Here is a 57,671-nt window from a genome sequence, read left to right on the forward strand (position 1 = left end):
GGGTGCGGATACATTTCCGCCACGGTCGGATAAAACAGCGCATCGGTGCTGGCCAACTGCAGTTTAAGGCAGTCGTCTTCAAAGGTGCGCGGATAGCGTTCAAAATCTTCATTGGGGCCAAACTGCAACGGATTCACAAAAATACTGGCAACGACCTTATCACAGCGTTCGCGCGCCATCTTCACCAGACTCAAATGGCCGTCATGCAGGTTCCCCATGGTCGGCACAAAACCGATACTCAAGCCCTGCGCTTTCCAGTCGCCGATCTGTGTTCTTAAGGCCGCAATCTGTTCAAAAATCTGCATCTCTCATACCCACTCAAAATCGTTATCAGGCCATTTCATGCAGGGCTTGCGGAAAATGCCCCTGCTTGACTGCCGCCACATAATCGGCCAAGGCCTGCTGAATCGAACCGCCTTCCTGCAAAAAATTCTGCGCAAATTTGGGCGTCTTGCCGACGGTCAATCCCAACATGTCGTGCAACACCAACACCTGCCCGCTCGTTTCTTTGCCGGAACCGATGCCGATGACCGGTATGCTTAAATTCGCCGTTATTTCCGCCGCCAGGGCGCTCGGCACACATTCCAGCACCAGCATCTCGGCACCGGCTGTTTGTAACGCCGCCGCCTCTTCCAACAATCTTTCCGCAGACGTCTGGTCCTTGCCCTGCACCTGATAACCGTATTTCTCGACCGATTGCGGCAATAGCCCTAAATGCCCGCAGACCGGCACGCCCATCGCCGAAAGTGTTTCGACCATCGGCAATACACGTTGCCCGCCCTCCAGCTTAACCATATTGGCGCCGCCCTCTTTCATCAGCCTGCCGGCCGCATGCAATGCGGAGTCCAGAGTCGCATCGGCCATAAAAGGCAGATCGGCGATACACCACGCTTTGTGGTTGCCGCGCTGCACCATCTGCGTATGATAGACCATCTCATCCAAACTCACCGGCAAGGTCGTCGCATGCCCCTGCACCACCATGCCGAGCGAGTCGCCCACCAAAATGACATCCACACCGGCTTCGGCAATCCAATGCGCAAAGCTCGCATCATAGGCGGTCAAACAAACCAGCTTCTCGTCCAGCTGCACCATTTTTTTAAGTTGAGAGAGTGTTTTACGCATCGGTAGTGACTTCTTGTATACGATTGGCAGCGTAGGATTACGCCGTGTGATTGGAATTTGAAGCAACCCAAGGCACCACAAAGGTCTGCTCGAGTTGGGCAATTAACGTCTCAACGCGCCCCATTCCCGGTATAACCCGGCCTGGTGAGATTTCCGCGAGCGGCAACAACACAAAATCCCGTGTCGCCATCTCCTTGTGCGGCACCGTCAGTTCCGGCGTTTGAATAGATTGGTCGCCATACAGCAGGATATCCAGATCGATGCAGCGTTCGCCCCAATGGCGCTTTTTGACACGCCCCTGCGACTGCTCTATCTGCTGCAAGGCCTGCAGCAAGGCGTGCGCAGACAGATCGGTTTCGAGCAGACAGACTGCATTCATAAAATCCGGCTGATCCTGGGGGCCTTGTGGTTTGGAGGCGTAAAAATGCGACTGCTGCAGCAAGCGCGTAGCCGGCAAAGCCGCCAGGGCCTGCAGCGCTTCGCTTAACTGCCGCTCCGGGTGATCGAGATTACTTCCCAGGCCGATATAAACGCGCTCAGACACCGCAGCTTCCTTACTCGTCCGCCTGACCTTGCTGGCTGCGCTTGCGCAGGAAATTACGGTTGCCGGGCTTTCTGCGGCGTTTGGCCGGCTTGCGCTCCACCGCATTGGCAAAGGCGACCTGCTCCACCGGGTCTTTTTCCTGATACTCTGTCCACCAGTCAAACAGCTCGGCAAACTGCGACTCGCCCGCCGCCACACGCACCCCTAAAAAGTCGTAAGCCGCTCGGAAACGCGGATGTTCCGTCAACTTTTGCGCACGCGCGCCCTGACGCTTCGGCAAACGGTATTGCAAATTCCAGATGTCACGCATCTGCGCGCTGAAACGTTTGGGAATGGCGGTGGCGCGTACCTGCTGTTCGAGCACGTCATTGGCTGCCGCGTACAAAGCGTCCTGATGAGTCATGCCGCTGTCCAGATGCGCCTCCTTGCGCACCTGCATCGGCTCCCAAAGCATGGCGGAAAACAGGAAGGCCGGATTGACCGACTTGCCTTCCTGAAGGCGTGCATCGGTGCTTTTGAGGGCTTCAACCACCAACATGCGCGGAAAACCTTCCGACTCCTGCTCCAGGGTTTTTTCCGTCAACGGGAAGAGATATTGAAACAGATCATAGTGGCGCAGCTTTTCAAACACTTCCACACCGACGCCGCTATGGAAGAGTTTTAACACCTCTTCAAACAGACGGGCATTGGAAACGTCTTTCAACTGCTGACCCAGCGACACAATCGGCGCTTCAGTCGCCGCTTCGATTTTGAAACCGAGCTTGGCGGCAAAACGGATGGCGCGGATAATACGCACCGGGTCTTCGCGGTAACGGGTTTCCGGATCACCGATTAGACGCAGCTGACCGGCTTTGATATCGGCCATACCGCCGACATAGTCGATGACGCTGAAATCGTGGATGTTGTAGTAAAGCGCATTGACGGTGAAATCACGACGCCAGACATCCTCATCGATGCTGCCATAAACATTGTCACGCAACAGGCGACCGGTATCGTCCACCTCGCGCGCCAGCCCGCTGGCTTTGCCGTTGCGGCCAAAGAAATCGCGACGCTGCTCACCTTCGCCGTGGCCGCGGAAGGTGGCGACCTCAATAACGGTGCGTCCGTAACGCACATGCGCCAAACGGAAACGTCGGCCAATCAACTGACAACGGCGTTTAAACACCTCGCGAACCTCTTCGGGCTCGGCATTGGTGACCACGTCGAAATCCTTGGGTTCCAGCCCCAGCAGCAGGTCGCGCACGCAACCGCCAACCAGGTAGGCCTCATAACCGGCGCGCTTTAAGCTGTACAGTACATCCAGCGCCGCTTTGTCGATTTGACTGCGCGAAATGCCGTGTTCCTTGCGTGAAAAAACCACTGGCTGACCAGGTGAGGCGGCCGAGGCCGTTTGAAGAGGATTTTTGGGGCTTGTAAAAAAAGAGGTGATTTTACGAATAATGCGTTGCATAGAGTGCCAAAAATGAGGGTCAGAAAATAAGCCCCCATTTTAGCGGCTTTTTGTCGTAGTTCAAAGCCTTACCTTGGGTTAGCGACTTTCAGACGTGATATTGATAAGATTCAGATGCGCTTAAGCAGGAATACACCCTTGCACAAGAGCGGATGACCCGGCCTGTTCAGATTATTTTTTCATAAATTTGCGGCTCGCCAACCAGCTCTTTTTCTTTTTCGACACACAATGCCAAGAGTTCTTCCAGAAACGAACCGAAGAAAGGGCATGAAAGTTCCTGTTTTGAAATCGCCTTTTGAATATCCAGATACGAACCGGTGAGCGAAAGCGATTCCACCCCGTATTGGCGCAACTTGCGCAGATTCATGTTGAGGTAGCGGTCGAGCTTCTGGGCGCAACGGGTATTTTCCACCCGCTGCAGAATACGGCCGATCACGTCCTGCGTTAAGGCTCTGAAGCGCATCTCGTTGGCGATCTCAAATACCTCGTGATGACAATTGGTCAAGCGGTAGTGGGCGCAATGGTCGCTGAAAAACTTCACCGCAATGGTGTATTCCGACGGAATGCCGTGGGAGTTATTGGGTGAATACCAGTTTACCTCGCCCTTCACCACCGTTCTGACCACGAGTTTATCGCCCAGGCTCTGCATGGTTTTGAGCGCCATCAATTTGGAGAGGCGCGTTTCCTCGCTCATGGCTTGCTTTATGCCAACCGTTCCCCAGTTATACTGCTGCGGATTTTTTTGCTGATTATAGGCCGCAATCAAATCCTCGCGACTGACAAACTCCAGATAGTCACCGCTGTCATCCTCGAAAACACGAAACAGATAAATCACTGAATTTATTCCTTTATTGGTCACGCTGCCATGCATTTTTTAATGCATTGTAAGGGGCGATTCGGCAATAAGGAAATCATCTCTAATAATGCCGCGATTACCTATTTTTATCCATCACCACCGGATTAATCCGCATTTTGATTGCAACGTACTTTGGCCTGTTTTACAGGTATACTTAAACGCAGGACTTCTTATAAACCTCTTACAAAGAAAGGAATACGGCATGACTCCGATCAAACATCCCTTTGCTTCGTTTTCACTGGTCGGCCTGCAATTCGGCTTAATTGCCGCCCTCTTACTGTTACTGCCGCTCAGCCTTCATCCGCTGGTGTTGGGCGCGCAGGCCGTTGCCGTTCTCATCGGCTTATGGGCGGTGCAGGCCATGCATCTGGGGCACTTCAACATCATTCCCGATCCGCAACCCGAAATAGAACTGGTTACCCACGGCCCCTACCGCTTTATTCGCCACCCCATGTATTTCTCGATTGTGCTGTTTTTCCTGCCTTTGATTATTGCCAATCCGAACGTTTGGGCTCTCGGTTTGTATGCGGGTTTATGGGTGATACTGTTGATCAAACTCAGCTACGAAGAACATCTGCTACTGGAACTGTTGCCCGAATATGACGACTACCGCCAGCGCAGCAAAAGAATTATCCCTTTCATTTTCTAGTCGATAGCTTGTTCCGCGGCGCTTGTGGCTAGTCAGCGCCGCCGGAAAATGCGAAAATAGTCGCCATTTATTTTCAAGCGAAGCAATAAGAACATCATGAGTAGCAGCAAACCCACGCTTTTCAGCGGCATTCAACCTTCAGGCGATCTGATGATCGGCAACTATATCGGCTCCATCAAAAATTGGGTCAAGATGCAGGATGATTACAACTGCCTGTTTTCGCTGGTCAATATGCACGCCATTACCGTTGAACAGGACCCCAAGGACCTCTACAAACGCAGTCTGGATTTCGTGGCGCTCTATCTGGCTTCCGGCATCGATCCGGACAAAAGCACCGTGTTTATCCAATCACAGGTACCGGAACATGCCGAACTGGCCTGGATTCTGAATTGTTCCACCTATATGGGCGAGTTGAGCCGCATGACGCAGTTCAAGGACAAGTCGCAAAAACATGCCCAGAACATCAATGTCGGCCTGTTTGATTATCCGGTTCTGATGGCGGCGGACATTCTGCTGTACCAGACGGAGATGGTACCGGTGGGCGCCGACCAGAAACAGCATCTGGAACTGACGCGCGATCTGGCGGTACGCTACAACAACCGTTTCGAACAGGAAGTTTTCAAAGTGCCTGAGCCGTTCATCCCGCCGGCCACCTCGGGCGGGCGCATTATGAGTCTGCAGGACCCACTGTCCAAGATGTCAAAATCGGACGAGAACAAAGACAATTTCATCGCCCTGTTGGACGATCCGAAGACCATTATCAAGAAATTCAAAAAGGCCGTGACGGATTCCGGCGCGGAAATCCATTACGATGTGGAAAACAAACCGGGCGTCTCCAACCTGCTGACAATCTACTCCGTCATCAGCGGCCAGTCGATCGACGAGGTGGTCAAACACTTTGAAGGCAAAATGTACGGCCACCTCAAAGTGGAACTGGGAGAACTGGTTGTGGAATATCTGCGCCCGATTCAGGAGCGTTTTCACCAGATTCGCGACGACGAAACCGAACTGCGCGCCATTCTGAAAAAAGGCGCCGAAAACGCCCGTGAGCAGGCGCAGAGCACGCTTAAAAAAGTCCACGAAACCATCGGTTTTGTGTTGCCGTAAAGACGGCTGTCAACTCACTCTTCGCGCGCGCCGGATGACCTCAAAAACAAACCGGCCGCGTTTTCATACGCCAACTTTCTGGCAACCGGTTCCGGCAGCTGCGCCAGCCAGGCACGGATATCCTTCACCACGCTATCAAACGTCTGCCAGCGGTTCACACTGAACGTATCCACCGCCACCATAAAACGATCCTGATAATCGATCAACAACTGCCGCCATTCCGGTGTCAGCCCGCGATGCTCGGAAAAACCATCCGTACCCAGCAACAAAGTATCCCGCACCGAGGTATCGATATAGAGGTGCTGCGGATGGCGCTGCAATATCTCCCGCAAAAACGCCGGCTCCGGGCGCGTTCCCATGTGCGCCCACAGCACGGTCACATTCGGGGCGATCGCAAAAATCTCATCGATAATCCCGGCATCGCCATGCGCCTGCAACATCAAACCGTGTTGCGCGGCCAACTCCACAATGCCTTTGAAAACAGGGCTTTTCCGATCCTGAGAGAAGATATGAAACTCGCCTATCCCGCGATAGATGCCCTTTTTCAAAGCCGCCTCTACCTTGGGCAAAACAGTTTCATCATGCATCCAGTCGCGTTTGTCTTTCAGCGTTTCATAAACTCCCAGAAAGGGAATAATGCGTTCGGGTGCATAGCGGTACAACGCCTCGGTGCCGTCATTCGGCGTGCTGGAAATCAATGCATGGGTCACCCGATTGCGATCAAAAATCGCCATAATTTGCGCCGGCGTAAACACTTGCGCATCCTCGCCGCCATAATGCAAGTGGCTGTCGAAAATCGGCAGACTATCACGCGCCTCAACCGGCATATTCAACAGCAGCCACACACAACCTGTCATTACCACCCGCAATCCGCTAAACATCATCGCTTTCCTCAAGGTTACGCAATAAGGCAACAAAACGCTCGCCGGCGGTCTGAATGGTTGAACTGTTATCAATTTGATATCCGTTGGCCATATCCAAGCGTTCAAACGCCTTGGCCCGGGCAATGCGCTCTTCAATCTCCAGAGCACTCTCCCGACCGCGCTTTTTCAAACGCTCCCGCAAAATTGCCTCGCTGGCGGTAATCACCACCGGCACCAATGGTGGATGCAATAACCTGGCCTGTTCAAAATAGCCGCGCGAACCGTTCATCACCACATTCAAGCCCATTTGCAGCCAGCTATCGACCTCAATGCCGAGCCCATAATCCCAACCATGACTATGCCAATGAAATTTAAAGCAACCGCGCTGCAAACGGTTGATAAACTCGGCTTCAGAAAGATGAATATGATTCTCACCGGCAATCTCAACAGGCCGGGTAATATAACGGTGCGCGAATACCACCGGCGCCTGCGTTAAGCGCTCCCGCGCATAGCCCAGCAAAGTGTCCTTTCCCGCGCCGGAAGGCCCCATCACATAAAACAAGCGACCCGGCTTTAACGCAGGTAAAACGCCACATTCCGTCCCTGGATTATTCACATCCCGCCCCACATGACTTTTTGTTAACACGCCTCATCGCCTACACCCCACGGCCATTTAGCGTCTAAAAAAGAAAGCAATAAAGATAACGACAACACCACCGATTACCAGATAAAAAAAGTTATCCCCCATCCACCATGTCGGTTCCTGATAAAGCATCTCGGTCGCATCATTCAAATAAGGGGATTCTGGCTGAAGCAAGACAATGGTTTTTTGCTCAATACTTTCAACCACCGGCCGTATCACCAACCAAATCGACAAGGCGGCTCCATTTAGCAATACAGGCGCTGAAACCTTCAACAGCCACCCCACCAAACCGGCACCCAACAGAATAATCGACGAATGCAGCAGTGACGTCATCATGGCAGTTTCATCTGCCCCTGAACGCCAAGAACCCAAAAACACCAACGCACTGACCAGCAGCACCAAACCCGCCAACATATAAAGCGCCATTTCTTTGATATTCACATTCCCACCTCTTCCGGTCGATCGATTTACAATGAAACCGCTTTTCAATCCTAAAAGAATACGGGAGATTTTGAAAATCTTTTTTTCCCAAGAAAGTGTCGAGAAAATACCAAAAAGAGTTTAAACAAGAGAAGGAAATAAAAAAGGCCCGTAACATTAACTGTTACGAGCCTTTAGAATAATGGCGCGCCCGAAGAAATTCAAACACAAATCCACACAAGCACAAATACTACATATATTCAATAAGTTAACGTAAATCAAAGTCCATACAAATCCAAAAAATGCATTGCTATACCGTAAAATTTACGGTATTTTTTACGGTATCAAATCCATAAGGGAATATGCATGAAACGGAATCTTACGGACATCGCTGTCAAAAAACTAAAGCCACTGGACAAGGCCTACAAAACGACTGATGGCGGAGGGCTCTATATTCTGACCACCCCTACAGGCACTAAAACTTGGCGCTATGACTGTTCAATTAATGGAAAAAGAGCCACGCTGACCTTTGGCGAATACCCAACATTAAGCCTTGCAGATGCAAGAAAACAACATGAAGAAACCAAGGCACAAATTAAAAGTGGAATAGATCCTCGCAAGGCAGAGCAAGTTGATGAGCACTTAAGCCTCCCTTTTTCCCACTACGCCCTTGAAATGATGAAAACCCAAGAGCTACGCGACAGCACTTACGCAAAAAAGCTCAATCGCATGAAAAAGCACCTCTTTCCAGTGCTCGATAAAATGCCTGTTACGAAAATCACCAGTATTGATTTGCTTAACTTAATAAAACCGATTGCTGTACACGGAAAAAGAGAAACAGCCCAACTGCTAGCAACATACTGCAGACAAACATTCGATACGTTAATGTCTCTACAACTTATTCAGATAAACCCTGCTGAAAGCATCTCAAGACTAATTCCAAAGCCCAAACAATCACAAAATTTTGCCCACATTACGTCACCTCAGGAATTCGCAAGCCTGTTAATCGGTATAGATAACTATCATGGAGACTTTGCCGTCAAAAAGGCCTTACAGTTAGCACCTCTGGTCATACTCAGACCGCATAACATTCGTTTTTTAAAGTGGAGATACGTAAACTTTAGGGACAAGCTTATTACCATCCCAGCTTATGAGATGAAAATGAACCGTGACCACAAAATTCCATTATCGAGGCAGGCGCTAGCAATTTTAGAGGAAATGCATCAAGCCACCTCTGACAAGGAATTGGTATTTATCTCATCACGAAGCAAAAACGATAAAGAAATGAGCGAAAACACGCTTAACCAAGCTGTGATTAGAATCAAAGACCCAATCACCGGCGAACCATTAGGCAGAGGAACCATGACTTCTCATGGCTTTCGACATACCGCCTCCACCCTTCTAAACGAACTTAAATTCTCAGCCGACGCAATTGAGTTGCAATTAGCCCATGTTAACAAAGACCGCATAAGAGCCACTTACAACAAGGCCGAACTCATGGAAGAACGCACCGAAATGATGCAAAAATGGGCTGATTACCTAGATAGTTTGAAGAAAATTCAAAATATTTAAAAGTACGTTGAATTACCTAGCATCAGCCTTTCTCAATGTGAGCGGCAATCTAAAATTAATGAGGCTTCTACATACATTTCAAACAGGATTAGGAAGGATTTGGACTAGATAGAATCAGTATCAAGCATAGTAAAATAGATTTTAATATCGGTTAAACATCACCCTAGCATTTATGATGGCTACAAGGTTGTGCAACACGATAACGATGACACTAAGAGTCCAAATTGGCCGAGTAAAACATGTAATCCTAGCGGAGGGGGAAGAGATAAAACCTGTCAAGACGTTAACATTACAATCACCCTAATCAATCAAAAACAGAACTTAAAATGCAGAAGAAAGTATTGATTACGCTCGCTCTATTGGCTTTTAGTGCAAGCGTTATAGCCGGGATTTCTGGAAGCTTTGAACAAGCCAAAGCGAATATGTATAAAGGTGTCTATCAGAATGTCGGCACAACATTTTATACAGGCTGTGACTGGTCTAAAAAGAAAGTGGATTTAGCTAGCTGCGGGCTACAAAATTCGTTTCCAAAAGGACAGTTAAAGCGTGCTTCGAGAACAGAAGCAGAACACGTAATACCCGCCAGCTGGTTTTATAAAAAGAACGGAAAGTGGCGTGCTTGTTACAGCCAGGCAAAAGCGATTAAAGAGAACCCCAGGGAGTATTGCCAAGCTCACGATGATGAGTACCGCAATGCGCATAATGACCTAGTTAACCTTCGACCCGCCGTCGGCCAGATTAATGCAGACCGCTCGAATAAACCATTTTCAGATAGCGTTTCCGGGGATGGAGTTGAGACCTTTCGAGGAAAGGGATTGACTATAAAAATTACCAGCCGCGTTGCAATCCCTGATGTAAAAATCCGAGGCGACATAGCCAGAATCGGCTTTTATATGGCAGAAAAGTACGGTGTTACGTATTCAAAACGGCAGTTGGAGCTGTTCCAGGAATGGGATAAATCGGACCCAGTTGATGATGCAGAACGTGAATTGAATAACCGGATTATGAAGGTTCAGGGACTTGGGAATGCATTGGTAAAATAAACTGTAGTGCTAAAGTGAAATTGGCCACCTAAATGGAGATGCTAAAATGCATCCAATCAAAAAGGTGAGTCAAAATGACAAAGACAAGAAGAACATTTTCAGCTGAATTCAGGCTTGAATCTGCACAGTTGGTTGTTGACCAGGGTTATCCACTACACCAGTGTTAAATATCGCCAATCGCTGTGGCGATACAAGATAAAACAGAGCTTGAGTCGCAGGGGGAATTGTTAGGATAACAGCCCGATGGAACGCTTCTTCAGAAGCCTAAAGACTGAATGGATTCCAACAGCGGGTTATCGAAATCTGGTGGAGGCCAAAAACCACATCGGAATTACATCCTGGGGTATTACTCACAGGTGCGGCCACATCAATTTAACGGCGGTAAAACGCCAAATAAAGCGGAGCAGATTTACTGGTTAAATTGCTCTAAAGACGTGGCCAAATTTACTTGACCACTACACCCGCCTTAAACCCCGTATCAATCCAAATTTGGTTTCCACAATATGTATGTGCACCATTTCCCAACATGTTTTTCTTATACAATTTTTTTCATAAAAATTGGTCAAATAAAGGCATTTTTCCTATCAATTTCAAGGCCTCTCCCCCTGTTACTCTTGCAATCCTTCTTGATTAAAAAATCTATCAAAATACAGCTCAGAAACGGCTAATATTGTTGCAAATAAAGGCCTCTTTATACCTTTAAAAGTGCAAAATGGAGTGCGGCCACTAGAAAAAACGGCTCAATCAAACAAAATACGCGCAAAAAACAATCGCTATATGTGTTTGATTTTTTTAAATAAAATTCAATATGAGGTACATTTTTTGATTCATTTTGCACATCATTTTATCGCGCATTTTGATAGCCAAAATAGATGAGTTCATGCAAATAATTAGTGAAGAAAAGATTTATTCTTTTTGGGGAGGTGCTTGACCTATCTTTACTGTCACTCTCAGCAGTCTAGCCCAATTAATAGCTTGGCCTTTGTCACAATGACAGCTATGCAACGCGACAAGAATTCGACCCGAAAGCAAAAACCATAAGCTCTTTAAAATGAGCAAAAATGTACTCAGCCAACTGGGAATTCTTTCATAGTCTAAACATGCATACCCAAACGACTTACTGGAACATTTGTCAAAAAAGATAAGCTCATCAACCATCCAAGACAAAACCCTATGGATTTTTTCCTGGTCAAGAGGCTGTCGAAGTCCATTTGCAGTTGTTACGTGTACGCTGTTCACTTTGCTATCGCTATTAATTCTAAATTTACCGTTTTAAACAACCCTCAATACTGCTTTATTGAGAAGCTATCTGGTCATGAGAAATGATTGTTCCTCATGAATTTCAAGTGTTTTAAATGCCTTTAAAAAAACTGTAGTAAAACATTTAAATCCCTCATTTCATGAAATTAAGCATCTGGTTTTATTTAATCGTCCTCATTGCGGCCCCCTATCAAATTTGAGTGGATTGAATCTCTTTTTTAATTCAAAAACCAAGGTAACTTCTCAAACAATCTCCTTTAAGCAGTAAGACAAAAAATACCCAGCAAAACTTATTCGAGCTAATGCTCAGTAGTACCAACAGAACTAAGTCGTGTATGAACTTAAATTCGTTCGGTAGCTGTTGATGGATTCTTTTTCTATCTCTATTTTTCAGTAAAGTATGTTTTTTGTTCTTCCTATTCAAAAGTGAATCCCACAATATTGAAGAGGAACAAACCAAAAACACTTGAATGCCACAAACGGTAATGGCGAATCTGAATTGAATGGTCTGCTAAAACTGAGTAGCCCTAGCAGACATAACTACATTTGATTAACCGTTGGTTGTTTTAGGGTCATTGCCGTAGCTGTGTTTTGCACGGATTTTCCCTGTATCCCCTCGATGAATTGAAACCTCGGAACCAGAGTTTTTTGCAAACTCACGCGTAGCTTCAAAAACATCTTTTTGGGTGCTTCCAACAACACTTGCTCTTGTGGCGTCTTGACGTTTCCCACGCCATTGGCCATCAGAACCTTGATATACGTTGTAATCTTTATCAGACATCTGATTTTCTCCAAATAAACTAAAAATGATAGTGCCCCTCCTGCGCAAAGCAGGAAAGGCATAGAGCTAAATCATCGCGGTAAACGACGACAATGCTGTCTTACGTGCTCCGTTCGCCCATGGCGACGACGAGTGTAAGCTGACACTAAAACAACTTTGCTTTGAGTGCATTGCATACTTAGCCCTCCTTTTATCTCTGGAGGCTTAATCGACAAACTGATATGAATTCTGTAGAATCGTCAATGCTACTTTTCGATTTTGTCTATCAGAATCGGTATCAGAGACGGGTGTGCCTCTAGTTGCACCTGTCTTTTTCCTAAAAGACCATTTCTAAACTCCTGAAACACAATATAGTGTATTCATAACAAAAATAAAACACTATAAAATGAGCATATAGAGCGATATTTTCGGGATATTTTCTGTGGATAAGTGCCTAAACCACTTACAAAAACGCGCTTAAAGCCCTGTGGATAAGACTGTGAAAATTTAAATATTTTTTCTTTTTTATTTCAAATGCTTAGAAAAAACTAGACTGCATAATACATTGAGAGCTTTCGATTCTGAAGAAATACTCGTGGAGTATAGAGATAGGCTAATGTGTGATTGATGAGGCTAGAAGCCCCCCCTGCAAATCGGTTGCAATTAAATGTGATTCAATGCAACCCTTCTTTTGAGGTTTTGAATTGAGTATCAACGAAGTTTAACGACTCATCCAAATACCATTTATAGACTTGTTCAAAGAGGGCCTTTCCTTCGGAAGCGGTAGTTTTCGACGATTCAAAGAACTTCAAGTCGTTATTTTCATCTTCAATAGCCGACTCAGTAAATCCATGAATAGCCTTATTCCTGGCTAAGCGCCAATCATCAAGACTATTCAGCAACTCTACGACTTCACCTTGTTTGCCAATGCACTCTTTAGATGTTTGGATGAGCTTGGCAAAATTAAGATTTCTGGCATCAATTTTTTTGGCTTTTAAATAGTTAAACAGACAATGACTGATTAAACTTTCCTGAAGAGAAATGGCCTCCAAGAAGAAACCAGCAGCCATAGCCTGTTCAATTTTATGGGCACCACGCTTATATGCTAACGCTTTCGTCTCCAGTTCAGCCTTAGCCTTGTCGAACCCCTTACCTTCCCGAGTCGACTTGTGCAAAACCTCAAAATGACTATACCCATACTCTTCTGCCATTTTTCTATCCGCGGCCTTTATGAACGTCCAGAACTTGTCATGAAAAGTTTGGATAAAAGCTTTAACAAGAACCCATTCAGGTTTCACCCATGCGTAGTACATGCCTCCGTTTATTGGCTTGGGAATTTTTAATATCGTATGTCCAATACCAGACACCCAGGATTCCATCACCTTGACTAGACCTGCCACATGAATAAATGTTCGGGAACCTTCGGGATAAATATGAGCCATATTGGGCGTCCAATCAATTAACGTCTGATGCCGTATCCACAGATTCAACTCTTCTTCATCAGAAGAAGAGTTTTTCAAAAGCTTTATCAAAAGACCATGAATTTTCTCTGGAGGTATCTTTGCCTGTTTAACATCATCGTAAATAAAGCAGGTACTCAACATTACACAAAAATACTCCAAGTCCAATCGTCCTTGAGAATTTATAAATTCATAGTGCTTTATATTCTCAAGAAGCAGCGTCTGGTCTCTGTAAAACTCACTACCTTGCTTAATCATCTAGTCTCACTCCGGCGCCCCATCAATAAACGTCTTGATGTAATCCAGCACTTTGTCTAAAACCCGCTGCGAAACTGTCTTCCGTTTCAAGATGGTAGGTTTGGTGTTCATGGTTTCCACCACATCATCACGGTATGGCAGTTTTTCTGTGAAGAGGTAACTTGAGATGAGTTTTTTGACCTTGTCTGAATCCAAGTCTTCTTCCGAACAGAGTCGTTCGATTTCAGCTTTGTCCTGCTCTTTCCAAAATTCTTTGAAGCGTTCTTCGACATCCGAGCCGCTTTGAAGCAGTGGCATGTTTTCTTGGATGAACTTCTCAATCAATTCTTTCTTGGAGCGCATCTGTACGTCCCCGGAAAGCATATCCAAGATGTTCTTCTTGCGCGTTTCCTGTTCCGGTTCTGGGGCATCCTTCATCTGACCCAATAGTTTCAGGATGTAGGTGACATTGATTTCATCTCGGTGGATGAGTTCAAGCTCAAAATCCACATCATTCAGAATCGAGACTTTTTCTGTCTGGCGGTTGCTCTTTACTTTGTCGTAAAGGTCGAGGTATTTGCTGCCATAATCTGCATATTCCTGCTCGTCCATGGCCACATCATTGAAATCGAAATTTGTGAAGGTGACCAACACGTTATAGATGCGCATCAGGTCACGATAGGCTTTGATAAAGAGGAACTCGTCTTCTTCCGTTTGCAGTTGATTAACGCTATCGACATCAGGAGCAATGGCTTTTAGGTTTGCCAAAGCCTCGTTGAACTGCTTCACATAGCTCTCATACGGCTCCATTATGATGGTGTCTTTGGCGTTCTTGTCCGAGAACAATCCAATCGCATCATCAGTGGCTTGCTTGAGGTTACGGAAGCAGACGATATTACCTTGGGACTTCTTGTCGCCCATAATGCGGTTGGTGCGCGAGAAGGCTTGAATCAATCCGTGATATTTGAGGTTTTTGTCCACGTATAACGTGTTCAACGGTGGCGAATCAAAACCAGTAAGGAACATATTCACCACCAGCAGAATATCGACCTGCTTTTCTCGAACACGTTTAGCCAATTCGTTGTAGTAGTTGTAGAACGATTGGCTGTCCTTTGTAGTGTACTTAGTGCCGAACATCGCATTGTAATCGCCAATGTAGGATTCCAATTTATCGCGGCTGTGCAAGTTAATCTGTTTTCCACTCACATCGGTGGTTTCTTCTGCAATACCGTCGTCAGCATCTTTATCGTTCTCATTGGCGGCATAACTGAAAATAGTACCGATTCTGAGATTGTGCTCCCCTGCTTCTTTCTTGCGTTGGAAAATATCATAGTAAGCCGTCAGCATTTCTACCGAACTGACACAGAACATACCTGTAAATTCTTTGGCATGGGTTTTACGGTCATGGTTGGCAATAATGTAATCGACCACCGCTTCCAAACGCTCCGGCGCTTCCATCACCTCTTTTGTGTCGATGGCCTGAACTTCTATATCCTGAATGACATTATGCTGTTTGAAGGTACTGATGTACTCCACCGAGAATTTAAGGACGTTCTCATCACGAATCGCATCGGTAATCACGTATTTGTGCAGACACTCGCCGAATAGGTCTTTAGTGGTACGTTTACCAAACAGGTTTCCGGTGACGTTCTCGGCAAAGATAGGTGTGCCGGTAAACCCAAACATCTGATAGTGGTTGAAGTATTCAGTGATGCGTTTATGGGTTTCCCCAAATTGGCTGCGGTGACATTCATCAAAAATAAAGATGATGTGTTTGTCCTTGAGCGGTTCCATGGCTGACTTATAACGGTCTTTCATAATCGCCGTGTTCAGCTTTTGGATGGTGGTCACAATCAGCTTGGTATCGGTGTCACCGAACTGTTTCACCAGTTTATGGGTGTTGTCGGTACTATCGACACTGCCTTCACTGAATGAGTTGAACTCTTTGGCGGTTTGATAGTCGAGGTCTTTGCGGTCAACGCAGAACACAACCTTATCGACATTAGGCAAATTGGTCAGAATCTGACTGGCTTTGAAGGAAGTAAGCGTTTTACCCGAACCGGTGGTGTGCCAAATATAACCGTTGTGAACCGAGTTCTTCACCTTGTCGATAATCGCTTCTACCGCATAGTATTGATATGGGCGCAACACCATGAGAATTTTATAGGTCTGATTCAGAACGATATACTTGGTAATCATTTTGGAGAGATGGCACTTCTCCAAAAACACCCGCGAGAACTGTTCAAGCGGCGTAATCAGGTTATTATCTTTGTCTGACCAAAAGAAAGTCTGTTTAAAAGACTGTTTGCGGTTGTTGGCGTAGTATTTGGTGTTAACGCCATTACTAATGACGAACAACTGAATGTATTGGAACAGCCCTACTCCCGAACCGTAGGAATGGCGCTGATAACGATTGGTTTGGTTGAAGGCTTCTTTTAATTCCAGGCCACGTCGCTTCAGCTCCACCTGCACCAATGGCAAACCATTAATCAGAATGGTCACATCATAACGGTTTTGATACTCGCCCTCTATGGTCACTTGATTAGTGACTTGGTACTGGTTCTGACACCACTCGACCTGGTCGATGAAATTGATATAGAGCGTTGAACCATCATCACGAGCAAGGTTGTATTTGTCGCGCAGGATTTGGGCACGTTCGTACACATTCCCTTTGTTTAGATGATTTAGAATCTTGGCAAACTCGCCCTCAGAAAATTTCGTTTTATTGTGCTTCTCCAACTGACGCTTGAGATTGGCCAACAGGTCAGATTCGTTTTCGATGATGACCCGTTCATAGCCTTGGCCTGCGAGCTGAGTGACAAGGTTGTTTTCGAGGGTTTGTTCAGATTGAGTACTCATGCTAAACCATTAAAACTCAATGCTCGGCGTTTGGTATTTTTCTAAAATTTTGGGATGAGATTGACATAAAGGAAACAAAAACTTTGTTATAGCACTTTGTATGACGCTGATTAGCTGTTGGATTTCCAGTAATTCTTCTTCGGAAAGATAAAGCCATTCAATATGCTGTATATGAGGTATTTTTATACTGGAAGAATCGCCAGGTTTGGTGAGCTCTGTATCGATTATATCAACCCTAAAGTGCATAGCTTCCTCATCGGTATGGGCAATAATTTTATCGCGCAATTTAATAACCTTGTCCATTAATACCTGCTGCTTTTCATCGAGCCTTAAGCCAATTAATTTTAAACCTAGTGTACTCGCTCTTCTTGCCTTAACAAAAGGCCTTGCAAAAGAAACTATGGCTTGAGATTCAAAACATCTAAATCTTCTAAGCTCTACCTTGCTATACTTTTTATCAAAATCGATGTCCTCCAACAAAAAAGTTAATGCTGATTGTGCTTGCTGCAAATCCCAGGAAGAAGCAATAACTCTGTTCAATTGAGTTTCCGTTGGAAGTTGAGAAGTATTTTCTGTCATCCTGTGAACCTAAGTTAATTTTCTACTAGAGTTAGATTAATAATGATTACTCTTTAGGCTTGGCCATATAGGAGAACTTATCACTAAATAAAGTCATCTCATGGTCTTGTGGCATTTCAGGATAGTTCAACGATGGAACCCCGTGCAAATCAACCAAGGCATGAACTTCACTATCAATCCCAATACTTTTATTTTGCAAAAGACTGCGAAATCCTATCTTGAAATCTTCTGGCTTATCCCACACTAACCAAAATCCAAGGGGAAGAAACTTTATGACGTGCCCAAAAATAGATTTGCCTGTCCCCAAAATCCCTTTTGCTACATTTTTCATAACGACCTGATTGTTTGAAGGATACAACCAATAGTAAATTTCTAATGAATCTGGCAACGGCAAAGTTTCATCTAGGAAATATTCTCTCATAGCAGATGACATAGGTGCGTCTACCAACCCAGATTGAGCTTCATCAACTGCAATGGCGGCCAAGACATGCCCAACCACAGACCTCGCTACCCTTTGGGGTTTGATATCTACACCAGTTACTCGTGGCAACACAACCAAATCACGACTTTTCCCTAAAGCTAATCCGGTTATCGCATTAGAAAATTCAACTAATGAAGGGTCATACTCCGTCCCGAGTAAGTGACTATTACAGTTGGTACATATCGTCTGAAAGTGAGTCCCTCCTTGGGACGTAGATTTTTCACTGCTATGCTGTAAAAGAGTTTTCAGCTCAACACTTTTCAGGTTATTACATTTTTTGGGAGGTACGTGGTCTCTAGTTAATTTGCCATAATCGCCACAGATAACACAGTAACCTTCTTTAGGCCCTCGTGTGGATATTCTTCGTCGTAATCTATCAGAATAATTGCCCATACCACATGCCTACACAAACATCTTCTGTAACAAGCCTTTTTTAAAGGTTTTGGTTTGTTCAAGTTCTACCCCAACCTGGTAGATTTTTTGGTCTAGGGCGGTTAGAAAGTCAGCGATTTTTTGCTGCTCACTAATAGAAGGAACTGGTAGTTCAAGCTCTTTGATAATCTGAGCAGACAAGTTCCCTTGACCACCTTGTAAATATGTAGATAAAATTCTTTGCTTACTAAATCTTAGCCAACTAAAAATGTAACTCTTAACTTGGTCAGTTCGAATACATAAAACAGCCTGGTTTATGGCTCCTTTGAGCTTTGATATAGCAACCTCACCACTTGTTGCACCGTATAGTGCATACAAGATATCACCGACATCAATCATCTTTGCTGATGATTCTTTTAAGGCTTTTTCTGTAATATATTGTTCTGTTCGTTCTGAAGCAATTTCTCCAGATTTAACAAAAGGGATATTTCCTAAATATAGCTTTTTATTCGTACTTGAAGGAGTACCACCAGAGAAAAATGAGGCTATTTTTTTCAGTTTGACTGTCTTCCACTCAGGATAATCATTCCCTTCATCATCTTTAAAGCGGATTTGTTGGGTGAAGATTTGTTGCATGACGCCTTTTTTGTATTCGGTGAGCAGGCGGTGTTTTTCGGTGAGTTGTTCGATTTTTTTATCGACCGAACTTAAAAAATCAGCGATTTTTTGTTGTTCTTGCTCACTGCAAAAATTAGCTTTAACCCTCTCTATTACATCAACGGAAAGTCCCGGTTGTGCTTGCCCCGTAGCAAACCTATTAAGATGCAATCTATCCAATTGATAGTAAAGATAAAGTGGAGTGTGGCCTTTTTTGGGAGTTACCGTGACTGCGTGTTCAGTCGCATGAAATTTCCCATGAGCTAATTGAATATTTCCGCAAAGTGCGCCTTGCCGTCCAATTAAAGGAAACAGACCTTCATGAGTAAAGGATTTGGTGTAGCCACGTAAGCCATTGCCACCATAACAAGGAAAGGTTTCATCAGATGCCTCATCGAAAATATTTTTTGCAGCGACAAACTTTCCAGCTTTTAATTTACAAACCTCAAATAAGGGCTTCTTAACCCAATCATCTTGAAACTCAGAAAACCTTAACTCAGGGACACTTCTCTTTACTGCATTCATTAAAATGGCGCCTCAATACCCAGTTGTTTGCAATAGTCAGCAATCACCGCATCGGTTTGCTTCATGTCTTTATCGATGGTTTTGATTTGTGCGGTGACGGCAGCAAGGTCAATCGGCTCTTCTTCCTCAAAGGTATCAACATACCTTGGAATATTGAGGTTGTAGTCGTTCTCTTTGATTTCACTTAATGGTGCGACGTAGCTGTATTTCTCAATCGTTTGACGGTTGTGGTAAGTCTGAACAATCTTTTCAATGTGCTCAGGTTTTAGGACGTTCTGGTTTTTGTTTTTCTCAAAGTCATTGGAGGCATCAATAAACAGAATGTCATCGGGATTGGTGCGGCACTTTTTGAACACCAAAATACAGGTTGGAATTGAGGTGCCGTAGAAGATATTGGCAGGTAAACCAATGACGGCATCCAGATAGTTGCGGTCTTCAATCAGATATTGGCGAATATGCCCTTCTGCCGCACCACGGAACAAAACGCCATGCGGAAGTACGACTGCCATAGTGCCGTTATCCGCCAGGTGATGAATCATGTGCTGTACAAAAGCAAAGTCGGCTTTGGTTTGTGGAGCGAGTTTGCCGTATTGCGAAAAACGGTCATCACTTAGAAACAGTTGATTGGCTGACCAATGCGCAGAGAATGGCGGATTGGCAACAATCGCTTCAAACTGCATGCCCAAATGCTGGGGATGTTCTAGGGTGTCGTCCTGTTTGATGTCGAACTGTTTGTAGTTCACATCATGCAGAATCATATTCATGCGTGCCAAGTTATAGGTGGTACGATTAAGTTCCTGACCATAGAAATGACCGACTTCGTTGACCTCTTTGGCCACGCGCAGTAACAGCGAGCCAGAACCGCAAGTTGGGTCATAAACGGATTTGAGATAACTCTTATCGTCGGTGACGATTTTAGCCAAGATGGTAGAGACAGTTTGCGGAGTGTAGAACTCCCCTGCTTTCTTACCTGCACCGGAGGCAAATTGGGCAATCAGGTATTCGTAGGAATCACCCAACACATCGGCATTGGCGTTTTCCAATTCGAAATCGACCTTATCCAAGTGTGATAGGATTTTAGCGACTAGCTCGTTCTTCTGTTTTTCAGTCTTGCCGAGCTTGGTGGAGTTGAGGTCCAGGTCTTCGAAGAGCTTGTTGAAGTCATCCTCGGACTCAGTACCCATGGTGGACTGTTCAATATTGTTCAGGATATTTTGCAGGTCAGCCAGGATGAAATTATCGGATGCCTCGCCTTCTTTGGACGCGCCCTTTTTGGCAATGGCTGAAAAGAGTTCAGAAGGCTTTAGGCTATAGCCAAGTTTCTCAATCGCTTCTTCAGAAACAGCGGTGACAATCTCTTTGCCATCGGCACTGTTTTCATCAATATCAGCGTAGCTTAGTCCATCTTCGGCCAACAGACTGTCGGCATACAAGCAAAGCTTTTCAGAAAGATATTTGTAAAAGATGAAACCAAGAATGTAATCACGGAATTCATCCGCATCCATCTTGCCGCGCAAGGCGTTGGCAATATTCCAAAGTTGTTGTTCGAGGAGTTTCTTTTCTTCTTCTGACATAGTTCTCTAGCTTGATTAACTTGTTCTGACGGGGATAATTATTTTTAATGAAGATGAATTATAAGTAACTTGACGAATTCATAAAAAGTTTTTTGAGATTCTTTGAATGCCTCCCCCTCCTAGGTACATCATTTTTAGATATGAGAGTTAGCAATCTGACCTGACAAGATATTCGTCGGCTAGTAGTTTAATTAGTTTATTTGTTTAAATTCCAAGATGAAGGTACCGTACAAACACCCCGCATTTTTCTTGGAATTTTTCTGAAAAACCTACCTAATGTCAGAATTAAACCAATTAAACTACCTAAAACAAAAAGGGGCCATACAGCCCCTAGATATCCAAATATCAACAACCCAGACTAACTTGTCACCATCTTTTCAACACGCCAAAGCATCTTGTTACCCTCCTTCGTTACAGAACGCAACACTAAATCCTTAACCTGCCTATCCTTTCGATATGTTAGCAATCGTCCAATTGAGCGTGAATTGAGCTTATTATTTGTCCAATCTACTAAAATATCATGTAAATCTGTGCAACTTTCAGAACCGCCCGAAGAATTCACAGAATCAACAAGCTGACGAGAGGAAAATACATTACCGTTATAAATCGCATCCACTGCCACCAACAATTCATACAATGCTTCTTGCTCAGGGTCACTCTTCTGAGCTCTATCAAATGCATCCATTGGGTCATGCTTCAGCCATGTCCAGTTATGTTTTGCCAGCCACGCCACGGGCTGTCTCACAAGACTATCCCACTCTTCAAATGATGCAAGACTTCCGATAGAGTAAACACCATTTTTATAATCCGAACTAGTTAACCACGCTTTTACAATCGTTAGTCCAGCCGCAACCAATTTGATACGATTAGTTTTGACGTACTGAACAGGGTCAAAATCAAAGCGTCTTTTATATGGTTCCGGAGTCTTGGGGTCAATTCGGATAATTGGAATACGTCTTGGCATGTCACCAGCCAGCACAACATTATTTCCGGTCATTAGAAACAGTAAATTTACTGGCAGTGTTTTTGTCTGACTTTCACCCAAAACCCTATCAGTTAAAGATGAAGATGTCATCGCAGCTGCAAGCGCGGGACTATCGAACTGACCAACTACATTGTCCAAAATAATTGTTTTAACTCCTCTTAACAACTCTGCGAATAGGCGTTTGCGATTCTCGTCATCGCTTTTAGAGGCAATATACGGTAAGACGCTTGGACTCTCGGTTTCTGGATACATTAATGAAGCAATCGCCGTAGCCAGAAGGGTTTTACCGGAAGCTTGGTAAGGAGCATCAATTGCAAAGCCCGGACTAGTCGCTAAAACGGGTCGCATAATCGCGCTTAACAGTGCCGTCAAAAGTAATTCTTTGTCTAAATCATTAGCAAATGTGAAGTCTTTAAAAGGAAACATGACCTCTTTAAGAGCACAACTAATCTCTTTTTGCGTTAGAACATCGGGGACATTAAAGTCTTTAACACAATACTCTGTTAAGAAAAGACCCGTCTTTGAATCGTAACCAGGATTGCGCAAAAGAGAACCATCTTTTCGCAGAACTGGAGCAGAGATAACACCTCTCAATTTCTTGAGGCCTCTTTGACTTCCAAGACTCAGTAGTTGCTTAACCAACTTTACGGGTGGATCTATATATTCTTTAACTGTCTCTTTTTTTACCCTTTTTTCGATGACAAATTGAATATTCTCACCCAACCAGTATGCAAGTAAATTTTCATTTTGCGGTTGCACCGATAAGTCTTTAATCACAACCAGCTGTTCGCCTAAATCAAATACATTTTGATGGTCTTTTAAAATTTCAATAGTTGCGTTGACAGCCTGACTCATTTTTCCATCAGCAACAGTGATAAATGGCTTAGATTTTGCCTGAAGCTTTGAATCATTAGACGCTAAAATGTCTTGTCTATTCAGTTCAGCATCCGCTAACAATGCCTGTCGAATTGGCAATACCGTGGCATAAATCGATTCAACTTCATTATCCAAAAAATTATGCATACACAACCTCCTCACTGACTTTCAAATTCAACCTGTTAAAGTCATTCCAATCAGTACCTTTTTCTCCATGCTTAAAATAAGGGATAAAGAGTTTGCCTTTGACTGCAGCTGCCGCATCCATCGCGGCTTTCAAGCCTGGATTAGCCGGATTTTGATGGTCGTTATCACCAGCAATCACTAACAGAGCATCTGGAAATGTCTTGCGTAAAAACTTACTGACTGATTTAAGATTGTTCGATGTAAAACAACACACAACAGTACAGCCCTGAGCTTGATGCTCTGCCAAACTGGCGCTCGTTGCATACCCCTCGCAAATAAAAATCACTTCTGAACCTACCCATTGAGTGACAAAAAAACCACCGCCGATTTTGCTGCCTTTGAAGAAGGACTTCTGGCCATCAGGTGAAATCATCTGCACGCTTTGCAAGTCTGCTTCAAAAGGAGCAACCGTTCCGTAAATCGGGATTATCAACTGATTCTTGCGACCGGCGAAGTCACCTACAAAAATCTCACCTTTACATTGCACCTGTTTGCTCAACAAATAAGGATGCTCATCCGTGGCGGGGTTGAAACAGCTTAGAATTTTAAAAAGCCGTCCAGCGACTTCGACGTATTGCGCTTCCTTGCCCCCTTCATCGACAGTCGCCTCGTCTCGTTTTTTAAGATTTGACATCTGTCTTTGAAAGGTCGCGTCTCTGGCAAAAACCTGATACCCATTCTCTTTTGCCATGTAGTACAGCGTTCCGATTGAGATTTGGCCATCTGAACGGATGCTTTTCCACGTCGATTCAAAATCCTTGGCAATATAGCTATCTGAACCCGCAGACCAATTCCGAGTAACCTCTTTGGCGGCATCGCCAAACTCACTTTTGATGGCCATCATTACCTTGACCCAATCCGCTCTAGGCATGCCTGGGTCTAAGCAATTCAACATGTCATCTGCCTGCTCTAAAGAAAAACCTGGCATCTTTTGATTTTGAATGTTAATATTTTTTTGCACTTTGAAAGAACTTTGCTTGCCGGCATCCACTTCTGTTAAAGTGCAAATCTCTTTTTCTAGTATGTTTGTACTCATACACTGTTCCCTCTTGCTATTCTGATTTTGCTATCAATCCACTCATTCACTTCAGAAAAAATCCAGAACGAACTACTTCCCAGTTTAATTGGCGCTGGAAATTCAGACGTCTTCGCTAGAGCGTAAATCTGAGATTTACTCATGCTTGTAATTTGAACAACATCACGAATTCTTATTAATTTTTTAATCATCTTTAAAATCTCCTTAACAAACACAGAATTAATAGACGAGTACCAGTTAGATAATCGCTTAATTCATAAGTTAGAGATTTAGAATTAAAAAAACGAGCGTTTTTTTAAAATTGTGTGCATTTGAAGAAAAAAATTAAAAATTTAATCAAACCTGCATCAAATGAGTGGAAATAGAAGAAAAGAACAAAATTGATTGCGTAAAAAAGAGAGACGAGAAAATTTACGGTATCTTTTACGGTATATGAATGCCGTAAAAACAAAAAAGGCCAAGTAATTCAATTACTTGGCCTTTGAATATGGCGCGCCCGAAGGGAGTCGAACCCCTAACCGCTCGGTTCGTAGCCGAGTACTCTATCCAATTGAGCTACGGGCGCGTTGTTTGATGTGGCGTATTATAGAGCTTTTTAATTAGCTGTCAACTCTATTTTTACCGTTTTATTTCAACTTTATGCAACTTGAAATAAATGGCGGAGACGGAGGGATTCGAACCCTCGATAGAGCTACAAACCCTATGCACCCTTAGCAGGGGTGTGCCTTCAGCCAACTCGGCCACGTCTCCGTTCAGGCGCGTATAATACAGTCTTAGGCGGGCGTTGTAAACCAAAAAGACGATTTTATGGGGATTTTTTTGTAGTGACTAATAAAGCCTTAAAAGCCATTATCACCGCCGGACATAATGGACTTCACAACAATAAAGCGTTCAAGCAATTTAAAACGCCGAAAGCATCACCTTCCAACAATCGAAAATTCGACCAACTCATTTTTAACCGTTTCCGTCTGAGGCTTCAGCAACAGCTCTTCACGATGAATCGGCACCTCTTGCGGCGCTTCGATGCCAACACGAACCTGCCCGCCTTTCACGGCCAGAATGGTTAACTTGACGTTGTCACCAATTAATAAGGATTCGCCTTCCCTGCGAGTAAGCACAAGCATTGTCTATTCCTGCTATCATTTAGAATGAGTGACAATCAGTGTATGCTTATTTTTATGCCTATATAATTCAGTTTTTTTATTTTACCCGATAAGTAAGCCTAACACTCGAAACCTCTTATCAGGCATAAAAAAACCCGCCGGAGCGGGTTTTCATGAAACCAACAAGAATATCACTTGTCCAGTTCAAAAGCGTCGTGCAAAGACTGTACCGCCAACTCCAAATACCGCTCTTCAATCACCACTGAAATCTTGATTTCAGTCGTGCCGATCATCTGGATATTGATATTGTTGTCCGCCAAGGTCTTGAACATACGGCTGGCGATGCCCGCGTGCGACTTCATGCCCACACCGACCATCGAAATCTTAACGATTGAATCGTCAGACAACACTTCGCGTGCGCCCAGTTTATTGGCTGTGCTTTGCAGCAGTTCCAAAGCCGGTGCCAAGTCGCCGCGCGCTACGGTAAAGGTAAAGTCTGTAGTACCGTCAACACCTTGGTTCTGGATAATCATATCGATATCGATATTCGCATCCGAAATCGGCCCTAAAATCTGATAAGCCACGCCCGGCTTGTCAGGCACACCCAAAATCATCAACTTTGCTTCATCGCGGCTAAACGCAATACCGGAGATCAGAGGTTTTTCCATCTCGTTGTCCTTAAAATTCTCTTCTGAAGTAATGAGGGTACCGCCACCGTCTTGCATCGAAGACAGTACACGCAACGGCACATTGTATTTGCTGGCAAACTCTACCGAACGGATTTGCAATACTTTGGCGCCTAAACTGGCCATTTCCAACATTTCGTCGAACGTAATGCGATCCAGTCGTTTCGCTTTGGGCACCACACGAGGATCGGTGGTGTAAACGCCGTCCACATCCGTGTAAATCTGGCACTCGTCGGCATTCAAGGCCGCAGCCAGAGCCACCGCAGTCGTGTCCGAACCACCACGCCCTAACGTCGTAATATCCCCTTCCGGCGTCACGCCCTGGAAACCGGCAACCACTACCACTTTACCGGCATTCAGCTGATCGAAAATCTTCTGCGAATCAATCGCTTCGATACGCGCTTTGGTATGTGCCTCATCGGTTTTGATCGGCACCTGCCAACCGGTATAAGAAACGGCCGGATAACCTTTCTCCTGCAACGCCATGCTCAGAAGGGCGATCGTGACCTGCTCACCCGTCGTCAACAGCACATCCATTTCACGTTTTGAAGGGCGCTTTTGCACCTCATTCGCTAAAGCAACCAAACGGTTGGTTTCACCGCTCATTGCTGAAACAGCGACCACCACCTGGTGTCCTTCATCGACAAATTTGGCGACTTTATTCGCCACATTTTGGATACGCTCAATATTGCCTACCGAGGTACCGCCGTATTTTTGAACAATCAATGCCATGATTTTTTTATGTCTTCTTCGTTATCGCTATACAACTTACTTGGATGAAACCCAAGCTTCCACCGAAGCCAACGCCTCATCCAGTTTACTTGGATCTTTACCGCCGGCCATCGCCATATCCGGACGCCCGCCGCCTTTACCGCCAACCTGCAGGGCAACATGATTGACCAGCTCGCCGGCTTTGAAACGATCGGTCACCGACTTGCTGACGCCGGCCGCCAAACTGACCTTATCGCCTTCTACCGCCGCCAGAATAATGACGGCTGGTTCCAACTTGTCTTTCAGCTTGTCCAGCGTTTCGCGCAGGGTATTGCTATCCGCGCCTTCCATCTTCGCCGCCAGCATCTTCACGCCGTTCACTTCCTTGGCACTGCCGGCCAAATCCGCGCCTTGCGATGCCGCCATCTTGGCTTGCAACTGTTTCAGCTCTTTTTCCAGCGTGCGGTAATCGGCCATGACCTGATTCACTTTGTCGGCGACCAGGTTTTTATCGGATTTAACGGTTTGCGCGATCTGCTCCAGACGCGCTTCGTCTTCGTAGATCATCGCCCAGGCTTTTTCGCCGGTGGCCGCTTCGATACGACGCACCCCGGACGCGATACCGCTTTCCGAAACAATACGGAAAGGCCCGATTTCGCCGACCGATTTAACGTGCGTTCCGCCGCACAGCTCGACCGAGAAATCCCCCATATCGACCACGCGGACGATATCGCCGTACTTCTCACCGAACAACGCCATCGCACCCATCGCCTTAGCCGATTCGATATCCATCTCGTTAGTGCCAACCGGATTGTTCAGCATGATGTTTTCATTGACCATCTGCTCGATCTTGCGCAAATCCGCCGCACTGATCGGCTCAAAATGCGAGAAGTCGAAACGCAGGCGATCCGGACTTACCAAAGAACCTTTCTGCTGCACGTGCGTGCCTAAGACATTACGCAGTGCGGCGTGCAACAAGTGTGTGGCCGAGTGGTTCTTCTCGCTGGCGCGGCGATCCTGGATATTAATCTTGGCGTGAATGGTTTGACCCACGACAATCGTGCCCGTCGTGGCTTTGCCGTGATGCAGGAAAAGCTTGCCTTGCTTATGCACATCATCCACATGGAAACTGTGCATGCCTTCGGTCAAACTGCCGCTGTCGCCGACCTGACCGCCCGACTCCGCATAGAACGGCGTCTGATCGAGAATGATGATGGCCGCTTCACCCTCAGTGATGCTCTGCACCGATTGCCCGTCCACAAAGATAGCCAAAATCTTCGCATCCGCCTCGTCGTTCATATAACCGATAAACTGGGTTTCACCTTCAAAATCCACACGGCTTTGCGCAGTACCGGCAAAGCTGCTGGCCGAACGCGCACGCTCACGCTGCGCTTCCATCGCTTTTTCAAAACCGGCTTCATCCACGCTCAACCCGCGTTCACGGGCCACATCGGCCGTCAAATCCACCGGGAAACCGTAGGTATCATACAATTTGAACGCCATCTCGCCTTCAATGACCGTTCCCGTCATCCCGGCAATGTACTCTTCCAACAGCTTCATGCCGTTTTCCAGGGTTTCGGCAAAACGTTCTTCTTCCAGCTTCAATACACGCTCTACGTTAGCCTGTTCCGCTTTCAATTCCGGATAGGCCGCCCCCATCTGCTCGACCAGTGTGCCCACCAGTTGATGGAAGAACGGCTGGCTTTGGCCCAATTTGTAGCCGTGGCGAATCGCACGGCGGATAATGCGGCGCAATACATAACCGCGCCCTTCGTTGGACGGCATCACACCGTCGGCGATAATGAACGAACAGGAACGGATATGATCGGAAATCACGCGCAACGAGCTGTTGGTCAGGTCTTTTTCACCGGTCAGTTCGGAGGCTTTTTTCACCAACGCCTGGAACAGATCGATGTCATAGTTGTTATGCACACCCTGCATGACCGCCGCCAGACGCTCCAAGCCCATTCCGGTATCCACCGAAGGTTTTGGCAGCGGCGTCAAAGTGCCGTCGGCCGAACGGTCGAATTGCATGAACACCAGGTTCCAGATTTCGATATAGCGGTCGCCGTCTTCGTCAGGTGACCCTGGAGGCCCGCCGGCGACATCCGCACCGTGGTCATAGAAAATTTCGGTACAAGGACCGCAAGGACCGGTATCCCCCATTGACCAGAAGTTGTCTTTGGCGCCGCAACGCGAGAAACGTTCGGCCGACACACCCACGTCTTTCAACCAGATGTCTTCGGCTTCCTTGTCCTCTTCAAAGACCGTGACCCACAACTTCTCTTCTGGCAGCTTCAGCTCTTTGGTCAGGAATTCCCACGCGAAGGCGATCGCCTCATGCTTGAAATAATCGCCGAAGCTGAAGTTACCCAACATTTCAAAGAACGTATGGTGACGCGCCGTGTAACCGACGTTTTCCAAGTCGTTGTGCTTGCCGCCGGCACGAATACAACGCTGCACGGTGGTCGCACGATTGTAGTCGCGCTTTTCCAATCCCAGGAAGGTATCCTTGAACTGCACCATCCCGGCATTGGTAAACAACAGCGTCGGGTCATTGGCTGGCACTACCGGGCTCGAATGAATCGCGGTATGCTGCTTCTTCACAAAAAAGTCTATAAACGCTTTTCTGATTTCTGCACTGGTCATAGGGTTAAAACCTTAAAAATGTATAAATCAATTCTGAACAATTCTGTTGTCAGCCCGCCCAACGGCAAACTAACGGAACACTTTCCAAATCCACTCGGCCGGAAAACCGCGGCTTTGCAAAAAACGCATACGCTTGGCCTGCTCATTGCGATTGGCGGGCTTATGCACATCGCCGTATTTTTTGATGAGCGCCTCGCGCATCACCTCCAGCCAATCGGCCTGGCCGATATCCAGCCCGGCCTCAATCGCACCGCTATCGCTGCAAGCCTGCTGCAGTTTCTGACCGATTTTCAAAGGCCCCTGGCCTTTGTCCATCATCGATGCCACCGCCTGCTCGATATAACGCTCGTCACTCTGCCAGTTCTGCTCTTTGCAGTACGCCAGCACCTCGTCAACCAGTTCGGCGACCCGGCCTGTTGAGTTTTTTTCGGCGTTTTTTTCAAGTTCGGCAACATCGGCATTCTGTCCAAACCGCACAAACTTCTGCAGCAGTTTTTGCCGCAGTTCCTTGGCGCCGTGCTCGCGTATCGCCAGGAGCGCGACCGCTTTGGCTTCAATCTGCTGCCTTAGCGCTCGCTCCAGCGTTGCCGCTTCCTCGCCATCGTCAAACGGATTGTCGCTAAAATAATCGGTCGCACCTTGCGGTTGCCCGGCATTGTCCGACAGCAAACCACGTTCACGCAGAAAGGCTTCGGCCTCTTTCACTTATCCCTTCCGTATGGACCGGCTTATTCAGCCATGTCCAGGAAATCGCTCTCGGCGTTTTCAACCATTGCACTGGCTTTACCGCCGCGTGCCGGCATCATATTGGTCTTGATCTTCGCCATCAGTTCCTGGGCAACTTCTGGATTGTCGATCAGATATTGACGCGCATTGTCTTTACCTTGACCGATCTTGCTGCCGTTGTAGCTGTACCAGGAACCTGACTTCTCGATCAGTTTCTCCTGCACACCCAAATCAATGATTTCGCCTTCGCGGGAAATACCCTGACCGTAGAGGATGTCGAACTCCACCTGTTTGAACGGAGGCGCCACCTTGTTCTTGACCACTTTCACGCGGGTTTCGTTACCCAGCACCTCTTCGCCTTTTTTGATCGCACCGATACGGCGGATGTCCAGACGAACCGATGCATAGAATTTCAACGCGTTACCGCCGGTGGTGGTTTCCGGGCTGCCGAACATCACGCCGATTTTCATACGGATCTGGTTGATGAAAATCACCAACGTATTGGTGCGTTTGATATTGGCAGTCAACTTACGCAGCGCCTGCGACATCAAACGTGCCTGCAGACCTACGTGGGAATCGCCCATATCGCCTTCAATTTCCGCTTTAGGCGTCAAGGCTGCGACCGAGTCGACCACCACAATATCCACCGCACCGGAACGCACCAGCGCATCGGTGATTTCCAGGGCCTGCTCGCCGGTATCCGGCTGCGACACCAACAGGTTGTCGATATCCACGCCCAGTTTTTCGGCATAGATCGGATCCAGCGCATGTTCGGCATCCACAAACGCCGCGGTACCGCCGGCTTTCTGCGCTTCGGCAATCGCATGCAACGTCAACGTAGTTTTACCGGAAGATTCCGGACCGTAGATTTCAACGATACGGCCGCGCGGCAAACCGCCTATGCCCAACGCCATATCCAAGCCCAAAGAACCGGTTGAAACCGCCTCTATATCACGCGATACGGTGCTGTCGCCCATGCGCATGATCGAACCTTTACCAAACTGTTTCTCAATTTGGCCCAAAGCGGCGGCCAGTGCTTTTTGCTTATTCTCATCCATCTTTCTACGGTCCTTTACCTTGGCTTTTTTAAATTTTTGCCCATTCTTCAGGCTAAAAAAGCGCGGCTTTGACGTCTTTAGCCGCGCTTTTTTATGATTCCGTCAGCAAATAAAAAACCTGACATTTATCAGGTTTTAGAAAACTTTCTCAAGTCGATATCAGGTCTATAATTAAGTCGATTTTGCCCTCGCCTTTTGACGAGACTTAAGCGCCTGAATAACCGCGGGATTATCCCATAATTCGCATTTAAATCCTAGCAGGGCAATAAACAATTTTCAGCGGCGCATCTGCGTCCAAGGCTGACACCCTGCCTAATAAAATGTTTTTCACCCCTGCGTATTCAAAAGCTTCATAATCCCCATCAATGCCGCCTCGGTGGTCTGCTCGCGCACCGCTTGGCGGTCGCCGTCAAACAGAAACGTCTGGCTCTCCACCTTGTCGTGCCCCTGCATCGCCCAGGCGATCCACACCGTGCCCACCGGCTTATCCGGCGATCCGCCGCCCGGCCCGGCAATACCGCTGCACGCCACACTCACCTTGGCGTGCGACTGCTGCAACGCGCCCAGCGCCATCTCCTCCACGCACTCACGGCTCACCGCGCCCTTTTTCTGAATCGTCGCTTCCTTGACGCCCAGCATCTCTTTTTTGGACTCATAACTATAGGTGATGTAAGCGCGATCAAACCAGGCGGTACTGCCGCCGATCGACGTCAACGCCTCGGCGATCATGCCACCGGTGCAGGATTCCGCCGTCACCACCATCGTGCCATGGTCCACCAATGCCTGACCTACTTCTTTCACCAAGGTTTCAAATCCCATCTTTAACGACTCCATCATTGCTATCGACGATAATATGCCCTAGCATACCCGTTTTTAGGGTTTATTCAACCTTATCCAACTTTATCCTTTTGAGTGACCGTTTCCGGAATAACATGAGCAAAACCCCGTCAGCAAACGCCGCCCCAAATATCAAATGATCTGATACAAATGCCCTATTAAAAAGGGAAAAAGTGATTAAAATAAAATTCTGTTATTCGAAAAGAAACGTCTATTTAGAATCTATTATTAAACTCACATTGATTCCGAATAGACGAAGAAGCAAAATGTGAAAATGCTCAATGGCAAGAATATTGCAACCAGGTTCAGGCACATGATTCACTGAATATTTTACCGAGATAGTCTTTACTGATGAGATGCTTGGTTTCAGTAGAAGGGCTAATGCCACACAATAAAATCAGAATAAGTCCTGTGAATTAGACGTGGTACAAACACCCAATTTTAATCAAACGGTAACCACTCAATCAAAGCAAGCCGTTTCTTCAAATTTGCTCTTAATATCAACGATTCTTGGTAATGAACGAACAAAATGAGGCACCAATTCTGGGTCAAAGTGAGAACCTGCATTTTGCTGAATGTAATCTGTAGCCGCTTCAACACTCCACGCTGTTTTATATGGACGCTCGGTCGTCAACGCATCAAATACATCTGCAATCGCAACAACTCTTGCAGAAAGAGGTATTTCTTCACCTTTAATTCCATCTGGATAGCCCTGCCCATCCCAGCGCTCATGATGAGCTAACGCCACCTCATAAGCCATCGCTAACAGCCCGGATTCGTGTTTTCCAATAATCTCGGCACCAAACCTGGGATGTTGCCTCATTAATGCCCACTCATCCTCATCCAGCTTTCCTTTTTTAAGAAGAATCTTGTCTGGAATCCCAATCTTACCAATGTCATGCATTGGCGCTGCTTGGAAAAGCAACTCTGGCCATCCGGACTGTTCATCATCGATAAAAGACTCTGCAATAAACCTTGAATAATATGACATCCTGATGACATGAAGCCCCGTTTCATTGTCTTTAAACTCGGCTGCCCTACCTAGTCGCTGAATAATTTCCAGGCGAGTATCGTGTAATTCTTTGGTACGCAATGCGACCTTTTTTTCTAACTCCCGACTCTGATGAGCCAAGGCCAGATGCGTCTTTACCCTAGCTTTGGCAATGGAAGGTTTTACCGGCTTGGTAATGTAATCCACAGCCCCTAGCGCAAGTCCCTTCTCCTCATGCACTTCCTCAACCATAGCCGTTACAAAAACAACAGGAATGGACCGCGTTGCAGGATTGCTCTTCAAGCGTTCACAAACTTCATAACCGTCCATTTCCGGCATCATGATGTCTAAAAGAATTAAATCTGGTCGTGGAACTTTGTTGGCAATCGCGAGGGCTCTTTCACCATTCAAAGCCACTTTGATCTTATAATCCTGCCCCAGGACTGAAGATAAAATATCAATATTTTCAGGCGTATCATCCACAATTAACAGGGTACTTTTGGTTTTATCCATTACATTCTTCCATTCTGCCCGCAGGACTCGCTAAGACTATAACCGTTTGTTATTACTAATTTTAAATCCATATAAATAGCTGAACGCTTTTTAAGATAACAGCCTACTTTCTATTTTTTCAGCCCAAATCAACGCCTCATCAAACTTATAACTTTTCACTTTGTTATTCAGAGCTTGAAAATCCCCAGCAATTTTTTTTGGCATGGATTTTTTGTTTATTTCGTCCATAAAAGACACCGCATCAAAATCATCCTCTTTCAACAACGCTTTCAATAAAACCAACTGCTCTAAAAAGCTATCCTTATCAAAAGGGGCTGTTGCTTCTATTTGAGATTCAGGTGTCACATCATTCATCAATACTTTTGACAAACCGTTCAACACAACTAACAACGCTTTATTAACATGTTCAAGTTGGGTAACCACCTTTTCTAATTCTCTATTTTCCCCGTCACACATCTTTTCCAGCTGCTTGGCAGCTTCATATATCTTTGACGCGCCAATATTTCCAGAAAGCCCCTTTAAAGTATGGGCTAACAACTGCGCCTGATTCCAATCCCCAACCTTAATGGCTTGCATAAATTCATGTTTAAAACTCTTTTGCGAATCCGCAAATTTTTTTAGCAACTTCAAATAAAGCTGATTATTGTAATTTGTGGTTTCCATCCCCTTTTGAATGTCTATACCCTCGATTTCTTGAGGAAGCTCGACCTTCTCATCTGATGCTTGGGACTGTGAAGTACGGAAAACATTATTTCGATTGCTTGGCGATATCCACTTAGCCATTATTGAAAACAATTCCTCTGGTCTAATCGGCTTAGTGACTAAATCATTCATTCCAGATTCCAACGCTTTTTCTCTATCCTCTTCCAACGCATTGGCTGTAACAGCGATAATTGGCAGACTTGCATACTGCGGCATTGCACGAATTCTACGCGTTGCTTCAAAACCATCCATAACCGGCATCTGGCAATCCATTAAAACGCCATCAAATTCATTTGCCTTTAACAGCTCCAAGGCTTCGACCCCATGATTTGCAATGCTAGCGGAGATATTTTGAGCGTTCATCAACTCAACAATTAACTCTTGGTTGATATTGTTATCTTCAACCAATAACAAATGCGCCCCATGTAGCTGTTTGGCAACATTCTCAATAGATTCATGGTGTAGTTTAAGCTTGTCAAACACCCCTTTGCCATTTTTACCGCCAATCACATCCACAATGGCATCATAAACACTCGAGTATGTTATGGGTTTGCTAATAAAGTGATGGATTTTTATATCATCCGTCACTTCAGCCAATTTCTCGACGCCATGAGCGGTAACCATAATAATCTTGAGTAAATATTCAGCAAAATTATCCTGAATGTATTTGATAGTTTCTATACCATCCATGCCTTGCATGAACCAATCGATCATAATGATATCGAAAGAAATGGCGTCTTCTGAGTCATGAAGAAGCTTTATAGCCTCCTCTCCACTTTCTACCATAGTGACCCTGAATCCAAAGTTCTCCAACATTTTGGTGAGAATGATGCGAGAGGTCACATTGTCTTCAACAACCAGAATATTTAACTCACCCAAGATGGACGACAGTTTTTCTGATTCTTGGTTTTCCATATCCTGTTCAAGCAGTTCTATCGTAAACGTGAACTCACTGCCTTTTCCAACTTCACTGGTTACAGAGATGCTTCCCCCCATCATCTCAACCAATTTATGCGTGATGACTAAACCTAACCCTGTGCCGCCAAACTTTCTAGTGGTTGATGAATCAGCTTGTGAGAAAGGTTGGAAGATTTTCGATAAAACCTCTTCAGACATTCCAATACCCGTATCCTTAACAGAGCCTTTTAGGACACATTTTTTCTGTTTAGTTTTTTTATCGTACTCCTCGTCCTGCAAACTGATCGAGATGACGACCTCTCCATTCGGCTCTGTAAACTTGATGGCATTGCTAGTCAAATTAAGAAGGATCTGGCCGATTCGAAGCGGATCACCTATAAACTCTGTCGGCATCTTAGGGTCCATCGAGTAAATCAACTCGATGTCCTTATTAAGTGCACTCATGCTTACAATATCCACCAAATCTTCCAAAACATCCCACATGGAAAATGAAGTTTGCTCAATGTGCAATTTGGCAGCCTCAATTTTAGAAAAATCGAGAATATCGTTAATAATCCTTAGCAACATTTCAGCTGAGTGGTTGGCCTTATAGATATAACTTTTGGTTTTGTCGGATAACTTATCGTCCATCAAAGCTAAATAAAGCATTCCTAGAATTGCATTCATAGGGGTGCGAATTTCATGACTCATATTGGCCAGAAAATCCGACTTTACACGCGCCATACTTTCGGCGTTTTGTTTAGCGTCTAATAAGGATTGTTCATAGGCTTTATTCGCACTGATGTCCGAGATGATTGCCGTGAAGACACGCTTGTCGTCAAACACAATTTCTCCGACTTTAAGTGAAACTGGTACGGCAACACCATCTTTTCTAATCAGTTCATTCTCGACTAGCTTACCAATCACATTTTTCTGCCCTGTCCGCAAATAATTGCCGATCACTTGTTCATGCCTAATATTGAGTTCCTTGGGCACAAAGATATCGGGTAGTTTCCCTATGACTTCATCTCTTGAATATCCGGTCAAGGTCTCGGCGGCTTTATTGAACGATTTAATTCTGCCTTGCTCATTCACTGTAATGATAGCGTCGACGGTGCTATCGACGATGTTGGCATGAAAAAGTTCTGAATTCTGAACCTCTCTGTAAGACCTTAAAACTTGCCGATAAAGGTAATTAAATGCGATCAGATTGATTAAAATAAACGCGAAAACACTTAGTAACAGATAAGTTGAATTTAACTTTAATTCGTTTTCGACTCTCGTTTCTTCTAGCCTTAATCGATTATGCAGCGAAAAATAGAAATCATCGATTGGCGCAATGACAGCGTGCTTCGCCTCCAAATACTCCCCAGCGTAGAGCAATTCCAAAGCTTGTCGCTGACTAAACTTGGTGTCATGCTGACTTCGCTCAAAAATTTCAAATGCTTTATTTTCAAACTGTGCTAACGCATCAGAATTTTTGTGTGCTAATTGCAACTTTGATTTTTCATAATCGGTAGCAGAAGACTCCATTAACCTTCTTTCAAAGGATCTTTCTAAGCCAGGGGGATGCTTTTCGGTTCTTACCGATTCAGGCAAATTCCAATAGGTGGGTGTCGAGTTTTGCGGGAGAGGCTCTTCTCCGTTTCGCATCCTAACAATATGCGTGAAGTTTTCTCGATATTTCAAATCGCCGGTAAAGACATAAGTTCTGGCAAATCGTGTCAGGTCATCTGATGACTGTCTAAGATAATCCGCTAAATGGTGCAGTTCATCAAACTCTTTATAAAACAGGACAAAGTCAGCTGTAATCTGCTCGTTCCTTTGCTGAACCCATAGCACTAATGCCAAAAGAAAGACCTCAATCAACAGGATAAGCGCAATAACTTTTTTTAGACTAAGCTTTTTCATTGGAATACGGCCTTGGGTATGGAACTATTAACAGTGGATACGAACTAATCAAAAACCTATATGGTCATATTAAATCAATAAAGCAATGAGACACCATATCAGCAACGATATTTTCCGAAACACTCCCCCACAGAAAGGAAAATTAATTAGCCCCCAAAAAATAGGGAGCTCAATTTTCCTGACGATTAGAAGTAAAGGTACTGTCTGATCGGAGTAAGAGCGGTTTTAATGAATGGGATAAAAATCCATGTTACAAACAACAATTTAAATTAAAAAAATCATAGACGCACTGCACAATGCCCATTCTCACTAAACTATCTGCAGCGCGCATTTCACCGATAGGTTTATTTCAATCGCAGGAACAGCATGGGGTTTTATGTTAGTATTGGCGTCCAAGGCGGCACAGCAACGCTTGCAGAAAACCTGAATTCAACAAGCCCTTTAATCTTTACCCCATCAAATCAATGACAAATAACCAGCAACACACCCCAATGATGCATCAATACTTGGCCATCAAGGCCGAGCATCCCAACCATCTGCTGTTCTATCGCATGGGGGATTTTTATGAACTGTTTTACGAAGACGCCCAAAAGGCGGCGCGCCTGCTCGATATCACCCTGACGGCTCGCGGCAAATCCGCCGGCCAGCCGATTCCGATGGCGGGCATTCCGCATCACGCCGCCGACGGTTATCTGGCCAAACTGGTCAAACTCGGCGAATCGGTCGCCATCTGCGAACAGGTCGGCGATCCGGCCACCAGCAAAGGCCCGGTGGAACGCAAGGTGGTGCGCATTATCACACCGGGTACCTTGGTGGAAGAGATCCTGCTGGAAGAGTCGCGCGAAAACCTGCTGGCCGCCATCAACCTGCACAACGGACTGTTCGGCTTGGCGGCGCTGGACGTCGCCGGCGGGCGTTTCGAGGCGACACAACTCGATAACGTCAACCAACTGGCGGCCGAACTGGAACGCCTCAAACCGGCCGAACTGCTGCTGTCCGACGACGATGCGCTCTTGGCCGCGTTGCCGGAAGCCATTCAAAACCGAACAGGCCGGGTCCGCTACCCCGCCTGGCATTTCGAGCCGCAAAGCGCCAAAAAACGCCTGACCGACCATTTCAAAACCCAGGACCTGCTGGCATTCGGCTGCGAAAGCAAACCGGCGGTCATCGCCTCGGCCGGCGGCATTTTGCATTACGCCAAAACCATGCTGCAAAACGGTCTGGAACATGTGCACAGTCTGCACACCTACCAGACCGACGACACCCTGGTGCTCGACGCCATCAGCCGCCGCAATTTGGAAATCGACCTCAATCTCAGCGGCGGCACGCATAACACGCTGGCGGCGATTCTCGACCACACCGCCACCGCCATGGGCAGCCGTCTGCTGAAGCGCTGGTTGAACCAGCCGCTGCGCAATCAGACTGTGCTCAATGCGCGCTTGGATGCCATCGACGACCTGATCCAGCAGCAAAACGACACCTTGCTGCGCCAATCGCTCAAACAGATCGGCGATATGGAGCGTATTCTCAGCCGTGTCGCGCTCTATTCGGCACGCCCGCGCGACCTGTTGCAACTGGGTCGCGCCCTGCAAACCCTGCCCGAATTGCACACGCTTCTGGAAACTCAACAGGCCGGTAAACTCCTGCAGCTTGGCCAACAGATCGGCCGCTATCCCGAATTGGCCGAACTGCTGGATCGTGCCATCTGCGACAATCCGCCGATGCTGATCCGCGACGGCGGCGTGATTGCCGAAGGTTACGATGCCGAACTCGACGAACTGCGCAACCTCAAACACGAAGCCGGCGACTACCTGCTGCAACTCGAACAGCGCGAACGCGAACGCACCGGCATCAGCACGCTCAAGGTCGGTTACAACCGCGTGCACGGTTACTATATCGAAGTCAGCAAACTGCAAAGCGAACAGGTACCGGCCGACTATCAGCGCCGCCAGACGCTGAAAGGTCAGGAACGCTACATCATCCCCGAACTCAAAACCTTTGAAGACAAGGTATTGAGCGCCGGCGAAAAAGCCTTGGCGCGCGAAAAATGGCTCTACCAGCAGTTGTTGGAAACCCTCAACGCATCGCTGAAAGCGTTGCAAACCACCGCGCTGGCGCTGGCGGAACTCGACGTGCTCGTCAATTTGGCCATGCAGGCGCAGGCGTTGAATCTGTGCCGCCCGCAACTCGCCGACGAACCCGGCCTGTTCATTTTAAAAGGCCGTCATTTGACGGTTGAAGCGCTCTCCAAAGAACCTTTTATTCCCAACGACACCGACTTCAATCCGGCACGCCAGCTGCAGATTATCACCGGCCCCAACATGGGCGGTAAATCGACCTATATGCGTCAGACCGCGCTGATTGCGCTGATGGCGTATATCGGCAGCTACGTGCCGGCTGACGAAGCGCGTATCGGCCCGATTGACCGCATCTTCACACGCATCGGCGCCTCCGACGACCTGACCTCGGGGCGTTCGACCTTTATGGTGGAGATGACCGAAACCGCCAATATCCTGCATCATGCCACCGCCGAATCGCTGATACTGATGGACGAGGTCGGCCGCGGCACCTCCACCTTTGACGGCCTGGCGCTGGCTTGGGCGATTGCGGAACATTTGGCCACCCATATCAAGGGTTTCTGTCTGTTCGCCACCCACTATTTTGAACTGACCACACTGGCCGAACAGTTCTCAAATACGGCCAATGTCCATCTGGATGCGATCGAACACGGCGACAAGATTGTCTTTTTGCACCAGTTGCAGGAGGGCCCCGCCTCGCAGAGTTACGGGCTACAAGTTGCGGCGCTGGCGGGTGTACCGCAGGCGGTCATCAAGCGCGCCAAACAGCATCTGACCAGTTTGGAAAACCAGAGCGTGGCGAGCCTGCAACAGCCGCAAAACCGCAGCGTGCCGCAGCAGCAGTTCGAGCTGTTTGCCGAGCCGGCGCCCGATCCGGTCGCCGAAGCCCTGAAAGAGACGGTTGAGAGTCTGAACCCTGACGAGATGACACCTAAAATGGCGCTGGACGCCCTTTACACCCTTAAAGCGCTCTTAAAGCAAAGCTGAAAAATCACATGACAGAACAAACCAAACAAGCCTATATCGTTGATGTCAGTGCCGAAAACCTCGCCGAACTGATCGAGTTTTCCCACAAGATTCCGCTGTGGCTGCAATTCTGGCAACCGCAGAACGAACCGAGCATCGCCGCCGTGCACCATCTTATTGGTCTGGCGCAGCAGCGCGCCGGCGATTTCATTCTCGCCAAAGTGCATATCGGCCAGCAGAGCGAAATCGCGCAACGCCTTGGCGTCACCCAAGCCCCGACCAGCAAACTGATTGTGAAAGGCGAAATCGTCGCGCAAAGCGATGAACTGCTGACTGAACAGCAATACCGCGAACTGCTTGCGCCGCATGTGCCCGCCGAAGCCTCCGACGTGCTGCGCCAGCAGGCACAGATCGCTTTTGCCGAAGGCGACCCCGAGCAGGCACTGCAACTGCTGGCGCAGGCGACTGCGGTTAATCCCAACAATTTTCTGGTGCACCTCGATCTGGTGCAGATGTACCTGCTGCAAGGCCATCTGGACAAGGCGCAGACGCTGTTCGACAAACTGCCGGACGAAGCCAAACAGTCCGCCGACGGCAAACGCACTCTGGGCCTGTTGTTCTTTTCCGGCATTGTCGCCGAAGCCGACGACCTGCCCAGCATACAACAGGCGTTAGGCGAGAATCCGCAAAATCCGGCGGCGCTCTACGCGCTGGCCGGCTATCTGGTGCTGCACAATCAACCCGAACAGGCGATGGAAGCGTTATTTACCCTTTTCAAAACCGATCGTGGCTATAATGAAGGCGCTGCGCAAAAAGCCTTAATCCAACTGTTTGCGATGCTGGCGCCGACCCATCCGCAATGGGTTGCGCAGGCGCGCCGCACCTTGCAAGGTTTACTCTATTAATTTTTCAACCGGGAGAATACAAATGGAATTGAAAAACACCCCTGACAGTTACGGCTTGGTAAGCCGCGCCAACCACTGGCTTTCGGCCTTTCTGGTGATTGCCGCGATTGCCATCGGCATCTATATGGGCGAGCTGCCGAAAGGCGAAGAGAAGTTCGAGCTGGTTAGCCTGCATAAATCGCTGGGCGTGGGGATTCTGATGCTGATGCTGCTGCGCCTGGCCTGGTTGAAACTGAGCCCGAATCCGGAGCAGATTTCCAACAACAAATTCGAACACATCCTTGGTCACAGCGTTAAAGGGCTGCTTTATCTTGCCCTGTTGCTGATGCCGATTTCGGGCTGGATCATGTCGAACGCCGGCGGCCACGAGGTCAGTTTCTTCCAGTTCTTCACCCTGCCTACGCTGGTGGATGAGAACCACGACCTGCATGAAATCGCCGAAGGGTTTCACGCGTTTTTCGGCTGGAGCCTGATTGCCATTATCGCCCTGCATATTGCCGGTGCGCTCAAGCATCATCTGGTTTACAAAGACAATACCCTAAAACGTATGTTGGGTAGAAAGTAAGCCCTCCGACAGCCGGCCGCTCTTGCGGCCGTTTTTCTTTTAACGCCAAACCTTACAACAAACACTATGAAATTCTATCTGCACCACACGCTCTGCCTCGGTATTGCCGGTAACTTTGCCCACCATTTGGAGCAAGCCGGCGAAAACGCCGATTTTGTCAACGTCACCACCGCATGCGAAAACGCCCCCAAAGGGCTTTTTCCCTATTACGTGCCGGGCAGTTCCGGCTTTACCGGCATCTATCCGCTGAGCCACGATACGATCCGTTACCCTGAAGCCATGGAGCACAACGCCCATCTGCAACTTGAGGCGGAAGTCTGCGTGGTATTTGGCGTCACTTATGTCGACCATCGCGTCAGCGACCTCACCCCCAAAGCCTTCGCCGCCTTCAACGACTGCTCAATCCGCAAGGAAGGCGCCAAAAAGATCAGCGAAAAGAAAAACTGGGGCGAAAACAGTAAAGGCGTGTCGGCCGATTTTCTGCCTTTGACGCGTTTCGAGCGCGGCGGCGAAATGGATCCGTTTCATATCGCCTCGTTTGTGGAACGCGACGGCCAACTGCACGCCTACGGCGAAGACAGTCCGGTGCTGACCTACAACTACTTCTACGGCCAGCTGAAAGAGTGGATTATCGACAAGCTCAATCATCAGGCCGATTTCGGTCCGCTGGAAGATTTGGCGGCAATTCTGCGCGAAGCGGAGTATCCTGAACAGATTATGATCAGCCTGGGCGCGACCAGTTATACCGCCTTTGGCGAAAGCGAGTTTCTGCAACCCTGCGACAAGCTCAGCGTCTATGTGTATGACGCCGTCCAGAACACCCTGGAAGCCGTCACCCGCCACGCCAGAGGCGAAAACGTCGCGCTCAAGAACACTTCGCTGTTGCAGCAACTGGTTATTTAAGAGGCCAATTAAGAGGTTTTTACCATGCACAATCTGCCCGAACACGCCCCCATCGTCGAAGACATCCAGCGCTGGCTGGAACAGGTCGTCATCGGCCTCAACCTCTGTCCTTTCGCGGCCAAACCGTTTTTGGACAAACAGGTCAGAATCAGCGTCACTGCCTGCACCGACGTGGACTGCCTGCTGGATGTATTGGAAACCGAACTGGAAATCATGGCGGAACACCGTCCGCAAGAGATCGAAACCACCCTTATAGTGGTACCCAATATGCTCGGCGATTTTTACGACTACAACGACTTTCTCGACCAGGCCGAAGCGCTGCTTGACGAGCAAGGCTGGACAGGGCATTTTCAGCTGGCGAGTTTCCACCCGCACTACCAGTTTGCCGAAACCCGGCCGGAAGACTGCGAGAACCTCACCAACCGCGCCCCCTACCCGGTTTTGCATCTGATCCGCGAGGCGAGTCTGGAAAAAATGCTGGAACACTACCCGCATCCGGAGCAGATACCGGAACGCAATATCGAGCGCGTCTGCAATCTGGATGACGCCCAAAAAGCGGCGCTATTCCCTTATCTGTTTTCAGCCAAAAAACCGCACTGAAAACTCAACAGGCCGGGTATTTCGCAGCGTTTAGATTCGTTCAAACACGCGAAAATCCGCTGTAACGCTCCAAAAAGCGTTGCAACCCGGCCTGTTCAAATGCTTTTTGATTCCAGTTTTCGGCCGACAAAACCCTCGAATATTCGGGCTTAATCACATACAACTGCACCTCAACCTCACCTTGTGGCGTGCTCATCACACAAACATCACGAAAATAATACTCTCCCTCAAACTCATCCAGACGCCGCAAATCCGCCGCATTCACGCCCAGATACACTCTGCCGCTGACCGCCGCATCGGCACCCGCCTGCACCACTCCCGGATAATCCTCACCCAACACGGCAAACCGCCGGTAACCACTGACAATTCCATCCACCGATGCATAACGGCCGGACACAATCTGCGACCATACCGGCGCATACATCAACGAACCATAGGTAAAGACATTCACGCTTTCAGAAAGAGCTTCTTCTCTATTTTCCGGCATCACAGACACTCCCCATAAATCACATACTTGTTTTGCTTCTACCTGTTACAAACGTTACTATCTTACTCAATGCCTATGCAATTGTTGACGCACTTTTATAAGGTCTGCAGATGAATCACACCGACATGACAACACAACCCTGGCATCAGCTGGACCACCATGACGTGCTCACACAACTGGCCAGCAGCGAAAGCGGTTTGTCCTCAACAGAAGCCGAAACGCGGCTGCAAACCTATGGCCCCAACCGCCTGCCAGCCCCGCCTAAACCCAGCCTGTTCAAACGCTTTCTGCTGCAATTCCATAACATCCTGATTTATGTATTGCTAGGCTCTGCCAGCATCACCCTGCTGCTCGGGCATCTGGCGGATACCGCCGTCATCCTCGCGGTGGTGCTCATCAATGCGGTCATCGGCGTGATTCAGGAAGGCAAGGCCGAACAGGCGATGGAGGCGATCCGTGATCTGCTCGCGCCGCAGGCAGCGGTGATTCGCGACGGCAAACGCCTGAGCCTGCCGGGCGAGCAACTCGTGCCCGGCGACATCGTCCTGCTCGAAGCCGGCGACAAAGTACCCGCCGACCTGCGCCTGCTGGCAAGCCACGGCCTGCAGATTCAGGAAGCCATTTTGACCGGCGAATCCGTTGCCGCCGAAAAACAGACGCAAACGGTCAATGCCGACGCCGCGCTGGGCGACCGCACCTGCATGGCGTTCAGCGGCACCACCGTCACCAACGGACAAGGCAAGGGCGTGGTGGTCGCGACCGCGGCGGGCACTGAAATCGGCCGTATCAGCGGCATGCTCTCGGAGGTCAGCACTCTAACCACGCCGCTGATCGAACAGACGGACCACTTCGCCAAATGGCTGACCTGGGTGATTCTCGGCGCGGCGCTCTTCATTTTCGGTTATGGCATTCTGGTCTATCAACAGGATGTCACCGAACTGTTCCTGGCCGTGGTCGGCCTTTCGGTCGCCGCCATTCCCGAAGGCTTGCCGGCGGTGCTCACCATCACCCTCGCCGTCGGCGTCAAAGCCATGGCCAAGCGTCAGGCGATTGTGCGCCGCCTGCCGGCCATCGAAACCATCGGCGCGGTGTCGGTGATCTGCACCGATAAAACCGGCACCCTCACGCGCAATGAAATGAGTGTCGACCACTTTTTGAACACGGACGGCGCTTTTGAGGTGGAAAGCAACGGCTACGCGCCGGTCGGTGCCATCACTCAAAACGGCACCAACACAACTACCACCTCGCAACAGCAGGCGCTGTTAATGGAAGTCGGCAACGCCGTGGTGCTGTGCAATGACGCCGAATTAAGCAACCTCAACGAAACCTGGCAGGTTCACGGCGACCCGATGGAGGGCGCGCTGCTCGCCTTTGCCGAAAAATGCGGCGTCTCCATTCAGGATAGTCGCCACCACTGGTCACGCACCGACCTGATACCGTTTGATGCCGCCCACAAATTCATGGCCACGCTGCATCACGACCACGAAAACCATGCTCTGATTGTCGTTAAGGGCGCGCCCGAAAAAATTCTGCAACTGTGCGAATTCCAACGTCAGTCCGACGGCGGCAGCGCGCCAATCGAACGCGATTTCTGGCATAACAAAGCGGAATGGATGGCGGCGCAAGGTCAGCGCCTGCTGGCGATAGCCGTCAAGACCGTTCCCCCCGAACACACGGTGATGGAACGGGCCGATCTCGATAACGGCCTGGTGATGCTCGGATTGGTCGGCCTGATCGACCCGCCGCGTCCCGAATCGATTGCCGCGGTGGCGGAGTGTCGCCAGGCCGGTATCCGCATCAAAATGATTACCGGCGACCATGCCCTGACCGCCAGCGCCATCGCCAAACAGATCGGTTTGCAGCACCCGCAGGCAATGCTGACCGGTGTCGAAATCGACCAGCTCGACGACGACGCCTTACGTGCCAAAGTGCTGGAAACCGATGTCTTTGCACGCACCAGCCCGGAGCACAAACTGCGGCTGGTCGAGGCCTTGCAGGCACACGGTCTGATCGTGGCGATGACCGGCGACGGCGTCAACGACGCCCCGGCATTGAAACGCGCCGACGCCGGCATCGCCATGGGCAAAAAAGGCAGCGAAGCCGCCAAGGAAGCCTCCGAACTGGTATTGGCCGACGACAACTTCGCTACCATCGCCGCCGCCGTGCGCGAAGGACGCACCGCCTACGCCAATATCAAAAAAGTCATCAGCTGGACGTTGCCGACCAGCACCGGCGAAGCGGCGGTCATTACCCTCGCCATTCTGGTCGGCCTGACGCTGCCGGTCACCGCCATTCAAATCCTCTGGATCAATCTGGTGACCGCCATCACGCTCGGCATCGCGCTGGCCTTTGAACCCACCGACAACCAGACCATGAAACATCCGCCGCGGGCACGCAACCAGCCCTTGCTGGACCGCTCCTTGGTATGGCATATCGTGCTGGTCAGCGGATTGTTTATCGTCGGCGTTTTCGGACTTTACAGCTACGCCATCGCCGAAGGCCGCGCACTTGAGGAGGCACGCACCATCGCCGTCAACACGCTGGTGGTCATGGAAATTTTTCATCTGCTGTTTATCCGCAATATGGACAAACCCAGCCTGACATTACAGGATGTGCGCGGCACGCCCGCGGTATGGACGGCGATTGGACTGGTGCTGAGCGCGCAGCTGCTCATCACCTATTTCCCCGCTATGCAAAGCCTGTTTCAAACCCGCGCGCTGGGTTGGAGCGAGCTCGGCTGGGTGCTCACTAGCGGCATAATGCTGTTTGTACTGCTTGAACTGGAAAAACGCTTGCGACTGACCTGGTTAGCGCGCCGCACACGTGCTTAACGGCGATCGCCGAGAAAGGGAAACTGCGTGCGGATAGCCTGCACGCGGGCGGGGTCGATTTCGGCGGATTGCCAGCGTTGCGTGGCATCCGCATAGGCCACTGTCTCCCCCCACGGATCGATAAGCATGGAACCGCCCGCATAGCGCAAACCGTTGCCGTCCGTGCCGATGCGGTTGACGCCCACCACATAACACTGGTTTTCAATCGCCCGGGCGCGCAGCAGCGTTTCCCAATGCAGCTGACGGCTTGCCGGCCAGTTGGCAATCACAAAGACCAGTTCGGCATCTGGCACTACCTGACGGAACAGCTCCGGAAAACGCAAGTCATAACAGATAAACACACTACAGCTCACGCCGTCGATCTCGAACAGCACGCTCTGCTGTCCGGCTTCATAGTGCTCGCCCTCACCGGCAACATTGAACGTGCGGTTCTTGCGGTAGGAGGCCAGTTCCCGACCTTTCGAGTCAAACACCAAAGCGCAGTTACTGGCTTTGGGTCCGTTACCTTGTAACGCGACGCCCGCAATCAAGTAAATGCCGTAGCGCTCGCTCCATTGCTGCAAAGCGGCATAGACGGTGCCCTGTCTGGATTGCGCAATGCGCCCGGTCTGCATTGAAAAGCCGCTGGCAAACAGCTCCGGCAACACCACCACCCGCGTCTCCGGATTGGCCAGCATCGCCTGTTGCAGTTCCACTTCCAAACGCTGCAGGCTCGCCTCGCAGTCTTCCCACACCGGCTCGAATTGCATCATCAAAATCTGCATCTTTCACCTCACTTGGCATACTCCACACAGTGTAAAAGAATTCGGCCAAAAAGCCTGCAAAAAACTCAACAGGCCGGGGTGGTTATCTACCACAGAGTCACAGAGACACAGAGCTATGAAGAATTTAGAGTTTAAGCGTAATGACTCAAAAAACTCCGTGCCTCTGTGTCTCTGTGGTTCAAATCGCTTTTGGCTTTTAACCCGGCCTATATATTGCGTTTTTTAAAGTCGATTAAAGTTGCCCGTGGGCGATGAGCGGCAATACGCGGTAACTGATGGTGGCGGTCGGCAATTCGGCTTTCAAGCTCGACAGAATCTGGTTGACCAGCGCCAGATCACACTCGATCTGCACCATCACCTTATGCTGATAACCCGCCACCTGTTCGCGCAGCGTCAGCCTTTCCTGCGGCTGGCCATAGCCCTGCACGTCAATCACCGAGAAGAACAGCGGCGGGTTTTCAGCCAGCAGGCAATCCACCACCTCGTTGACCTGCGCGACCGGCAGAATCAGGTGCAGCACCACCGCCGTGTCCGTGGTGCGCTCCAATGGGTGACTGAAATCGAAAGTCTGCGTTGTCATACGGTTTTACCCTCCTGTTGTGTCAGCCCCAAGGCGCGCGCGCCGAACAGACGGTAGATAATCGGCAGAATCAGCAGTGTCAATAAGGTTGAAGAGATCAGACCGCCAATCACCACGATCGCCAACGGACGCTGGATTTCCGAACCTGGCCCGCTGGCGAACACCAACGGAATCAAACCCAAAGCCGCGATGCTTGCCGTCATCAACACCGGACGCAAGCGGCGCATGGCGCCTTCAATCACCACCTCCTGAATCGCCATGCCCTGCGCCAACAGTTGGTTGAAATAACTCATCATCACCACGCCGTTCAAGACCGCAATCCCCAGCAGCGCAATAAAGCCAACCGAGGCCGGCACCGACAGGTACTCGCCGGTCAACCACAGCGCCACCACTCCGCCGATCAAGGCAAACGGAATATTGGAGAGCACCATCGCCGCCTGTCCGGCCGAGCGGAAGGTGGAGAACAGAATCATAAAAATCAGCACCAGCGCCACCGGCACCACAATGCTCAGGCGTTCGGCGGCGCGCTGCTGGTTCTCGAACTCCCCGCCCCACACAAAGTAGTAACCCGCCGGCGTCGGCAGCTGCGCCGCCTTGGCTTTGGCCTCTTCCACAAAACTCACCAGATCGCGCCCGCTGACATTGGCGACCACCACCGAGAAGCGTTTGCCGAGTTCGCGCTTGACCGCCACCGGCCCGTCCACTTCCTGCACCTCAACAACCTGATTGAGCATCACGCTCTGGCCGTTTTCCAACACAATCGGCTGGTTTAGAAACGCCATTTGCGAGGCACGCTGTGCTGCGTCGGCACGAATCAGCAACGGCACCTGACGGTTACCCTGATAGATAACGCCCAATCGCATGCCTTCCAGATAAGCACGCAGGCGCGCTTCCAACTCGTTCACCGACAAGCCCAAGCGACCGGCTTTGAGCGCATCGACTTTCAACTGCAGATATTTCATGCCGTCGTTCTGCGAGGTGAACACGTCTTCCGCACCGTCGATAGTTTCCACCAGCGCCGCCATTTGCTCGGCCAACGCACTAAGTTCAGCAGCGTCATCACCGAAAATCTTGATGGCCACATCGCCGCGCGCACCGGTCAACATCTCATCGACACGCATCTGAATCGGTTGGGTAAAGGCGTAGTTGATGCCCGGAAACTGGCTTTCCAATACCTGACGAATCTCCTCGATCAACTCGTCTTTCGTCTGCATACGCCAGGTTTCCTTGGGCTTGAGCACCAGAAAGCTGTCGGTATCGTTCAAACTCATCGGGTCCAGACCGATTTCGTCCGACCCCAGACGCGCCACAATGCGCTCCACCTCGGGAACCTGCTGCAACAGCGCCTGCTGAATTTTCATGTCCAGATCACGCGAGGCTTCCAACGACACCGACGGCACTTTCTCGATCTGCACAATCAGGTCGCCCTCGTCCATTTGCGGCATAAAGGTCTTACCCACCTGCGTATAGAGCACGCCGGCCAGCGCCAACGCCGCAACCGCGGCTGCCAACACGATTTTGTCATGTGCCAGCGCCCAGATTAACAACGGACGGTAGCCTTGCGAAACCTTGCGCATCAGCCACGGCAAATCATGCGACGGCTTGCCGAGAATAAACGAGGCAATGACCGGAATAATCGTCAGCGACAGCAGCAAGGCACTGCCCAACGCAAACACGATTGTCAGGGCCACCGGCACAAACAGTTTGCCCTCCAACCCCTGTAACGTCAGCAACGGCAGGAACACGATCATAATAATGCCGATACCCGAAATCACCGGCACCGCCACTTCCTGCAACGCGCGGAAAATAATATGCAGTTTAGGCAAACGGCCATGATGCAGATGCGCCTCCTTGGCCTGATGGGTGACGATGTTTTCGACCACCACCACGGCCGCATCCACCAGCATCCCGATGGCAATCGCCAAACCGCCGAGCGACATCAGGTTGGCCGACAGCCCGAACCAGTTCATGAAAATAAAGGTCATCAACGCCGCCAATGGCAACACCAGCGCCACGGTGACCGCGGCACGCACATTCCCCAAAAACAGCAACAGCAGCAGAATCACCAGCACCACCGCTTCCACCAACGCCTTGGAAACAGTATGGATCGCTTTGTCGATCAGATGGCCGCGATCATAGAAAATATCCACACTGATGCCTTGCGGCAGTGCCGGTTTCAAGGCTTCCAGCTGCGCACGCACCGCTTTGATGACATCGCTGGTATTGGCGCCGCGCAGACCGATGACCAAGCCTTCGACCGCTTCGGCCTTGCCGTTTTGCGTGACCGCGCCGTAACGCGTCAGCGACTCAATGCGTACCTTGGCAAGGTCGCGCACGCGAATCACCTGCTCGCCGCGTGTCGCCACCACGATGGCGCCGATATCCTCCAGCGAATTCAGATTACCGATACTGCGCACCAGCAACGCCTCTTCGCCCTGCGTCAGCCGTCCGGCGCCGTCATTGCGGTTATTGTCGAGTAGCGCCGTTTCCAAAGCGTCAAACGGGATCTGCATCGCCGCCATTTTGAGGCTGTCCGGTACCACGGCAAACACCCGCGCCTCGCCGCCCAGCGCATTCACATCGGCCACGCCGGGCACGGCACGCAACGCCGGACGAATCACCCAATCCAGCAGGTCGCGTTTTTCCATATTGTTGAGGGTGTCGCCTTCAATGGTGAACATGAAAATGTCGCCCAGCGGTGTCGTCATCGGCGCAATCCCGCCGGAGATGCCTTCCGGCAAACTCACCCCCGCCAAACGCTCGGCAATCTGCTGGCGCGCCCAATAGATATCAGTGCCTTCGACAAAATCGATGGTGATATCGGCAATACCGTATTTGCCCATGGAGCGCAGCATCTGCTGATTGGGTACGCCCAACAACTCCATCTCGATCGGCACGATAATGCGCGATTCGACTTCCGACGGCGTCATGCCCGGCGCTTTCATAATGATTTTGACCTGTGTCGGCGACACATCCGGAAAGGCGTCGATCGGCGTTTTCTGAAACGCCATCCAGCCGGCACCAATCAACCCCACCGCCAGCAACAGCGCCATCATGCGCTGTGCGAGGAAAAAACTCATAAAACGTGACAACATGAGACTCACTCTCCCGATTCGGTTTGCGCCGCCATCACCGACAACATCGCCGCGGTGCCAAGCGTCAACACGCTCCAATGGGCAATATCCTCAGGGGCGTCATCCTTAAAACTCACCACGGCGGTTTGCCCGGGCTGCTCCAGTGTCTCTACCGCCAACGGGCTGATCCGGCTGGCATCGCGCGGCGAACGCATAAACAGCGTGTTCTGTCCATCAACCTTGGTGACCGCACTTAACGGCACGGTGAAATGGCGACCTGTGGCCATGTCTTTAACAAAACTCACCTCCACCAGCGCGCCCACCGTCAGCTGCCACTGCGGATTGGGGAACAGGCAATGCACCTCCACCTGTTGCGTCAACGGATCGGCCTGATGGCTGACATAAGCGATCTCGCCGTCGATCCCTTCGTGCAAAAGTTGCGCTTTTTGCCCGACATGCAGTGTTCTGGCGACCTCGATCGGCACGTTGACACCGGCGACCAGCTTATCCAGTTCGGCAAATTTGGCGACCGCTTCACCGGCCTGCAGGCGCGTGCCGGCACTCAGACTTAATTCAAACAGTTCACCGTCAGCCGGCGCACGGATGGCAATGGTGGGCGACTGCAACTGATTACTGCTTTTCAGGCGGTTCACCGCCTCCTCCGCCATCCCCATCAGCAACAAATCCTGGGACTGCTGCTGTGCCTGCTGCTTGAGTCGGGTCACTTGCGACTCGGACGACTGCAGCTGCTTCTGCGACACGCTGCCGGCTTGAATCAGCTTGCGCGCACGGCTGACTTCGGCTTCGGCCACCGCCAGTTCGCTCAAAGTCGCCAGATAGGCTTTCTGCAATTTCAGCAGTTCGGCGCTCTGCAACTCCACAATCGCCTCACCGGCTTTGACCGCACCGTGGACTTTGAGAATACGCGTCACCAGTCCGTCGACCGGTGTGGCCAATAATTGGATGTGCGGTGCCGGCAGCGACAACAGCGCCGGATAACCATAGGAGGTCGCGCTGTCCGCCGGTTTGAGACCGGTAAACGCCATGCCCATCGACAGTTGCTGGGAGGGCGACAGTTGCAGCCCCGGCTGTGCGCTGAGGGCCGCGTGGCTCCACATCAAACCGCCAAGCAGCGGAAGCGCCAGAGCCATCCCCCACAACGGGCGTTGGATACGGTTGGAAATCTGATGGATAAGATGTCGGTTTTGCATAGTTATGTCCTAAGCTGTTTTACAATCGGCCGACTCGGTCACTGCCTTATGCAGCGTGTTTAGCCGGCCTGTTGAATTTTAAATACGTGCTCTCAAGAAGCGCTCACAACCCATTCCAATCCCAGTCCTAATGCCTGGCGCAGACGGGCCTTGGCCTGACCCACGGCAACAACCTGCAGGTCTTCATCCAGCAGGGCCTGCAACATCTGCGACTGCACCTGCAACAGCGTCTGGATAGGGGTTTCTCCAAGGGAATAGGCCTGTTCCGCCATGCTCAAGGCCTCCGCACTCACCTCGCGCTGCTGGCGGGAAACCGTCAGAAGTGCCTGCTCCTGTTGCAACGCCTGTTGCGCCAGCATTACCTCGCTGTGCAGTTGCTGCCGGGTTTTCTGCAGGGCGATTTGCTGCGCGCTGACCGCCTGTTGCTGCTCTTGCTGCGTGGTCTGATAGCTCGCCGATTTGCCGAGCGGCAGACGCATCTGCACAATCAGGCTGGTGCGTGCCGCAGTGGCGTCATCCTCTTCCGATTTGGCGCCGACAAACACATTGGGTTTAGTTTGCGCCTGAACCAAGGTGACCTGCTGTTGAGCCTCGGCCTGCTGCAACTGCTGCTCGGCCCACTGCCATTGCGGATGCTGCGCCAACAACGCATTCAAATCGCCGTTTTGCGCGGGAACGCTCTCTTCGATTTGCAACGGCAGGGAATCGAAACCGCTCCAATACTGATAGGCGGCCAGTCGTTGCTGATAGACGTTATAGGCGGCCAAGGTCTGTTTTTCGGCCGAAAGCCGCTCTTTTTGCACCAGCACCGCATCCATTTTCGGCACCTCGCCGCTGTCGGCCGATGCACTCACTTTGTCGGCCAAAGCCGCAATCAGCCCCTGATTCTGCTGCAAGCGCTGCCATTGCACCTCGGCCCGCTTGAGTTCCCACACCAGCTGGCGCGTCAGTGCCGCCGCCTGCCATTGCAGCAATTTGGCATAACGTTCGCCGTGTTGCTGATAGCTTTCGCCAAGCTGTTGATAAGACTGCCGTTGGTTCAGCGACAGATCAAAATCGACGCCGCTTTCCCAACTCTTAAAGCCGGTATTGTCGGTCAGCGCATCGTTTTCGTGGCGCACCGTCAGATTCACGCCGTTGGCGAACCAGCTGTCGCCTGCCTGGAGGTATCGGCTCGACAAGGCATCGAACTGCGGCAACGCCTGTTTGTCGGGCTGCTTGGCCATCACGGCCTGCCACACACTTTGCAGCGATTCGGGAGACGGTGAACCGGCATGGACGTTGGTTGCCAGCAAGCAACTCAACGCCAGCACCAGTGGACGATTGGTTTGGAACGGAGATTTAAGAAAACCGTGAATGACGGTTTGAAAACACAGCAACGCTGTTGGCATAGCACACTCCATTAAGGGAATTTTGATTCATTCCCGTTTACTCTACAAAAGCAAGCTGAAATGAAGCTGAAATGTGCTTATAAATAAGAAGACGAAACGTTTTAAAGTGGCAGACGCACCGTGACCTGCAGCCCGCTCAGCGCCGCCTCATGCGGCAGCCAGCGTTCGCCGGAACCGTATTTGACTTCGCCGCCGTAGGCTGCCACCACCTGAGCCACAATCGACAATCCCAAACCGTGGCCAGGCTGGGATTCATCGAGACGCGCGCCGCGCTGCTGCATGGCCAGAACATCCGCTGCCGACACGCCGCTGCCGTCGTCTTCAATCTGCATCAACAGGCAGGGCTGCTGGTTAAAAAGCGCCTGTTTGACGACGATGCGGATATGCGTACGGCTCCATTTGGCGGCATTGTCGAGCAGATTGCCGAGCAGCTCGAACATATCTTCGCGGTCAAACGGCGTGGCTTCCTGCAAGGCCACATGGCACTCGAAGCGCAGGGATTTATCGCGATAGAGCGATTGCAGGGTTTGCAGCAGATCATCCAAATCGTCCGGAAAGCGGAAAGCATTCAAAACCATGCCGCTGCCGGCGGTGCGCGCCAGGCCCAATTCGCGCTCAATCAAATCCAGCACGCGTTTTGCCTGCTCTTGCAAACGCTGCTGCAATTCGGGATGCGCCTGCAGGCGCGTATCGTCAAGCAATTGATAGATCAGATTCAGCGGCGACTTTAACGCATGCGCCAGATTGCCGGTGGCCTGGCGTGAACGCGCCAGACGGGCGTGCAACTGCGACAAGGCCTGATTGAGCGTTTCCACCAGCGGCATGATTTCCGCCGGCACCTCGGTATGAATGCTCACCTCTTTGCCTTGCTGCACCTCGCCGAGCGCCGCCCTTACCGGCTGCAACGTATCAAACCCGCGCTGCAGAATCTTGCGCTGACTCCACAACAACAGTATCAATCCCAACAGCGAAAACAGCGCAAAGATGCCGTCAAACCAGCGCAGCGCCTGTCGGATCGGCGTATGGTCCTCGGCCACAAACAAATGACCTTCATAGCCGTGAACGTTAAAGCGGGTATGCAGAACCAGCGCCTCGGTATCGCCGGGCGCGCGGGTTTCATACGAACCGGCTGGTGAATTGATGGGGCTGTAGAGCGGGAAATCCCCCATGGAGGGAGACGACAAGGAGGCGATCAGCGGGTTGTCGGACTTGACCAGATAGTAGTGCCCCGACAGTGGACGCTGGTAAATCACTTCGGCGGCATTTTCGCCCATCTGCCAGCGGCCGTTTTCCAGCGAAAGGTGCTTGATAAGGGTTTCGGCATCATGCTCCAGACGGGTCACAATATAACGCTCGGTCAGCTGGTGAATGGTATAGGTGGTCACCCACCAGAACACCACAAAAATGGCCGCCAAACTCAGCGTCAAGCCGTAAGTCAGTTGTTTTTGCAAGGATTGCATGATCGCCTCACTTTACCGATAGATAGCGGTAGCCCTGGCCGCGCTGGGTCTGGATTCGCTCTTTGCCGATCAATTTGCGCAGGCGGCGGATATACACCTCCAGCACATTGCTGTCGCGGTCATAATGCTGGTCGACGATTTTCGCCATAATCTCCGATTTGGCGTGCAATTTATCCGGCTGGCTCATCAGCAGCCGCAGCAGCCGGAATTCGGTATGGGTTAGATCATGCATCTGCCCATCGGGGGTCTGCAAACGCTGGGTTTGCAGATTCAAACGCAACCCGCCATCCTCAATTTCGTGATTTACGCCCACCTCCCCCTGCGAGCGGCGCAGCAGATTCTGAATGCGCACCAGCAACTCTTCAAAATGGAACGGCTTACCCACATAATCATCCGCGCCGGCCTTGAGCCCTTCCACCCTCTCCTGCCACGCATTACGCGCGGTGAGTATCAGTACCGGCGTGGCATTTTGGGCCTCGCGCAGGTTTTTTAAAATGGACAGGCCGGGTATTTTAGGCAAGCCCAGATCCAGAATCAGCAGATCATAGGGATGCTCCTCCAGCAGATAGGCCGCCTCCTCGCCATCAAGTGCGCAGTCCACCACAAAACCGTGCTGCGTGAGCTGCCGGCTCAAGGTCTCCACCAACAGAGTTTCATCTTCCGCCAATAAAATTTTCATAGTCAACGTCTCTTCAAGACACTCCATCTTAAACGTCCAGCCTGAATTAAAGCTGAAAACCGCCCAAAGCGCAAAAACTTGACCTAATAAAAAAGCCCGCTCCTCGAAGAGGAACGGGCTTGAAACGCTCGGCAACAAGCCTGACTGACTTAGTTGTCTTAGTTGTCGAGTGTCGCCAGATAGGACTCGTAGTCGCCGCGCCAGTCTTCGATGCCCTTCTCGCTCATCACCAACACGCGCGTCGCCAGGGAGGAGACGAATTCACGGTCGTGCGACACGAAAATCACCGTACCGGGATAGTCTTCCAGCGCCTGGTTCAAGGATTCGATCGATTCCATATCCAGGTGGTTGGTGGGTTCGTCCATAATCAGCACGTTGGGTTTCTGCAACATCAATTTGCCGAACAGCATACGCCCCTGCTCGCCCCCGGAGAGCACCTTGACCGATTTGCCGATCTCTTTCTGCGAGAACAACAGGCGGCCCAAGACGGCACGCACCGCCTGCTCGTCGTCGGAGGGCGCTTTCCACTGCGTCATCCAGTCGAGCAGACTTAAATCCTCTTCGAAATCGGCGGCGTGATCCTGCGCGTAATAACCGATTTTGACGTTTTCCGACCACTTGACCACACCGGAGGTCAACTCGGTGTCGCCCACCAGACATTTAAGGAAGGTGGTTTTACCGATACCGTTGCCGCCGATGACCGCCAGCTTCTCTTCCACCTCCAGCATCATGCTGAAGTCTTTGATGACCGGATTGTCGCCGTTGTCGGCATCATGGTAGGTTTTGCTCAGATGCTCTATTTCCAGCGCCAGACGGAACAGTTTTCTCTCCTGTTCAAAACGGATGAACGGGTTCACGCGGCTCGAAGGTTTGACCTCTTCAAGCTGGATCTTGTCGATCAACTTGGCGCGCGAGGTGGCCTGTTTGGCTTTGGAAGCGTTGGCGGAGAAACGGCTCACGAAGGTTTTCAGCTCGTTGATCTGCGCCTGCTTTTTGGCGTTGTCGGCCAACAGACGCTCACGCGCCTGGGTCGCGGCCATCATGTATTCGTCGTAGTTGCCTGGATAGAGGCGCAGCTGACCGTAATCCAGGTCGGCCATGTGGGTACAGACGCTGTTCAAAAAGTGACGGTCGTGGGAGATGATGATCATCGTACTCTTACGCTCGTTAAGCACGTTCTCCAACCAGCGGATGGTGTCGATATCCAGGTTGTTAGTCGGCTCGTCGAGCAACAGAATGTCCGGATCGGCAAACAGCGCCTGCGCCAGCAGCACACGCAGTTTCCAACCGGGGGCGACTTCACTCATCAAGCCGTAATGCTGCTCGACCGGAATCCCCACGCCAATCAAGAGTTCGCCGGCACGCGATTCGGCGGTGTAGCCGTCCATTTCACCGAATTTGACTTCCAGATCGGCGACTTTCATGCCGTCCTCTTCGGACATTTCCGGCAGAGAATAGATGCGGTCACGCTCGCGCTTGACCTCCCACAACTCCGGCTGGCCCATGATCACGGTATCCACGACGGTGTACTGCTCATAGGCAAACTGATCCTGTTTCAGTTTACCCAGACGGTCATTGGGATCGAGCATCACCGTGCCCGAGGTCGGTTCCAGATCGCCGCCCAGAATTTTCATAAAGGTGGATTTGCCGCAGCCGTTGGCGCCGATCAGGCCGTAACGGTTGCCGTCGCCGAACTTGACGGAAATGTCTTCGAAAAGCGGTTTTTCACCAAACTGCATGGTGATATTAGCGGTTGAAATCAATGTCTTACCCTACACTGTTAGCATTTATCCCACTGACTTACCTGTTTGATAAGTCTGGAATTTTACGATTTTAAAATGGGCGCTATTGTGCCACAAAACGCCACTGTTTTCGAGTTAGAACACGACAATGAAGGGACAATAAAAAACCGGCACATAGCGTACACCTTGTGCCGGCTTTCAGTAACAGGTCACAGCAACTTACAGCAGATTCCGCAGGTAACGCCCCATATGCTCCGCCGACAGCGGCGGACTGTACAGATAGCCTTGCAGCTGCTCGCAGTGATTTTCCACCAGAAAGGCGCGCTGCTCGGGCGTTTCCACCCCTTCGGCAATGACGCGCAGGCCGAGATTCTCCGCCATGGCAATAATGGTTTTGGTAATGACTGCATCTTCGTCGTCGTGCGGCAGATCGCGCACAAACGACTGGTCGATTTTAAGCTTGCTGACCGGCAAGCGTTTCAGATAGGCCAGCGACGAGTAACCGGTGCCGAAATCGTCGACGGCCACACGAATC

The 57,671-nt window shown here is 49.6% G+C and carries 46 protein-coding genes, 2 tRNA genes and 1 pseudogene (2 of these 49 running past the window's edge); 11 read left to right on the forward strand and 38 right to left on the reverse strand.

The window, feature by feature from the left end:
• The 5 genes from panC to HZ297_RS01755 all read right to left on the reverse strand — a co-directional run.
• Positions 1 to 305 carry the 5' end (the start) of a pantoate--beta-alanine ligase gene (gene panC / locus HZ297_RS01735; RefSeq protein ID WP_178861251.1) on the reverse strand. It extends 550 nt beyond the left edge of the window, so 305 of the gene's 855 nt are visible here — the first part of the coding sequence; its start codon is at positions 303 to 305; its stop codon lies off the left edge, out of view.
• 25 nt (positions 306 to 330) lie between these two features.
• On the reverse strand, positions 331 to 1,122 hold the full coding sequence (panB, locus tag HZ297_RS01740; protein WP_178861252.1) for a 3-methyl-2-oxobutanoate hydroxymethyltransferase: 792 nt from the start codon (positions 1,120 to 1,122) through the stop codon (positions 331 to 333).
• A 37-nt stretch (positions 1,123 to 1,159) separates the two neighbouring features.
• Positions 1,160 to 1,666, reverse strand: a complete 507-nt coding sequence (folK, locus tag HZ297_RS01745; protein WP_343034747.1) for a 2-amino-4-hydroxy-6-hydroxymethyldihydropteridine diphosphokinase — start codon at positions 1,664 to 1,666, stop codon at positions 1,160 to 1,162.
• Positions 1,667 to 1,676: 10 nt separating this feature from the next.
• Positions 1,677 to 3,026, reverse strand: a complete 1,350-nt coding sequence (gene pcnB / locus HZ297_RS01750; protein WP_343034748.1) for a polynucleotide adenylyltransferase PcnB — start codon at positions 3,024 to 3,026, stop codon at positions 1,677 to 1,679.
• A 256-nt stretch (positions 3,027 to 3,282) separates the two neighbouring features.
• Complete coding sequence (locus HZ297_RS01755; protein WP_178861255.1) at positions 3,283 to 3,951, reverse strand: hypothetical protein; 669 nt, start codon at positions 3,949 to 3,951, stop codon at positions 3,283 to 3,285.
• 223 nt (positions 3,952 to 4,174) lie between these two features.
• On the opposite strand from HZ297_RS01755, the gene HZ297_RS01760 reads away from it, so the two are divergent.
• Both HZ297_RS01760 and trpS read left to right on the forward strand, forming a co-directional pair.
• On the forward strand, positions 4,175 to 4,621 hold the full coding sequence (locus tag HZ297_RS01760; protein WP_178861256.1) for a methyltransferase family protein: 447 nt from the start codon (positions 4,175 to 4,177) through the stop codon (positions 4,619 to 4,621).
• Between the two features lie 96 nt (positions 4,622 to 4,717).
• Entirely contained in the window at positions 4,718 to 5,728 is a 1,011-nt protein-coding gene (trpS, locus tag HZ297_RS01765) for a tryptophan--tRNA ligase (RefSeq protein ID WP_178861257.1), read from the forward strand.
• Between the two features lie 14 nt (positions 5,729 to 5,742).
• On the opposite strand, the gene HZ297_RS01770 is transcribed toward trpS, so the two are convergent.
• The 3 genes from HZ297_RS01770 to HZ297_RS01780 are packed head-to-tail and all read right to left on the reverse strand — an operon-like array spanning position 5,743 to position 7,675.
• Positions 5,743 to 6,612, reverse strand: a complete 870-nt coding sequence (locus HZ297_RS01770; protein WP_246261567.1) for an amidohydrolase family protein — start codon at positions 6,610 to 6,612, stop codon at positions 5,743 to 5,745.
• Entirely contained in the window at positions 6,602 to 7,237 is a 636-nt protein-coding gene (phnN, locus tag HZ297_RS01775) for a phosphonate metabolism protein/1,5-bisphosphokinase (PRPP-forming) PhnN (protein ID WP_343034749.1), read from the reverse strand. Before phnN ends, HZ297_RS01770 begins: the two co-directional genes overlap by 11 nt.
• Positions 7,238 to 7,264: 27 nt before the next feature.
• The gene (locus HZ297_RS01780) at positions 7,265 to 7,675 is read right to left on the reverse strand and encodes a hypothetical protein (protein WP_178861258.1); all 411 of its coding nucleotides are present in this window, start codon (positions 7,673 to 7,675) and stop codon (positions 7,265 to 7,267) included.
• A gap of 345 nt (positions 7,676 to 8,020) precedes the next feature.
• On the opposite strand from HZ297_RS01780, the gene HZ297_RS01785 reads away from it, so the two are divergent.
• From HZ297_RS01785 to HZ297_RS01795, 3 genes and pseudogenes are all read left to right on the forward strand, one after another.
• Positions 8,021 to 9,226 carry a tyrosine-type recombinase/integrase gene (locus tag HZ297_RS01785; RefSeq protein WP_178861259.1) on the forward strand — a complete coding sequence of 402 codons (1,206 nt, stop codon included), beginning with the start codon at positions 8,021 to 8,023 and terminating at the stop codon, positions 9,224 to 9,226.
• A gap of 326 nt (positions 9,227 to 9,552) precedes the next feature.
• Positions 9,553 to 10,269, forward strand: coding sequence for an endonuclease (locus tag HZ297_RS01790; protein ID WP_178861260.1), 717 nt, complete (start codon positions 9,553 to 9,555; stop codon positions 10,267 to 10,269).
• Between the two features lie 150 nt (positions 10,270 to 10,419).
• Positions 10,420 to 10,721 (forward strand): annotated as a pseudogene (locus HZ297_RS01795) (integrase core domain-containing protein); the annotation flags it as partial.
• A 1,358-nt stretch (positions 10,722 to 12,079) separates the two neighbouring features.
• Here the strand turns inward: HZ297_RS01795 and HZ297_RS01800 are convergent.
• From HZ297_RS01800 to HZ297_RS01895, 20 genes are all read right to left on the reverse strand, one after another.
• Entirely contained in the window at positions 12,080 to 12,310 is a 231-nt protein-coding gene (locus HZ297_RS01800; RefSeq protein WP_178861261.1) for a DUF2188 domain-containing protein, read from the reverse strand.
• 653 nt (positions 12,311 to 12,963) lie between these two features.
• On the reverse strand, positions 12,964 to 14,007 hold the full coding sequence (locus tag HZ297_RS01805) for a hypothetical protein (protein WP_178861262.1): 1,044 nt from the start codon (positions 14,005 to 14,007) through the stop codon (positions 12,964 to 12,966).
• 6 nt (positions 14,008 to 14,013) lie between these two features.
• The gene (locus HZ297_RS01810) at positions 14,014 to 16,845 is read right to left on the reverse strand and encodes a type I restriction endonuclease subunit R (protein ID WP_178861263.1); all 2,832 of its coding nucleotides are present in this window, start codon (positions 16,843 to 16,845) and stop codon (positions 14,014 to 14,016) included.
• A gap of 9 nt (positions 16,846 to 16,854) precedes the next feature.
• The gene (locus HZ297_RS01815; RefSeq protein ID WP_178861264.1) at positions 16,855 to 17,424 is read right to left on the reverse strand and encodes a hypothetical protein; all 570 of its coding nucleotides are present in this window, start codon (positions 17,422 to 17,424) and stop codon (positions 16,855 to 16,857) included.
• A 46-nt stretch (positions 17,425 to 17,470) separates the two neighbouring features.
• Positions 17,471 to 18,298, reverse strand: coding sequence for a hypothetical protein (locus HZ297_RS01820; protein ID WP_178861265.1), 828 nt, complete (start codon positions 18,296 to 18,298; stop codon positions 17,471 to 17,473).
• A 9-nt stretch (positions 18,299 to 18,307) separates the two neighbouring features.
• Positions 18,308 to 19,459 carry a restriction endonuclease subunit S gene (locus HZ297_RS01825; protein ID WP_178861266.1) on the reverse strand — a complete coding sequence of 384 codons (1,152 nt, stop codon included), beginning with the start codon at positions 19,457 to 19,459 and terminating at the stop codon, positions 18,308 to 18,310.
• Positions 19,459 to 21,033, reverse strand: a complete 1,575-nt coding sequence (locus tag HZ297_RS01830; RefSeq protein ID WP_178861267.1) for a type I restriction-modification system subunit M — start codon at positions 21,031 to 21,033, stop codon at positions 19,459 to 19,461. Before HZ297_RS01830 ends, HZ297_RS01825 begins: the two co-directional genes overlap by 1 nt.
• A 358-nt stretch (positions 21,034 to 21,391) precedes the next feature.
• Complete coding sequence (locus HZ297_RS01835; protein WP_178861268.1) at positions 21,392 to 23,041, reverse strand: hypothetical protein; 1,650 nt, start codon at positions 23,039 to 23,041, stop codon at positions 21,392 to 21,394.
• Entirely contained in the window at positions 23,034 to 24,116 is a 1,083-nt protein-coding gene (locus HZ297_RS01840) for a PriCT-2 domain-containing protein (RefSeq protein WP_178861269.1), read from the reverse strand. The genes HZ297_RS01835 and HZ297_RS01840 overlap by 8 nt, the downstream gene beginning before the upstream one ends.
• Positions 24,113 to 24,307, reverse strand: coding sequence for a helix-turn-helix transcriptional regulator (locus HZ297_RS01845; protein WP_178861270.1), 195 nt, complete (start codon positions 24,305 to 24,307; stop codon positions 24,113 to 24,115). Before HZ297_RS01845 ends, HZ297_RS01840 begins: the two co-directional genes overlap by 4 nt.
• Positions 24,308 to 24,604: 297 nt before the next feature.
• Positions 24,605 to 24,681, reverse strand: a tRNA-Arg gene (locus tag HZ297_RS01850).
• A gap of 91 nt (positions 24,682 to 24,772) precedes the next feature.
• Positions 24,773 to 24,866: transfer RNA gene (locus HZ297_RS01855), tRNA-Ser, on the reverse strand.
• A 167-nt stretch (positions 24,867 to 25,033) separates the two neighbouring features.
• Complete coding sequence (gene csrA / locus HZ297_RS01860) at positions 25,034 to 25,240, reverse strand: carbon storage regulator CsrA (RefSeq protein ID WP_178861271.1); 207 nt, start codon at positions 25,238 to 25,240, stop codon at positions 25,034 to 25,036.
• A 170-nt stretch (positions 25,241 to 25,410) separates the two neighbouring features.
• Complete coding sequence (locus HZ297_RS01865; RefSeq protein WP_178861272.1) at positions 25,411 to 26,637, reverse strand: aspartate kinase; 1,227 nt, start codon at positions 26,635 to 26,637, stop codon at positions 25,411 to 25,413.
• A 36-nt stretch (positions 26,638 to 26,673) separates the two neighbouring features.
• Positions 26,674 to 29,265 carry an alanine--tRNA ligase gene (alaS, locus tag HZ297_RS01870; protein ID WP_178861273.1) on the reverse strand — a complete coding sequence of 864 codons (2,592 nt, stop codon included), beginning with the start codon at positions 29,263 to 29,265 and terminating at the stop codon, positions 26,674 to 26,676.
• Between the two features lie 69 nt (positions 29,266 to 29,334).
• Positions 29,335 to 29,970: a regulatory protein RecX gene (locus HZ297_RS01875; RefSeq protein ID WP_343034750.1), complete on the reverse strand. Its 636-nt coding sequence runs from the start codon at positions 29,968 to 29,970 to the stop codon at positions 29,335 to 29,337.
• 23 nt (positions 29,971 to 29,993) lie between these two features.
• Positions 29,994 to 31,049 (reverse strand): recombinase RecA, encoded by a 1,056-nt coding sequence (recA, locus tag HZ297_RS01880; RefSeq protein ID WP_178861274.1) that lies wholly within the window; start codon positions 31,047 to 31,049, stop codon positions 29,994 to 29,996.
• A gap of 327 nt (positions 31,050 to 31,376) precedes the next feature.
• On the reverse strand, positions 31,377 to 31,868 hold the full coding sequence (locus HZ297_RS01885; protein ID WP_178861275.1) for a CinA family protein: 492 nt from the start codon (positions 31,866 to 31,868) through the stop codon (positions 31,377 to 31,379).
• Between the two features lie 478 nt (positions 31,869 to 32,346).
• On the reverse strand, positions 32,347 to 33,390 hold the full coding sequence (locus tag HZ297_RS01890; protein ID WP_178861276.1) for an HD-GYP domain-containing protein: 1,044 nt from the start codon (positions 33,388 to 33,390) through the stop codon (positions 32,347 to 32,349).
• Positions 33,391 to 33,480: 90 nt separating this feature from the next.
• Entirely contained in the window at positions 33,481 to 36,900 is a 3,420-nt protein-coding gene (locus tag HZ297_RS01895; RefSeq protein WP_178861277.1) for a response regulator, read from the reverse strand.
• 491 nt (positions 36,901 to 37,391) lie between these two features.
• On the opposite strand from HZ297_RS01895, the gene mutS reads away from it, so the two are divergent.
• The 5 genes from mutS (at position 37,392) to HZ297_RS01920 (ending at position 42,917) form a co-directional block, all read left to right on the forward strand.
• The gene (mutS, locus tag HZ297_RS01900; protein ID WP_439333563.1) at positions 37,392 to 39,965 is read left to right on the forward strand and encodes a DNA mismatch repair protein MutS; all 2,574 of its coding nucleotides are present in this window, start codon (positions 37,392 to 37,394) and stop codon (positions 39,963 to 39,965) included.
• An 8-nt stretch (positions 39,966 to 39,973) separates the two neighbouring features.
• Complete coding sequence (locus tag HZ297_RS01905; RefSeq protein WP_178861279.1) at positions 39,974 to 40,849, forward strand: tetratricopeptide repeat protein; 876 nt, start codon at positions 39,974 to 39,976, stop codon at positions 40,847 to 40,849.
• 22 nt (positions 40,850 to 40,871) lie between these two features.
• Positions 40,872 to 41,414 carry a cytochrome b gene (locus tag HZ297_RS01910; protein ID WP_178861280.1) on the forward strand — a complete coding sequence of 181 codons (543 nt, stop codon included), beginning with the start codon at positions 40,872 to 40,874 and terminating at the stop codon, positions 41,412 to 41,414.
• A 66-nt stretch (positions 41,415 to 41,480) separates the two neighbouring features.
• Positions 41,481 to 42,317 (forward strand): DUF5718 family protein, encoded by an 837-nt coding sequence (locus tag HZ297_RS01915; protein ID WP_178861281.1) that lies wholly within the window; start codon positions 41,481 to 41,483, stop codon positions 42,315 to 42,317.
• Between the two features lie 24 nt (positions 42,318 to 42,341).
• Complete coding sequence (locus tag HZ297_RS01920; protein ID WP_178861282.1) at positions 42,342 to 42,917, forward strand: DUF1415 domain-containing protein; 576 nt, start codon at positions 42,342 to 42,344, stop codon at positions 42,915 to 42,917.
• A 40-nt stretch (positions 42,918 to 42,957) separates the two neighbouring features.
• Here HZ297_RS01920 and HZ297_RS01925 read toward each other — a convergent pair whose 3' ends face one another.
• A complete protein-coding gene (locus tag HZ297_RS01925) occupies positions 42,958 to 43,404 on the reverse strand; it encodes a gamma-glutamylcyclotransferase family protein (protein WP_178861283.1) in 447 nt (148 codons plus the stop codon).
• A 110-nt stretch (positions 43,405 to 43,514) separates the two neighbouring features.
• Between HZ297_RS01925 and HZ297_RS01930 the strand changes: the two genes are divergently transcribed.
• The gene (locus HZ297_RS01930) at positions 43,515 to 46,235 is read left to right on the forward strand and encodes a cation-transporting P-type ATPase (protein WP_178861284.1); all 2,721 of its coding nucleotides are present in this window, start codon (positions 43,515 to 43,517) and stop codon (positions 46,233 to 46,235) included.
• Here the strand turns inward: HZ297_RS01930 and HZ297_RS01935 are convergent.
• From HZ297_RS01935 to HZ297_RS01975, 9 genes are all read right to left on the reverse strand, one after another.
• Entirely contained in the window at positions 46,232 to 46,999 is a 768-nt protein-coding gene (locus tag HZ297_RS01935; RefSeq protein ID WP_178861285.1) for a nitrilase-related carbon-nitrogen hydrolase, read from the reverse strand. The two genes, HZ297_RS01930 and HZ297_RS01935, sit on opposite strands and share 4 nt — an antisense overlap.
• 232 nt (positions 47,000 to 47,231) lie before the next feature.
• Positions 47,232 to 47,579 (reverse strand): DUF3240 family protein, encoded by a 348-nt coding sequence (locus tag HZ297_RS01940; RefSeq protein ID WP_178861286.1) that lies wholly within the window; start codon positions 47,577 to 47,579, stop codon positions 47,232 to 47,234.
• The gene (locus HZ297_RS01945; protein WP_178861287.1) at positions 47,576 to 50,674 is read right to left on the reverse strand and encodes an efflux RND transporter permease subunit; all 3,099 of its coding nucleotides are present in this window, start codon (positions 50,672 to 50,674) and stop codon (positions 47,576 to 47,578) included. Before HZ297_RS01945 ends, HZ297_RS01940 begins: the two co-directional genes overlap by 4 nt.
• Before the next feature lie 5 nt (positions 50,675 to 50,679).
• Complete coding sequence (locus HZ297_RS01950) at positions 50,680 to 51,864, reverse strand: efflux RND transporter periplasmic adaptor subunit (RefSeq protein WP_178861288.1); 1,185 nt, start codon at positions 51,862 to 51,864, stop codon at positions 50,680 to 50,682.
• Between the two features lie 92 nt (positions 51,865 to 51,956).
• Entirely contained in the window at positions 51,957 to 53,255 is a 1,299-nt protein-coding gene (locus HZ297_RS01955; protein ID WP_178861289.1) for a TolC family protein, read from the reverse strand.
• A 101-nt stretch (positions 53,256 to 53,356) separates the two neighbouring features.
• Complete coding sequence (locus HZ297_RS01960) at positions 53,357 to 54,715, reverse strand: sensor histidine kinase (RefSeq protein ID WP_178861290.1); 1,359 nt, start codon at positions 54,713 to 54,715, stop codon at positions 53,357 to 53,359.
• 7 nt (positions 54,716 to 54,722) lie between these two features.
• Positions 54,723 to 55,394 (reverse strand): response regulator transcription factor, encoded by a 672-nt coding sequence (locus HZ297_RS01965; protein ID WP_178861291.1) that lies wholly within the window; start codon positions 55,392 to 55,394, stop codon positions 54,723 to 54,725.
• Between the two features lie 158 nt (positions 55,395 to 55,552).
• A complete protein-coding gene (locus HZ297_RS01970; RefSeq protein WP_178861292.1) occupies positions 55,553 to 57,157 on the reverse strand; it encodes an ABC-F family ATPase in 1,605 nt (534 codons plus the stop codon).
• A 198-nt stretch (positions 57,158 to 57,355) separates the two neighbouring features.
• Positions 57,356 to 57,671: the 3' portion of a sensor domain-containing protein gene (locus HZ297_RS01975; protein ID WP_178861293.1), read on the reverse strand. Its footprint extends 2,540 nt past the window's final position; only the last 316 of its 2,856 coding nucleotides appear in the window; the start codon falls outside the window, past its right edge; the stop codon is at positions 57,356 to 57,358.

Origin of the sequence: Thiomicrorhabdus cannonii, from assembly GCF_013391695.1 — a bacterium.
In the GTDB taxonomy this organism is placed as follows: Bacteria; Pseudomonadota; Gammaproteobacteria; order Thiomicrospirales; family Thiomicrospiraceae; genus Thiomicrorhabdus; species Thiomicrorhabdus cannonii.

Bases quoted from the DNA above. Each gene is read 5' to 3' on its own strand.
- HZ297_RS01785 (WP_178861259.1), top strand. From the start codon at position 8,021: ATGAAACGGAATCTTACGGACATCGCTGTCAAAAAACTAAAGCCACTG.
- HZ297_RS01905 (WP_178861279.1), top strand. From the start codon at position 39,974: ATGACAGAACAAACCAAACAAGCCTATATCGTTGATGTCAGTGCCGAA.
- HZ297_RS01890 (WP_178861276.1), bottom strand. From the start codon at position 33,390: ATGGATAAAACCAAAAGTACCCTGTTAATTGTGGATGATACGCCTGAA.
- panB (WP_178861252.1), bottom strand. From the start codon at position 1,122: ATGCGTAAAACACTCTCTCAACTTAAAAAAATGGTGCAGCTGGACGAG.
- HZ297_RS01885 (WP_178861275.1), bottom strand. From the start codon at position 31,868: ATGGGATTTGAAACCTTGGTGAAAGAAGTAGGTCAGGCATTGGTGGAC.
- HZ297_RS01965 (WP_178861291.1), bottom strand. From the start codon at position 55,394: ATGAAAATTTTATTGGCGGAAGATGAAACTCTGTTGGTGGAGACCTTG.
- HZ297_RS01845 (WP_178861270.1), bottom strand. From the start codon at position 24,307: ATGATTAAAAAATTAATAAGAATTCGTGATGTTGTTCAAATTACAAGC.
- HZ297_RS01820 (WP_178861265.1), bottom strand. From the start codon at position 18,298: ATGGGCAATTATTCTGATAGATTACGACGAAGAATATCCACACGAGGG.
- HZ297_RS01920 (WP_178861282.1), top strand. From the start codon at position 42,342: ATGCACAATCTGCCCGAACACGCCCCCATCGTCGAAGACATCCAGCGC.
- HZ297_RS01865 (WP_178861272.1), bottom strand. From the start codon at position 26,637: ATGGCATTGATTGTTCAAAAATACGGCGGTACCTCGGTAGGCAATATT.
- HZ297_RS01930 (WP_178861284.1), top strand. From the start codon at position 43,515: ATGAATCACACCGACATGACAACACAACCCTGGCATCAGCTGGACCAC.
- mutS (WP_439333563.1), top strand. From the start codon at position 37,392: ATGATGCATCAATACTTGGCCATCAAGGCCGAGCATCCCAACCATCTG.
- HZ297_RS01925 (WP_178861283.1), bottom strand. From the start codon at position 43,404: ATGCCGGAAAATAGAGAAGAAGCTCTTTCTGAAAGCGTGAATGTCTTT.
- HZ297_RS01800 (WP_178861261.1), bottom strand. From the start codon at position 12,310: ATGTCTGATAAAGATTACAACGTATATCAAGGTTCTGATGGCCAATGG.
- HZ297_RS01935 (WP_178861285.1), bottom strand. From the start codon at position 46,999: ATGCAGATTTTGATGATGCAATTCGAGCCGGTGTGGGAAGACTGCGAG.
- HZ297_RS01950 (WP_178861288.1), bottom strand. From the start codon at position 51,864: ATGCAAAACCGACATCTTATCCATCAGATTTCCAACCGTATCCAACGC.
- HZ297_RS01955 (WP_178861289.1), bottom strand. From the start codon at position 53,255: ATGCCAACAGCGTTGCTGTGTTTTCAAACCGTCATTCACGGTTTTCTT.
- HZ297_RS01940 (WP_178861286.1), bottom strand. From the start codon at position 47,579: ATGACAACGCAGACTTTCGATTTCAGTCACCCATTGGAGCGCACCACG.
- recA (WP_178861274.1), bottom strand. From the start codon at position 31,049: ATGGATGAGAATAAGCAAAAAGCACTGGCCGCCGCTTTGGGCCAAATT.
- HZ297_RS01960 (WP_178861290.1), bottom strand. From the start codon at position 54,715: ATGCAATCCTTGCAAAAACAACTGACTTACGGCTTGACGCTGAGTTTG.
- HZ297_RS01790 (WP_178861260.1), top strand. From the start codon at position 9,553: ATGCAGAAGAAAGTATTGATTACGCTCGCTCTATTGGCTTTTAGTGCA.
- HZ297_RS01770 (WP_246261567.1), bottom strand. From the start codon at position 6,612: ATGATGTTTAGCGGATTGCGGGTGGTAATGACAGGTTGTGTGTGGCTG.
- alaS (WP_178861273.1), bottom strand. From the start codon at position 29,265: ATGACCAGTGCAGAAATCAGAAAAGCGTTTATAGACTTTTTTGTGAAG.
- HZ297_RS01945 (WP_178861287.1), bottom strand. From the start codon at position 50,674: ATGTTGTCACGTTTTATGAGTTTTTTCCTCGCACAGCGCATGATGGCG.
- HZ297_RS01915 (WP_178861281.1), top strand. From the start codon at position 41,481: ATGAAATTCTATCTGCACCACACGCTCTGCCTCGGTATTGCCGGTAAC.
- HZ297_RS01895 (WP_178861277.1), bottom strand. From the start codon at position 36,900: ATGAAAAAGCTTAGTCTAAAAAAAGTTATTGCGCTTATCCTGTTGATT.
- HZ297_RS01840 (WP_178861269.1), bottom strand. From the start codon at position 24,116: ATGAGTACAAACATACTAGAAAAAGAGATTTGCACTTTAACAGAAGTG.
- HZ297_RS01815 (WP_178861264.1), bottom strand. From the start codon at position 17,424: ATGACAGAAAATACTTCTCAACTTCCAACGGAAACTCAATTGAACAGA.
- HZ297_RS01810 (WP_178861263.1), bottom strand. From the start codon at position 16,845: ATGAGTACTCAATCTGAACAAACCCTCGAAAACAACCTTGTCACTCAG.
- HZ297_RS01825 (WP_178861266.1), bottom strand. From the start codon at position 19,459: ATGAATGCAGTAAAGAGAAGTGTCCCTGAGTTAAGGTTTTCTGAGTTT.
- HZ297_RS01805 (WP_178861262.1), bottom strand. From the start codon at position 14,007: ATGATTAAGCAAGGTAGTGAGTTTTACAGAGACCAGACGCTGCTTCTT.
- trpS (WP_178861257.1), top strand. From the start codon at position 4,718: ATGAGTAGCAGCAAACCCACGCTTTTCAGCGGCATTCAACCTTCAGGC.
- HZ297_RS01760 (WP_178861256.1), top strand. From the start codon at position 4,175: ATGACTCCGATCAAACATCCCTTTGCTTCGTTTTCACTGGTCGGCCTG.
- csrA (WP_178861271.1), bottom strand. From the start codon at position 25,240: ATGCTTGTGCTTACTCGCAGGGAAGGCGAATCCTTATTAATTGGTGAC.
- HZ297_RS01910 (WP_178861280.1), top strand. From the start codon at position 40,872: ATGGAATTGAAAAACACCCCTGACAGTTACGGCTTGGTAAGCCGCGCC.
- HZ297_RS01830 (WP_178861267.1), bottom strand. From the start codon at position 21,033: ATGTCAGAAGAAGAAAAGAAACTCCTCGAACAACAACTTTGGAATATT.
- HZ297_RS01835 (WP_178861268.1), bottom strand. From the start codon at position 23,041: ATGCATAATTTTTTGGATAATGAAGTTGAATCGATTTATGCCACGGTA.